Annotated in this window: 54 protein-coding genes (1 of these 54 cut by a window edge); 28 read left to right on the plus strand and 26 right to left on the minus strand. The window is 62.0% G+C overall.

All coding sequences use genetic code 11. The features are described from left to right. Positions 1–795: 795 nt before the first annotated feature. The gene (locus CO670_RS21525) at positions 796–1,626 is read right to left on the minus strand and encodes a recombinase family protein (RefSeq protein WP_097592122.1); all 831 of its coding nucleotides are present in this window, start codon (positions 1,624–1,626) and stop codon (positions 796–798) included. Positions 1,627–1,801: 175 nt separating this feature from the next. On the opposite strand from CO670_RS21525, the gene CO670_RS21530 reads away from it, so the two are divergent. From CO670_RS21530 to CO670_RS21555, 7 genes are all read left to right on the plus strand, one after another. Then, positions 1,802–2,737, plus strand: a complete 936-nt coding sequence (locus tag CO670_RS21530; RefSeq protein ID WP_097592123.1) for a hypothetical protein — start codon at positions 1,802–1,804, stop codon at positions 2,735–2,737. Between the two features lie 198 nt (positions 2,738–2,935). Then, positions 2,936–3,637 carry a hypothetical protein gene (locus CO670_RS21535; RefSeq protein ID WP_097592124.1) on the plus strand — a complete coding sequence of 234 codons (702 nt, stop codon included), beginning with the start codon at positions 2,936–2,938 and terminating at the stop codon, positions 3,635–3,637. A gap of 9 nt (positions 3,638–3,646) precedes the next feature. Then, the gene (locus CO670_RS32620) at positions 3,647–3,988 is read left to right on the plus strand and encodes a hypothetical protein (RefSeq protein ID WP_141502352.1); all 342 of its coding nucleotides are present in this window, start codon (positions 3,647–3,649) and stop codon (positions 3,986–3,988) included. Continuing rightward, entirely contained in the window at positions 3,921–4,391 is a 471-nt protein-coding gene (locus CO670_RS21540) for a hypothetical protein (RefSeq protein WP_097592125.1), read from the plus strand. The genes CO670_RS32620 and CO670_RS21540 overlap by 68 nt, the downstream gene beginning before the upstream one ends. Positions 4,392–4,460: 69 nt before the next feature. Further along, on the plus strand, positions 4,461–4,781 hold the full coding sequence (locus CO670_RS21545; protein WP_097592126.1) for a hypothetical protein: 321 nt from the start codon (positions 4,461–4,463) through the stop codon (positions 4,779–4,781). A 190-nt stretch (positions 4,782–4,971) separates the two neighbouring features. Beyond that, entirely contained in the window at positions 4,972–5,343 is a 372-nt protein-coding gene (locus CO670_RS21550) for a cell surface protein (protein WP_097592127.1), read from the plus strand. 154 nt (positions 5,344–5,497) lie between these two features. Further along, on the plus strand, positions 5,498–5,803 hold the full coding sequence (locus tag CO670_RS21555; protein ID WP_097592128.1) for a hypothetical protein: 306 nt from the start codon (positions 5,498–5,500) through the stop codon (positions 5,801–5,803). Between the two features lie 29 nt (positions 5,804–5,832). On the opposite strand, the gene CO670_RS21560 is transcribed toward CO670_RS21555, so the two are convergent. Next, positions 5,833–6,804, minus strand: a complete 972-nt coding sequence (locus CO670_RS21560; RefSeq protein ID WP_097592129.1) for an oxidoreductase — start codon at positions 6,802–6,804, stop codon at positions 5,833–5,835. A gap of 267 nt (positions 6,805–7,071) precedes the next feature. Here CO670_RS21560 and CO670_RS21565 point away from each other — a divergent pair, with 267 nt between their 5' ends. The 3 genes from CO670_RS21565 to CO670_RS21575 all read left to right on the plus strand — a co-directional run bounded on the left by CO670_RS21565 (position 7,072) and on the right by CO670_RS21575 (position 9,603). Next, entirely contained in the window at positions 7,072–7,743 is a 672-nt protein-coding gene (locus CO670_RS21565; RefSeq protein ID WP_097592185.1) for a methyltransferase domain-containing protein, read from the plus strand. Positions 7,744–7,764: 21 nt separating this feature from the next. Continuing rightward, positions 7,765–8,400, plus strand: coding sequence for a TetR family transcriptional regulator (locus tag CO670_RS21570; RefSeq protein ID WP_097592130.1), 636 nt, complete (start codon positions 7,765–7,767; stop codon positions 8,398–8,400). A 321-nt stretch (positions 8,401–8,721) separates the two neighbouring features. Continuing rightward, a complete protein-coding gene (locus CO670_RS21575) occupies positions 8,722–9,603 on the plus strand; it encodes an aldo/keto reductase (protein WP_097592131.1) in 882 nt (293 codons plus the stop codon). 482 nt (positions 9,604–10,085) lie between these two features. Here CO670_RS21575 and CO670_RS21580 read toward each other — a convergent pair whose 3' ends face one another. From CO670_RS21580 to CO670_RS21590, 3 genes are all read right to left on the minus strand, one after another. Further along, positions 10,086–10,775: an NAD(P)-binding domain-containing protein gene (locus CO670_RS21580; RefSeq protein WP_097592132.1), complete on the minus strand. Its 690-nt coding sequence runs from the start codon at positions 10,773–10,775 to the stop codon at positions 10,086–10,088. 22 nt (positions 10,776–10,797) lie between these two features. Beyond that, positions 10,798–11,292 (minus strand): DUF4440 domain-containing protein, encoded by a 495-nt coding sequence (locus CO670_RS21585; protein WP_097592133.1) that lies wholly within the window; start codon positions 11,290–11,292, stop codon positions 10,798–10,800. A 92-nt stretch (positions 11,293–11,384) separates the two neighbouring features. Then, on the minus strand, positions 11,385–12,368 hold the full coding sequence (locus CO670_RS21590) for a quinone oxidoreductase (protein WP_097592134.1): 984 nt from the start codon (positions 12,366–12,368) through the stop codon (positions 11,385–11,387). Between the two features lie 139 nt (positions 12,369–12,507). On the opposite strand from CO670_RS21590, the gene CO670_RS21595 reads away from it, so the two are divergent. The 4 genes from CO670_RS21595 to CO670_RS21610 all read left to right on the plus strand — a co-directional run bounded on the left by CO670_RS21595 (position 12,508) and on the right by CO670_RS21610 (position 17,277). Beyond that, on the plus strand, positions 12,508–13,407 hold the full coding sequence (locus tag CO670_RS21595) for a LysR family transcriptional regulator (protein ID WP_097592135.1): 900 nt from the start codon (positions 12,508–12,510) through the stop codon (positions 13,405–13,407). Positions 13,408–13,487: 80 nt separating this feature from the next. After that, positions 13,488–14,765 carry an alpha/beta hydrolase gene (locus CO670_RS21600; protein ID WP_097592136.1) on the plus strand — a complete coding sequence of 426 codons (1,278 nt, stop codon included), beginning with the start codon at positions 13,488–13,490 and terminating at the stop codon, positions 14,763–14,765. Positions 14,766–14,946: 181 nt separating this feature from the next. Further along, on the plus strand, positions 14,947–16,197 hold the full coding sequence (locus CO670_RS21605) for an FAD-dependent oxidoreductase (protein ID WP_097592137.1): 1,251 nt from the start codon (positions 14,947–14,949) through the stop codon (positions 16,195–16,197). A gap of 42 nt (positions 16,198–16,239) precedes the next feature. Then, positions 16,240–17,277, plus strand: coding sequence for a 4-hydroxyproline epimerase (locus CO670_RS21610; RefSeq protein WP_097592138.1), 1,038 nt, complete (start codon positions 16,240–16,242; stop codon positions 17,275–17,277). 102 nt (positions 17,278–17,379) lie between these two features. Here CO670_RS21610 and CO670_RS21615 read toward each other — a convergent pair whose 3' ends face one another. The 3 genes from CO670_RS21615 to CO670_RS21625 form a co-directional block, all read right to left on the minus strand. Further along, positions 17,380–18,927, minus strand: a complete 1,548-nt coding sequence (locus CO670_RS21615) for an EAL domain-containing protein (RefSeq protein WP_097592139.1) — start codon at positions 18,925–18,927, stop codon at positions 17,380–17,382. A 290-nt stretch (positions 18,928–19,217) separates the two neighbouring features. After that, positions 19,218–19,694 carry an RbsD/FucU domain-containing protein gene (locus CO670_RS21620; protein ID WP_097592140.1) on the minus strand — a complete coding sequence of 159 codons (477 nt, stop codon included), beginning with the start codon at positions 19,692–19,694 and terminating at the stop codon, positions 19,218–19,220. Further along, positions 19,678–20,925, minus strand: coding sequence for an ROK family transcriptional regulator (locus tag CO670_RS21625; protein WP_097592141.1), 1,248 nt, complete (start codon positions 20,923–20,925; stop codon positions 19,678–19,680). Before CO670_RS21625 ends, CO670_RS21620 begins: the two co-directional genes overlap by 17 nt. A 327-nt stretch (positions 20,926–21,252) precedes the next feature. Between CO670_RS21625 and CO670_RS21630 the strand changes: the two genes are divergently transcribed. The 7 genes from CO670_RS21630 to CO670_RS21660 all read left to right on the plus strand — a co-directional run bounded on the left by CO670_RS21630 (position 21,253) and on the right by CO670_RS21660 (position 28,162). Beyond that, positions 21,253–22,272, plus strand: coding sequence for a sugar ABC transporter substrate-binding protein (locus CO670_RS21630; protein WP_088676967.1), 1,020 nt, complete (start codon positions 21,253–21,255; stop codon positions 22,270–22,272). Positions 22,273–22,427: 155 nt separating this feature from the next. Then, positions 22,428–23,492, plus strand: coding sequence for an ABC transporter permease (locus tag CO670_RS21635; RefSeq protein ID WP_097592142.1), 1,065 nt, complete (start codon positions 22,428–22,430; stop codon positions 23,490–23,492). Between the two features lie 2 nt (positions 23,493–23,494). Then, positions 23,495–24,277, plus strand: coding sequence for an ATP-binding cassette domain-containing protein (locus CO670_RS21640; protein ID WP_097592143.1), 783 nt, complete (start codon positions 23,495–23,497; stop codon positions 24,275–24,277). Further along, positions 24,274–24,906: a nucleoside triphosphate hydrolase gene (locus CO670_RS21645; protein ID WP_097592144.1), complete on the plus strand. Its 633-nt coding sequence runs from the start codon at positions 24,274–24,276 to the stop codon at positions 24,904–24,906. The genes CO670_RS21640 and CO670_RS21645 overlap by 4 nt, the downstream gene beginning before the upstream one ends. Positions 24,907–25,040: 134 nt before the next feature. Then, positions 25,041–26,081 (plus strand): dihydroorotase, encoded by a 1,041-nt coding sequence (gene pyrC / locus CO670_RS21650; protein ID WP_097592145.1) that lies wholly within the window; start codon positions 25,041–25,043, stop codon positions 26,079–26,081. Positions 26,082–26,257: 176 nt separating this feature from the next. Continuing rightward, complete coding sequence (locus CO670_RS21655; protein WP_097592146.1) at positions 26,258–27,436, plus strand: GGDEF domain-containing protein; 1,179 nt, start codon at positions 26,258–26,260, stop codon at positions 27,434–27,436. A 189-nt stretch (positions 27,437–27,625) separates the two neighbouring features. Continuing rightward, positions 27,626–28,162, plus strand: coding sequence for a glyoxalase superfamily protein (locus CO670_RS21660; protein WP_097592147.1), 537 nt, complete (start codon positions 27,626–27,628; stop codon positions 28,160–28,162). Positions 28,163–28,196: 34 nt separating this feature from the next. Here the strand turns inward: CO670_RS21660 and CO670_RS21665 are convergent, their stop codons facing one another. Together CO670_RS21665 and CO670_RS21670 are read right to left on the minus strand one after the other, a co-directional pair. Continuing rightward, entirely contained in the window at positions 28,197–28,679 is a 483-nt protein-coding gene (locus CO670_RS21665) for an anthrone oxygenase family protein (protein WP_097592186.1), read from the minus strand. 2 nt (positions 28,680–28,681) lie between these two features. After that, the gene (locus CO670_RS21670) at positions 28,682–29,506 is read right to left on the minus strand and encodes an NmrA family NAD(P)-binding protein (protein WP_097592148.1); all 825 of its coding nucleotides are present in this window, start codon (positions 29,504–29,506) and stop codon (positions 28,682–28,684) included. A 98-nt stretch (positions 29,507–29,604) separates the two neighbouring features. Between CO670_RS21670 and CO670_RS21675 the strand changes: the two genes are divergently transcribed. The 3 genes from CO670_RS21675 (at position 29,605) to CO670_RS21685 (ending at position 32,011) form a co-directional block, all read left to right on the plus strand. Continuing rightward, positions 29,605–30,258, plus strand: coding sequence for a TetR/AcrR family transcriptional regulator (locus CO670_RS21675; RefSeq protein ID WP_097592149.1), 654 nt, complete (start codon positions 29,605–29,607; stop codon positions 30,256–30,258). Positions 30,259–30,332: 74 nt separating this feature from the next. Continuing rightward, the gene (locus CO670_RS21680) at positions 30,333–31,022 is read left to right on the plus strand and encodes an orotate phosphoribosyltransferase (RefSeq protein ID WP_097592150.1); all 690 of its coding nucleotides are present in this window, start codon (positions 30,333–30,335) and stop codon (positions 31,020–31,022) included. Between the two features lie 62 nt (positions 31,023–31,084). Then, positions 31,085–32,011, plus strand: coding sequence for a carbohydrate kinase (locus tag CO670_RS21685; protein WP_097592151.1), 927 nt, complete (start codon positions 31,085–31,087; stop codon positions 32,009–32,011). Positions 32,012–32,555: 544 nt separating this feature from the next. Here the strand turns inward: CO670_RS21685 and otsA are convergent. Next, entirely contained in the window at positions 32,556–33,962 is a 1,407-nt protein-coding gene (gene otsA / locus CO670_RS21690) for an alpha,alpha-trehalose-phosphate synthase (UDP-forming) (protein ID WP_097592152.1), read from the minus strand. A 24-nt stretch (positions 33,963–33,986) separates the two neighbouring features. Here otsA and CO670_RS32625 point away from each other — a divergent pair, with 24 nt between their 5' ends. Then, positions 33,987–34,169 carry a hypothetical protein gene (locus tag CO670_RS32625; RefSeq protein ID WP_141502354.1) on the plus strand — a complete coding sequence of 61 codons (183 nt, stop codon included), beginning with the start codon at positions 33,987–33,989 and terminating at the stop codon, positions 34,167–34,169. A gap of 253 nt (positions 34,170–34,422) precedes the next feature. Here CO670_RS32625 and pgi read toward each other — a convergent pair whose 3' ends face one another. Both pgi and CO670_RS21700 read right to left on the minus strand, forming a co-directional pair. Next, positions 34,423–36,048, minus strand: coding sequence for a glucose-6-phosphate isomerase (pgi, locus tag CO670_RS21695; protein ID WP_097592153.1), 1,626 nt, complete (start codon positions 36,046–36,048; stop codon positions 34,423–34,425). A gap of 139 nt (positions 36,049–36,187) precedes the next feature. Next, the gene (locus tag CO670_RS21700; protein WP_097592154.1) at positions 36,188–37,888 is read right to left on the minus strand and encodes a long-chain fatty acid--CoA ligase; all 1,701 of its coding nucleotides are present in this window, start codon (positions 37,886–37,888) and stop codon (positions 36,188–36,190) included. A gap of 251 nt (positions 37,889–38,139) precedes the next feature. Here CO670_RS21700 and CO670_RS21705 point away from each other — a divergent pair, with 251 nt between their 5' ends. After that, on the plus strand, positions 38,140–38,532 hold the full coding sequence (locus CO670_RS21705; protein ID WP_097592155.1) for a PRC-barrel domain-containing protein: 393 nt from the start codon (positions 38,140–38,142) through the stop codon (positions 38,530–38,532). 155 nt (positions 38,533–38,687) lie between these two features. Here the strand turns inward: CO670_RS21705 and CO670_RS21710 are convergent, their stop codons facing one another. From CO670_RS21710 to CO670_RS21735, 6 genes are read right to left on the minus strand one after another with little or no spacing between them, the layout of a single operon-like run. After that, a complete protein-coding gene (locus CO670_RS21710; RefSeq protein ID WP_097592156.1) occupies positions 38,688–41,144 on the minus strand; it encodes a glycoside hydrolase family 2 protein in 2,457 nt (818 codons plus the stop codon). Positions 41,145–41,153: 9 nt separating this feature from the next. After that, a complete protein-coding gene (locus tag CO670_RS21715; protein ID WP_097592157.1) occupies positions 41,154–41,549 on the minus strand; it encodes a VOC family protein in 396 nt (131 codons plus the stop codon). A 47-nt stretch (positions 41,550–41,596) separates the two neighbouring features. Next, positions 41,597–42,346: an ABC transporter permease gene (locus CO670_RS21720; protein WP_097592158.1), complete on the minus strand. Its 750-nt coding sequence runs from the start codon at positions 42,344–42,346 to the stop codon at positions 41,597–41,599. Next, the gene (locus CO670_RS21725; RefSeq protein ID WP_097592159.1) at positions 42,343–43,287 is read right to left on the minus strand and encodes an ABC transporter ATP-binding protein; all 945 of its coding nucleotides are present in this window, start codon (positions 43,285–43,287) and stop codon (positions 42,343–42,345) included. The genes CO670_RS21720 and CO670_RS21725 overlap by 4 nt, the downstream gene beginning before the upstream one ends. Then, complete coding sequence (locus CO670_RS21730; RefSeq protein ID WP_097592160.1) at positions 43,284–44,450, minus strand: ABC transporter permease; 1,167 nt, start codon at positions 44,448–44,450, stop codon at positions 43,284–43,286. Before CO670_RS21730 ends, CO670_RS21725 begins: the two co-directional genes overlap by 4 nt. Before the next feature lie 57 nt (positions 44,451–44,507). Then, the gene (locus CO670_RS21735; protein ID WP_097592161.1) at positions 44,508–45,416 is read right to left on the minus strand and encodes an ABC transporter substrate-binding protein; all 909 of its coding nucleotides are present in this window, start codon (positions 45,414–45,416) and stop codon (positions 44,508–44,510) included. Positions 45,417–45,838: 422 nt separating this feature from the next. On the opposite strand from CO670_RS21735, the gene CO670_RS21740 reads away from it, so the two are divergent. Then, a complete protein-coding gene (locus CO670_RS21740) occupies positions 45,839–47,086 on the plus strand; it encodes a LysR family transcriptional regulator (RefSeq protein ID WP_097592162.1) in 1,248 nt (415 codons plus the stop codon). Beyond that, a complete protein-coding gene (locus CO670_RS21745; protein WP_097592163.1) occupies positions 47,083–47,808 on the plus strand; it encodes a copper homeostasis protein CutC in 726 nt (241 codons plus the stop codon). The genes CO670_RS21740 and CO670_RS21745 overlap by 4 nt, the downstream gene beginning before the upstream one ends. A gap of 146 nt (positions 47,809–47,954) precedes the next feature. Here the strand turns inward: CO670_RS21745 and CO670_RS21750 are convergent, their stop codons facing one another. The 7 genes from CO670_RS21750 to CO670_RS21780 all read right to left on the minus strand — a co-directional run. Next, complete coding sequence (locus CO670_RS21750; protein WP_097592164.1) at positions 47,955–48,974, minus strand: zinc-binding alcohol dehydrogenase family protein; 1,020 nt, start codon at positions 48,972–48,974, stop codon at positions 47,955–47,957. A gap of 60 nt (positions 48,975–49,034) precedes the next feature. Then, complete coding sequence (locus CO670_RS21755; RefSeq protein WP_097592165.1) at positions 49,035–50,009, minus strand: ABC transporter permease; 975 nt, start codon at positions 50,007–50,009, stop codon at positions 49,035–49,037. A 122-nt stretch (positions 50,010–50,131) separates the two neighbouring features. Next, entirely contained in the window at positions 50,132–51,685 is a 1,554-nt protein-coding gene (locus CO670_RS21760) for a sugar ABC transporter ATP-binding protein (RefSeq protein WP_097592166.1), read from the minus strand. Between the two features lie 103 nt (positions 51,686–51,788). After that, the gene (locus CO670_RS21765) at positions 51,789–52,778 is read right to left on the minus strand and encodes an ABC transporter substrate-binding protein (RefSeq protein WP_097592167.1); all 990 of its coding nucleotides are present in this window, start codon (positions 52,776–52,778) and stop codon (positions 51,789–51,791) included. A gap of 209 nt (positions 52,779–52,987) precedes the next feature. Then, complete coding sequence (locus tag CO670_RS21770; RefSeq protein ID WP_097592168.1) at positions 52,988–53,434, minus strand: RbsD/FucU domain-containing protein; 447 nt, start codon at positions 53,432–53,434, stop codon at positions 52,988–52,990. A gap of 9 nt (positions 53,435–53,443) precedes the next feature. After that, on the minus strand, positions 53,444–54,463 hold the full coding sequence (locus CO670_RS21775; protein ID WP_097592187.1) for an aldo/keto reductase: 1,020 nt from the start codon (positions 54,461–54,463) through the stop codon (positions 53,444–53,446). 90 nt (positions 54,464–54,553) lie between these two features. Next, on the minus strand, positions 54,554–55,618 hold the 3' portion of the coding sequence (locus CO670_RS21780) for an altronate dehydratase family protein (RefSeq protein ID WP_097592169.1). The gene runs 438 nt beyond the window's last position; only the last 1,065 of its 1,503 coding nucleotides appear in the window; its start codon lies off the right edge, out of view; it ends in the stop codon at positions 54,554–54,556.

Raw genomic sequence — 55,618 nt, forward strand, 5'->3', positions numbered from 1 at the left:
CAGAGGTGGGGGCATAGGGTTTGGTCATGGGGTTCGTCCTTTCAGTGACGGTGGGTGTGTGCTCCCAAGGAGGGAGCCGAGAGGGGCTCCGGGGCGACATGCTCCCAGAGGTAGCCCCTATATTGGGGTTCGGCATGATGCTGGTGGGTGACTGAGCAGCCCTAGGACTGATGATATCTCGGAGGTAGGGCTTCAGTGTGGGCTTGGGGTAGCTCGGGGTTGGCTCGATGGGGCCTAGCAGGGATATGGTCCTATACCCTCGCCCTGACCCTCGAAGGTGTCCCCCTTGGGAGTCCATGGGGTAGGCTACTAGGCTGCTCAAGGCGGGACTTAGAGGTAGACCTCACAGGGACTATGGTGAGAAAGGGTCTAATCCCATATAGGTAAACCTAGAGGCTCCCCCTTCTTATAGTCCGTCCTATTTATCCTTTTTGGATATGCAAGCTTTCAGCACAACCAAAAGGATAATCCAAACGGAGGAGCGAATAACTCCCCCGTAAGGACTACTAGTTTGGCTTAGCGAGACTGAGGCCGCGCAAAGAGCCACTTTTCCGCGATTGCTCCCGAGGGCAGAGGTAGGCCTGAAGCTGGCCCCCTTCATATAGTCAGCACTAATTTGCGGACTTGCCTCGGGGACAACTTTGCGCATCCTAAGGGCTGACCCGGAGCTTCCTCTTCATATAGTGGGTGCTAATTATTTCCGGCCAATTCATTCCTGGAATGGGCAGCCTCGCGAAAAATCTTACCGCTAAGACCCCTGTGCAGTTGGCCGCCGGGAGCGGCCCTGATGGCGGCCTACGCGGACGCCAAGCGCTCCCTAAGCCGGATCACACTTTGAGCTGTCCATTGGCCCCCGCGAGGTGATCGGAAGCCCCTGGCGTTCAACTCCCCGGCCAGCCTCCGGGCGGACATTGCTGATGAGGGGTCTATATCGTTTAGGACTTCGCGGAACTCCTCGGCCCGCTCCTGAGCGCCCGCCTTCACAGTCGCCACTGCCGCCCCGTTGCCGATCCCCTTGAGGCACGCCGCGCCATTCGGGTTCCCCAAGCGCAAGGGCCGCGTGGTGCCGTCTTCGAGCCGCCTTACCGGCTCTTGCCCCAGCGCTTCCAGTTGCGCCCGCTCGCGAGCCAAGGCCTCACGCTTGACCCCGAGGGCCGCCTTGGTGCGGGCCTGTATCATCTTCCGCTCATGCTCAGCCACCAACGCCAGAACCCCAATCGTTAGGTCGCACGCATCCGGCATATCCGCAGCAACGAACTTTGCGCCGCTGTCCCGCAGAGCCAGCAAGAAGGCGGCATTGCGGCTGAGGCGGTCGAGCTTGGCGATGATGAGCGTTGCCTTGGCGTGCTTGGCGTGCCTGAGCGCCGCCTGAAGCTGGGGCCGATTGTTCGCCTTGCCGCTCTCGACCTCGACGTATTCACAAAGGTGATCTGCGGGGCCAAGGGAGCCCGCTGAGCGGCTTCGGATGTAGGCGGCGACTGCTTCGCGCTGGGCGTCGAGCCCGAGTCCTGAGGCTCCCTGACGGGCTGTAGAGACGCGGAGATACGAGACGTAACGCGGCTGGCTTTCGGGCTGCCCTTTGGCCGGGGCAATGTTGGCGGGGATTGAAGCTGCTGAGCGTGACATGGCGGGCTAGACCTTCATCGTTGATCTATTCCCAAATAGTGTAACGACTGTTAGGCAGTTTGTGAAGGGGAGGCGACAGATTCGTTTGTCCTGTCAATCGACATATACGTTGATAGACGCCAGCGCTCGAATGTGGCCGAATGTTCCACAATCCAGCGACCGAAAGGCGATTCGAATGGCCGTGTATGAGTTATACTCAAAGAGGCAGCAGCGGCTTAGCGGTGCCGAGCCCGATGTTTATCGATATGACGTTATACCGCAGAAGCTGCGCGTCCAGATCATTCATATCCTCGACAAAGCTTTAGGAAGTAGGGAGGACGCAGATAGCAGTCGTGGCCGAATAGAGCATACATATCGTCTAATCGTATCGACAATACGGCAGGAACTTGGCGTGTTTCGTCTGCCACCAGCAAGCAGAGAAGGGAACCCGTATACGGAATTGCGAGATTTTTTCCTTGGTGCTACAGAGGCTGAGACTTGCCTAGATGTAATTGAGCTTGCGTTCCGAGCTATTGATCGCCTAACCCGCACAATCGATTATTCAAATACCAGGGGCTATAACGAGCGCGCCGATGAAGCGATTGACGACCTCAACATCAGGTTCAAACAGAATGCGGTCGGATATCAATACATCGATGGGGAAATCGTCCGGGTAGACTCGGAGCTGATACACGCTGAGGCCGTGAAGCCCGCCTTGCGCCTCTTGAACACCAAGGAATACGCTGGCCCGCATCAGGAGTTCCTGAGCGCCTATGAGCATTACCGCGAGGGCAAGAACAAGGAGGCCCTGAACGACTGCCTCAAGGCTTTCGAGAGCACCATGAAGGCCATCTGCGACAAGAGGGGCTGGACCTACAAGCCGGGAGACACAGCCAAGGCGTTGATAGATGTCCTATATGCCGAAGGCCTCGTGCCGCCCTTTTGGCAGACCCATTTCGGCGCTTTACGTGCCTTACTGGAAAGCAGCATTCCCACTGGCCGGAACAAGCAGAGCGGACACGGGCAAGGAGCAACTCCCACCGCCGTCCCCGACCATATGGCCGCCTACATGCTGCACATGACGGCCTCGACGCTCGTCTTCCTGACTACTGCGGAGCAGAGCCTACCTTGAGGTAAAAGCTGGGAGGGGTGTGACCTGCTTCAATTGATCGGGTCCCATCGGGGGGCGGCATGGGGGGAATCGCCGGACAACTGGCACGTAGGTGACCTCTCAAATATGTGACCCCCAAATTTTACTAGGAAGGTGCTGCCGTGGCTGGGCTTAGGGGCATCGCAAGAAGCAGCTTGTTGTGAGGGTCTGAGAGGGCAAATGGTCGATCATCTAGAGGTGCTTAAACCCCTGAAGGGGGCGTTCGTGGTCACAGAGGACATGCTCAGAAGGATACACGGACATCTTACTGAGGCGTTCCCCGAGGGCGTCGAGGTTGAATTTGAGTTTGGGAACTCCCGCGCCATCAAATCTCAAGACCTTAACGCGATGCTCGCCGATAGCTCGTTGTCAAACTTTGCGCTTAAACGGATAGTTTTCACGGGGCGCAATGCGGCGAACGACCAGAGCTTTGCTCAGGTGCTGATGGATGCTGACCGAGGCCGCGCCATATACATATCAATAACAGGAACCCGCCAGTTTGTACTCGGGCTCGAAGATAGCTTAACGAGTGAGATCAACTACGGCCGTCTGCCGTACGGATGGCTCAACACAGCCACTTGGCCGCCCGTTAGTGCGAACATTGCGATCAACGTTATCAGCCTGATGATTGCGGTGTCGTACCTTGTCGCCTATAACTGGTTCACCTGGCTAGCTCAGTATGTGTCATTTAAAGTGTTGATTGCGGTGATGTTCTTTTTTCCTCTGGTGGGGTTGATCGGCCCCTACATCGCCCCTTCAGTTGCTTTTAGCGTAGGGCGCGGGGGACAAGATTACCGAAGAAGACGAACAATCATCAGCATCATCTTTGGCGCGATAGGCCTCGGCATCCTCGTGAACATTTTCAGCAGCGCTATCTCTTAGAGCGTGCCTTTGGTCGAGAAGTTTAAACATTGCTCTTTTGGCGATGTGTGGTACACAAGCTTCGAACGGCTCGGGGATATATCAAGGATATTCAGTGCTTTACGGCTGCGTGCGGCGTTTCTCTTCGGGTGCGCCATTTCTCTTCCCAGTCTGATTTCCAAGTTCTCGCGGTATTCCGCGCGCAAGGCTGCTTTTATGACCCGATCGAGCAAGAGCTATGCCGCCGGTTGCGATCTGCTGCTGCAACCTGTACCGTCGCTGCATATTGCTAATTCGATATTGAATGATGATCAGTTTTCTCCGTATCTTCTGCGCCCTGCTGTGGCGCTCGGTTTTGGTTTTGGCGCTTAACGCCGTGATCACCTACTGGCTGTCTCGTCTGGCCAGCTCGCTGCTCGTGCAGACCGACCTCTTGGTGAGGCTTCGACTCTCGCTCTCGTTCCTGCCTGCTGGCATTATCTTCGCGGTGCTGGCCGCGCGGGTTGGAAATGCAGATAGCGTACTGCTCGAGAGACGATCGCCGCTGCCGCTGGCTCGATGGGGGCAGGCTTATCTTTCCCTGGCAGGATGCGCGTTCCTGATCGTGGTCATCAGCTGCATTGCGGCGCTGGTCGCGCAGACCGATTTTTGGCTTGCTCTGCGCACAGTGCTTCCACTCCCCATGTTTCTGCTTTTCTGGGTCGCAGTGTCTGTTTGGCAGGCAAGATCGCTCAGCGTTCACTCAGGGAGCGATGAGCGGTTCCCTGCAGCCTAGTTTCGCGCAACCTTCCTGGTGTATCCGCAGGCCTGATGATCTTTGAGGCGCTTTCGGCCGGAGGAATGCATGGCGGTGAGAATTTTTCGGGTTCTGGGCGTCGCGGCGATGATGGCGGCTCTTGCTGGCTGCATCGATCGCGCCAACGAGCCCGTGCTCCTGGCCATCGGCGTGCCGGTCAATCCGCCCGGCGTCGCGCACAGCATTTGCATGACCGACGGCAATGCCATGTATGGCGAGGCGAAGAGGCAATATGAGCTGCGCGCGCAGCTGACCGGCTATGCTCAGGCTGACGCGCTGGAAGCGGAAACGATCGCGCGCGCCGCCGCCCACAGGCAATATGTGGCCTGCATCTCCGCCCAGGGCTACCGGACATTGTACGCGAATTGAGAATAGAGAATTCGCGTTTCCTTGCCGCACTGCTTGAGCTCCTGCTTCCGATCGCGACTTTTCACGTTTTTGGGCGATGAAATCACGCCGGATCGCCTGCAATCACGAGTTTTGGAAACTGTGCGTGAGCGCGGAACTCCTGATGGCGGGAGGGCATTTTTCCGGGATAAATCCAGAAGGAGGATTTATCATGAAGATGTTCAATCTCGTTCCCTCCACCGTCGCGCTTGGCACGCTTCTCGCTCTTGCGTCGATCCCCCCAGCTCAGGCAGCGCCAGCGCAGACGGCTTGGCCGTCTGGTGTCTCCTATGTGAAAACGGTGCAATTCAAGCCACATGCCGGCACCTGGCACGGCTATCAAGGCTTCCGCACCGAGCACCCCGGCACCCGCCGCCGCTCCGACGGCTACTGGTATCCGCTTGCCGCGTTCGGCGTCGAGGCCGGCACCACGGGCTCCATTATCCGTCAGCCGGTGAACAGGCCGGCGCCTGCGCCAATGTGCAACCCTACGTTTTCGGGATCGATCGGTCCCGGCAGCATGCCCTGCGATAACGGCTATTGAGCCGGCAAATGAAAGAGGCGGCGACGAGCCGCCTTTTTCATCGCCGGAGCGCTGCTCACATGTTTGTGACCTCCCTTGCGGCGCCGTGGAATGTGACAGATCCGCTCCCTAACTCGTCGGCGTAAATTCGCTACATCCTCCCAAGGAGACGACAATGACCACTATCTTCAAGAGCGACCTGGCGGCTGTTGCCTTTGGCGCGATCCTCGGCCTTTCGGCTTTCTCGGCCGGGGCGGCCCCCCTTCAGTCGAGTGCTGTCGAGCAGCCTGCCGTCGAGCGTCCGGCTGCCCGCGCCGAAACCAGGACGCAGCATGACAGAAGCACGACGGGTTCGATCGGCCAGCGCGCTTCGGAAACCAGGGGCTCGTCTATGCCTTACATGATGAACCCGAAGAAGCCGCTGAACATGGATTGCAAGCTCGGCTTCAACCCGACGAGCAGCTCCGGCTGCAACTACTGAGGACGCAGCGGCCTTCGCGAAAGGCGGTCTCAGGACCGCCTTTTTCGCTCGGCCTGGGCTGGAAATTCAAGGTCCAGGCGAACACCAGTCAGCCGTTCCGAAACATCCCACAGCCTGCGCCAGACCGCCCTCTCACACCCGGCCGGAGCGATCTTCGCGAGTTTCGGCGAGCCTTTCATTTCATAAAAGCCGTCCGGACCGTACATGACGCCGCCCTCCGCCTCGGTGGCGGTCGCTGCAAACAATGTCGGAAGCGCGCCTGCCGCCGCCGATTGCAAGGCGACAGGTCCCAAAAGCTCGCTGAGGCGCTGGATGAGGACGGGGCCTTCGCGGCCCATCCGAGGCCCGGTGCTTTGCAGGCCGGTCATCGCAAAACCCGGATGCGCGGCGTTGCTCGTAAGGTTCCAGCCTCGGCGGCGGGCGAGCTCGTCGAGCTCCAGCGCCAGCATCAGCGTCGCGAGCTTCGATTGGCAATAGGCGACCCAGGGCCGATAGCGCCGTTCCGCCTGCAGGTCGTCGAAATTGATCCTGCCGGAGCGATGTGCAAGGCTGCTGACGGTGACGACGCGCGGCGCGGGTGCGGCCAGCAGGATCGGCAGCAGCCGCAGGGTCAGCGCGAAATGCCCGAAATAATTGGCGCCGAGCTGCATCTCGAAGCCGTCTTCCGTGACGTATCGCGTCGGGATCGCCATGACGCCGGCATTGTTGATCAGGAGATCGATCCGCGGCGCGGCGGCGGCGATGCGCTCGGCGCAGTTGGCGACCGAGGCGAGACTTGCGAGATCGAGCGGCTCGAAGCTGATCTCCGCCCTTGAATGCGCGGCGCGGATCTCGGCCAGCGCCGCCGCACCCTTTTCGACATTGCGCGAGGCGATGATGACGCGGGCGCCGGCTCCGGCCAGCGCCTTGGCTGTCTCATAGCCGATGCCGCTGGTGGCGCCGGTGATCACGGCGGTACGGCCGGATTGGTCCGGTATCTGATCGGTGGTCCAACTGCTCATTTGCGTTTTCCCTATTTCGAACCTGCCCGTGGGTGTTCCGGTCGACGCCGTGCAGGGCCGCTCGGTCATTCGCCGCCTCCAAGGCACGCCGAAGAAATATTGCGTCAAGTGCAAAAATGCAATAGATATAAAAATACATCGATTGCTTCCCGGGCGAAGTCGTGGGAAAGGTGAGCGCGAAGGGATTGTGGCGTTTGCCTTGGAATTGCCATGCTCGCCGCGATGGTCGCATTCATAGTCAATCGAATTTCAGACAGGTGGGATATCATGATCGCAAAAACTGCATGCTCCGATTTCCTGCATTTTTTCCGCTCCTGGATCAGCAATCCTCTTCGCGTCGCCGCCATCGCGCCGTCGGGCGATTCTCTTGCCAGGATCATGACGAGTGAAATTGCCGCACTGGATGGGCCGATCATCGAACTCGGCCCCGGCACAGGCGTTTTCACCCGCGCGCTTCTGGGGCGCGGCGTGAGCGAAGCCGATCTGACGCTGATCGAGTACGGCCCGGAATTCATCGCGGCGCTGCAGGCTCGTTTTCCGGAAGCGCGTGTCCTGCAGATGGACGCGGCCCATCTCGCCCAGGCCGATATCTTCGAGGGCGAACCGGTCGGCGCTGTGATCAGCGGCCTGCCGCTGCTCTCCATGTCGCCGCGCAAGATCGCGTCGATCCTTGCCGGCGCCTTCACCTATATGCGGCCGGGCGGAGCCGTCTATCAGTTTACCTATGGCCCGCGCTGCCCGGTGCCGCGGCCGATCCTCGATCGCCTCGGCCTGAAGGCGGTGCGCATCGGCGGCACGGTGCGGAATCTGCCGCCGGCCTCCGTCTACAGAATTTCGCGCCGCAAACCGCTGGAACTCTCGCGCGAGCGCTTCAGATATCGTAGCAGCGAAGCCGAGATCGAGGATATCGCCGCCTTTTCCGACCAGACGGGCGGCTGAACAGAATGATGCCGGGCAGGAATGGCTGAGAGCAAGCGGACGCAATCGACGGAAGGCAGGCGGGAACGCAAACGGCGGCAGACGCGCGAGCGCATCGAGCAGGCTGCGATGACCCTCTTTCTGGAGCGCGGCTTCGAAGCGACGACGATCGAGGACATTACCGAGGCGGCCGATGTCTCCAAGCGCAGCTTCTTCGATTATTTCCCATCCAAGGAAGAGGTCGTTTTCGCCTGGCAGGATTCCTTCGCCGATCGCCTGATGGCCGCGGTCGCGGCAAGGCCGGCGGAAGAGCCCTCCGTCAAGGCGGTGGAGGCTGCGATCATGGCAACCGTTGTCGCTTCCGCCGACGAGAGCGGCATGGCGCTGCATGAGCTCATTCAACGCACGCCGGCCCTGAAGGCCCGCGACCAGCTGAAATACGCCAAGCTCGAGCAGAAGCTCGCCGAGGCGCTGCTTCGGCGCAAGGGAAACGATCCGGCTGAGGGTCCCCGCATGCGTGTCCTTGCGGCGATCGTCATCGGCGCGATGCGCGTCGGCGGCGAGCTCTGGCAGCAGCGCCCGCCGGGAGCCTCTCTGCAGGATTTCGCTAAGGAGACTTTCGCCGAACTCTGGAAGACGCTGGCGGAATTCGGCGACGAGGTGAAGAGCAGGCGTTGACCGAAGCCGCCGGAATATCCGCATGATCTTGCGCGGTGCAGCCGGCCCAAGGCGAGGGCGTTATCGGTTTCCGCCGCGCCGGCGCTCCTGAGGTTTCGCCTCGCAGGCAATTTTCAGACCCGTCACTGTTATAGGGCTTGGCGCCTTCCTATATGCTCAGGCGTCGCAGCGGCCACATCTCTCATTCTCACCTCGATCGGCGGGTCATCGCCATGCCGGGCTTCGCCATCGATCAAGCGAAATTTCGAATTCGAAAAGCATTTCCCGCTTCCGACGGTTCTACCGATTTTGAATGATTTTTTGACCAGGAGAGGAACGACCATGTCCAGTCATAATGCAGCCAAGTCAGGCACCTTCAAGATCGGCGGCGATATCGAGATCAATCGTCTCGGTTTCGGCGCCATGCGCGTCACCGGCAAAGGTATCTGGGGCAAGCCGGAGGATCACGACGAGTCCATCCGCACGCTGAAGCGTCTGCCGGATCTCGGCGTCAACTTCATCGATACGGCCGATTCCTACGGGCCGGATGTTTCGGAGTGGCTGATCAAGGAGGCGCTGCATCCCTATGGCGGCAAATCCATCATCGCCACCAAGGGCGGCCTCACCCGCCACGGCCCCGATATCTGGCTGCCGGTCGGCCGGCCCGAATATCTGATCCAGCAGGCGCATAAGAGCCTGCGCAATCTGGGGCTCGAGCAAATCGACCTCTGGCAGCTCCACCGCATCGACCCGAAGGTTCCGGCCAAGGAGCAGTTCGATGCGATCAAATCGCTGCTCGATGCCGGTCTCATCCGCCATGCGGGTCTGAGCGAAGTCTCCGTCGCCGATATCGAGGCCGCCTCGAAGCACTTCAAGGTCGCAACCGTCCAGAACCGCTACAATCTCGTCGACCGCACCAGCGAGGACGTGCTCGACTACTGCGCCAAGCACAATATCGGTTTCATCCCCTGGTATCCGCTGGCCGCCGGCGATCTCGCCAAGCCGGGCTCGCTGCTCGATACGATCGCCAGGAAGTACGGCGCCGCGCCGAGCCAGATCGCGCTCGCCTGGGTGCTGAAGCGCAGCCCGGTGATGCTGCCGATCCCCGGGACCTCCAAGGTCAAGCATCTCGAGGAAAACGTCGCGGCCGTCGACATCACGCTTTCCGACGAGGAATTTTCGGCGCTGGACGCCGAAGGCAAAAAGCTCTTCAAGGCCGCGTAACGACCAAGGCGGAAATCCAAATGGCCGCGCCACGGGCGCGGCCGTCACGCCGATGCATTTATCGGCATTTTTTTTGACCAATCGATCAAATATGCCGCAAAATGAGGCGTCATCTGCTGTTTCGCCCCTAAGCATTGCGTGTAATGCATTGCTGCATTGCGGTAATTTCGCTATTCCCGATCAAATGAATGGGGTACTTATATCTCCGTAAGCAGCGCACTCCTCCTCCCAGCGCTCTTACATCGGACTGACAACACTCCTCCTCCCAGTTGTCAGTCAGGATCAAGAGCCTGGCGCACCTCCTCCCGCGCCAGGCTCTTTTCTTTTTCACCGTCGAAATGAATCCATTGCACCCTGCTTGCGAGCGTCATCCTGGCGTAGTCGGAACCGTCACCTGGCCTTCTCGAAAGCTGGAAGGCCATACGACGGGCGCGATGTCTTCCGCCCCGCCGAACGATTGAACGGGAGGGTCCGTTGGATCCTCAAGCCCGGACGACCGCAATGTTGAAGTCGAAACTGCCGCCGAGGGCGCCGACCAGCGCGAAGTAGAACTGGGCGTACATCTCGGTGGCGCGCGCCGCCTTGATGCCGCCAAGGTCGATGATGACATCGGCCGGCCAGCCGAAATCGCGCAGGATGCCCTTGGCCGTTTCCTTGGCCTCGGCATCGTCGCCGGCGACGAAGATGTTGTGCTTGCCCGGCACCCGCGCCGGGTCGATCATCACCTGCGTGAACACGGTGTTCAGGGTCTTGACGACATGGGCATCGGGAAAGGCGCGCTGAATCCGTTCGCCGAGGCTGTCGGTGTTGGCGTAGAGCAGCTTCGGCGGCAGCCCCTCGGAGAGATCAAGCGGCATCGCGAGATCGAGGAGAACCTTGCCGGCGAGGTTTGCCGCGCCGACAGCTTCCAACGCTTGCAGCGAGATTTCGCCCAAAGTGGCGTTGACGATGATCTCGCCATGCATGCCGGCCTCGGCAAACGGCGCCAGGCGCACGGCGGGATGGGTTTCCTGCCATACGGCGAATGGCGGATTGCCCAAAAAATCCGGCTCGGTCCGCGCAAGTGTCTGTCCGGGGTCCCGCGTCCCGATGACGACGTCGTGACCAAGTTCAAGCAGCCGGCCCGCGAGCGCGCGGCCGACCATTCCGGTTCCGATAACGGCGATTTTCATCTCGAACTCCCGATGGGGCTGATCACTGTGCGGCAGCCGCCGGCGTGCTGTTGAAAATGTCGGCGATGACCCTCCATTCACCGTCGATCTTGCGCCAGACGATCACATATTTGCCGACGTCGGTGATCGGTCCCTGGGGAAGCGTCGCGGTGAAGCTGTATGTGCCGCGATCATGGGCGAGATCTGCTGACGAGGAGACGAGCAACTGTTCGGATTGGAGACTGAAATTGAGATCCGGCAACGTGAACTGACGAGCCCAGCGCGCGCCGATCGCTTCGCGTCCGACGACGGCCGGCTCGTTCTGCGGCATCAGGACGGCGTCGTCGGCATAGATTTGCTCGATGGCGGCCGCGTCCTTGGCTGCGATGAGTTCCTGCCATCGTGTCTTGATCTTCCGGATGGCTTGCTCGTCAGCTGTCGTGGTGGATTCGGCGGCAATAGAGGTTTGCGCGGAGCCGATTGCCGAAAGCGCCGGCGCGAGGGCGAGGGTCGCCGCAAAAATAAGTCGTCTAACCATCAAGTTCTCCGCTGGTTCTATCGTGTATTGGATCTGCCACGGCGTGGGGGCGGCGCATCGATTGGGCGGCGATGTTCGGTTTCGGCCGCCGCTCAAGGCGCGAGGTAGAGCTTGCCCTGCGCACGCCGGTTCTCGATGTCGCGGTGTGCATCGGATGCTTGGGAGAGCGGGTACGCTGTCGCGCCATCCAGCCGAAGCCAGCCAGCCTGAACGGCGGCAATGACCTGCGAGGCGCGGCGTTGCAGCTCTTGGCGGTCGGCGACGTAGCTGAACACCGAACCGCCCGCCAGGCGCAGCGCTTTCACGGTGAGCTGGGACGGATGAATGGGCGGAATCGGCCCCGACGCGGCGCCGATCGAAACCACGGTGCCGCCCCGGCCCAGCGTCGCGATGGTCTTCACCAGAGTTTTCTCGCCCAATCCATCGAAGGCGAGATCGACACCCTTGCCGCCGGTCAGCGCCACGATCTCGTCGACGAAGTCATATTCAGAGCCATAAACAACGACGGCATCGGCGCCGAGGCTGCGAACAGCCGCCGCCTTCTGTTCGCTCGACACGGTGCCGACGACCCAGGCGCCCAGATGTTTGAACCATTGGACCAGAAGTTGGCCAAGCCCGCCGGCCGCCGCGTGAACCAAGACGCGGTCGCCCGGCTCGACTTTGCGATATTCGTGGACGAGATATTGCGCGGTGAGCGGCTGAAAGAGGAGGCCCTGGCTGACCGAGAAACTTTCCGGAAGAAGGATCGCTCGATCCAGAGGCACCACTGCCTGGCTTGCATAGGACCCGCGGACATTTATCCATGCGACGCGCGCGCCGATCGAAAGGCCCCGAGGTGCGTCCTGCAGTCCTGCGCCCAATGCCCGCACGCGTCCCACGCCCTCAAGGCCGGGCACGAACGGCAGCTCGACCATGTGTACTCCAGACGTCCCGCCGCGTTGGGTGACATCCAGAAAATTGATGCCGGCGGCCTCGACGTCGACGAGCGCTTCCCCAGGGCCTGGGCTCGGATCCTGGGCCGCCTCGACGGCCAACTGCTCGGGACCGCCGAATTCGTGGAGCACGATACGCTGCATCTCTTCTTCCTATGCCTGATGGATGGGCCGGTAACTGGGAGCTTCTCCGCCGTCCGTTGTGCCGGGAAGGAATGTAGGCCAAAAGGATTTCGCTGATTAGCGCCGTTATGCTACATGAACCTGTGAGGAAAATTCAAAAATGGCTTCCCCGCATAATGAGATCGCAGCGTTTCTGGCCGTTGCCCGCGAGCGCAGCTTCACCAAGGCCGCTGCCAAGCTCGGCATCACGCCATCAGCGCTCAGTCACGCCGTCCGTGGTCTCGAAGAGCGTTTGGGCATTCGCTTGTTGGCCCGCACGACCCGCAATGTGGCGGCTACGGAAGCCGGCCTCCACTTGGCTCAGTCGGTCGGGCCGCTGTTCGATCAGATCGATATTCAGCTTTCCAGTCTCGGAGATTTGCGCGATCGTCCGGCGGGAAAGATCCGCGTCACCTGCAACGATTATGTGATCGAAACTATTTTCAGGCCGAAGCTGCGGGAGTTTCTCCCGCTCTATCCTGACATAGAGGTCGAGTTCGTCATCGATTACGGCTACACCGACATCGTCGAACACGGGATGGATGTCGGCGTGCGTCTGGGCGAGGCGGTCAGCAAGGATATGATCGCCATGCGGATCGGTCCCGATTTCAGATTTGTCGTCGTCGGCGCGCCCGCCTATCTCGCGGTGCGGCCGGCACCTCGGACGCCCCAGGATCTGACCGATCTCCCCTGCATCAATCTGCGGTCGGTGACAGCCGGTTCATTCTTCCCATGGGAATTCGAAAAGGCCGGCCAGGCCATCAATGTCCGCGTCGGCGGCCAGTTGGCCTTCAACAGCGTCGTGCCGATTGTCAGCGCCGCTGTCGACGGCTTGGGTCTTGCCTATCTGCCCGAAGATCTCGCCGCCCCCCATATCGCCGAAGGCCGCCTTGCCCTCGTGCTGGAGGAATGGTGCCCTGTCATACAGGGCTATCACCTCTATTACCCGAACCGTCACCAGGCGTCGCGCGCCTTCGGTCTGTTCGTGGAAGCGGTCCGATACCGGGGCAGTCGCGGCTGAGCGGTTTGACTCGACGGGCGCCGTCGGACTATTTGAACGGGCGCCGCCTGTGCGGTGCGCGCACCGGTTGGAGTTTGATCATGATCGGCAAATGGCGCGTCTCCCATGCAGCCATGGCAGGCCTTCTGGCGGCAACGCTGGCGCTCGCCGGCTGCGGCGGCAGGCCGGTCGGTGTCATGCAGGCGGCCGGCACGGTGCCGCCGGGCACGTCGAAGGTCGATCTGCTCGTGGCGACGACGCGTGCGGCGGACGACAACCCCGCCGTGCTCTTTTCCGGCGAACGCGGCACCGGGCTTGCCGTCAATGCCGTCGATGTCTCCATCCCGCCGGATGCCAACCGCAAGGTCGGCCAGGTGCAATGGCCAAAACGCCTGCCGGCCGACCCCTTACGCGATTTCGTCACAGTGTCCGTCGATCCGCTGGAAGGCGAGCGGGCGGGCGAGACCTGGCTGAAGACGCATATGCCGAAAAGCCGGCGCGTGCTGGTCTTCGTACACGGCTTCAACAATCGCTATGAGGATGCCGTCTACCGCTTCGCCCAGATCGTCCATGATTCCCATGCCGACGTCGCCCCCGTCGTCTTTACCTGGCCTTCGCGCGCCAGCATCTTCGACTACAATTACGACAAGGAAAGCACCAATTACTCGCGCGACGCGCTGGAGGAACTGCTGACCCGCACCGCCGCCAATCCCGCCGTCGGCGACATCACCGTCATGGCCCATTCGATGGGCACGTGGCTAACAGTCGAGGCGCTCCGGCAGATGGCGATCCGCAACGGTCACGTCGCCGGCAAGATCAACAATGTCATCCTCGCCTCGCCGGATCTCGATGTCGACGTCTTCGGCCGCCAGTTCGCAAGCCTCGGCAAGGAACGGCCGCACTTCACCATCTTCGTCTCGCAGGACGATCGGGCGCTGGCGCTATCGCGCCGCATCTCCGGCAATATCGATCGCCTCGGCCAGATCGACCCTTCGGCCGAGCCCTATCGCAGCAAGCTGGAAGCGGCCGGCATCACCGTGCTCGACCTCACCAAGCTCAAGGGCGGCGACCGGCTGAACCACGGTAAGTTCGCCGAAAGCCCCGAAGTGGTGAAGCTGATCGGCGACCGGCTGATCGCCGGCCAGACCATCACCGATTCCAATGTCGGCCTCGGCGAGGCCGTCGGCGCCGTGGCGATGGGCGCTGCGCAGACCGCCGGAAGCGCGGTCAGCGTCGCCGTCAGCACGCCGATCGCCATCTTCGATCCGCGCACCCGGCGCAACTACGATGCCCAACTCAAACGTCTCGGCCAATCGATGAACAATACCGTCGGTTCGGTCGGCGACAGCGTCGGCGCCGGCCTGCCTGAAAGCCAGTAAAAATCCCACAGAGCAATTCCAGCAAAAGTGCACTGCGGTTTTGCGTTCGGAATTGCGTGAAAACAAAAAGATAGAGAATTTCCGTGCTTCGGAGAAAACGGAAATTCTCTAGGCATCGCCGCCGATGTGATATATCAGAGTCGCTGCGGCAATTCTGTCTGCCGTGTAGTGGGTTGATGACATGGCGGATGAGACGAAGAAGAGAGTGGCCGTCGTCGGCGCGGGCGTGATCGGCGCGTCGATCGCTTTCGAGCTACAGCGGCGCGGCCTCACGGTGACGCTGATCGACAAAGGCGAGCCGGGACGCGGCACGTCTTTCGGCAATATGGCGAGCATCGCGCTCGATTTCGCCGCCGGTTCCGGCCCTTCGACCTGGAAGAAGCTTCCCGGCTGGCTCATCGATCCGGAAGGCCCGGTCTGGCTGCGGCCCTCCTATGCGGCAAAGATGCTGCCCTGGTTCCTGCGCTTCCTCGCCGCCGGCCGGCCTTCGCGTCTGAGCGAGATCGAGGATGCCGGCATGAGCCTGTCGCACCGGGCGCTCGGCGATGTCAGGGAAATGCTGCAGGCGATCGGCGCACCCGAATTGATGACGGAGGAGGGGTGCCTGGCGATCTACGAGACGGAGGCGGAGTTCGCCGCCGATCGCGCCCATCTCGCCTTGATGCAGCGTTACGGTCTCGAATTCGAGGTCTTGAGCAACGGCGCCATCCAATATTACGAGCCGGCGCTTTCGCCTCTCATCGCCAAGGCCGTGCTGCTCCCCGACAACAAGTCGATCCGCGATCCCTACAAGCTCGTTGTGAAGCTCGCCGACGCGGCGTTGGCCGCCGGCGCATCCTTCCTCTCGGGCGCCGTCAGGAACATCGAGCGCAGGGGAGACGGCACCGTTATCGTTCTCCTCGAGGATGGCAGCCGCGTCGAAGTCGATTCCGTGGTGCTGGCCGCCGGCGTCCACACCCGTTTCCTGGCCGCAAAGCTTGGCGAGCCGATCCCGCTCGAAACCGAGCGCGGCTATCACACGCAGATCATGAAGCCCGGCATATCCATGCGCTATTCGGTGATCTGGCCGCATCGGGCCTTCATGGTGACGCCGACGGCGGGCGGCATCCGCGTCGGCGGCAATGTCGAACTCGCCGGTCTCGATGCCGCGCCGGATTTTCGCCGTCCGCGGGTGCTGGTGCGCCACGCCCAGCGCGCGCTTCCCGGCCTGAAGGTGGAGGAGGCGACGGAATGGATGGGGCATCGCCCGGCGCTGCCCGATACGATCCCGATTATTTCGCCCTCCTCGAAGATGCCGGGCGTCTTCTATGCGACCGGCCACGGCCATCTCGGCCTGACCTATGCCGCAACGACAGCGCGGATGATCGGCGATATGGTGAGCGGCGTGAAGCCGTCGGTTCATGCGGCCCCGTTCCGTATAGACCGGTACTGATTTAGAACGATCCGCATCGACTGGTGAACTGGAGGTTTCGATATGAGATGGAAGCGCACGATCCAGCTTCTCGACGTTCACGCCGAAGGTGAAATCGGCCGCGTCGCAATCGGCGGCGTTCCGAAAATCCCGGGCGATACCATTGCCGCCCAGCTGCATTGGCTGAACACCGACCCGAAGGGCGACGAGCTTCGCCGCTTCCTTTGCCTGGAGCCGCGCGGCGCCCCGATCGGCTCCGTCAACCTGCTGCTGCCGGCAAAACACCCGGAAGCGGATGCGGCCTTCATCATCCTGCAGCCCGATCAGGCGCATGCGAGTTCCGGCTCGAACTCCATCTGCGTCACCACGGCGCTCCTCGAATCCGGCATCGTCGAGATGAAGGAGCCGGAGACGGTCGTGACGCTCGAAACAGCTGCCGGCCTCGTCAAGGCGACGGCCACCTGCCGCGACGGGCGCTGCGAGAAGGTCAGGCTCACCATGGTGCCGTCCTTCGTGCATGAACTCGACGTCGCGATCGACACGCCGCATTGGGGAAAGATCAAGGCCGATATCTGCTATGGTGGCATCTTCTATGCGCTCGTCGATGTCGGCCAGATCAACCTGACGATCGAGAAGGCCAATGCCGCCGGTCTCGTCCAGGCCGGCATGATCCTCAAGGATCTGATCAACCGCGACATCAAGGTCGTTCATCCAGAGATCCCGGCGATCTCAGGCATCGCCTACGTCATGTTCCGCGATACCGAAGCCGACGGCACGGTGCGCACCTGCACCACCATGTGGCCGGGCCGCGCCGACCGCTCGCCCTGCGGCACCGGCAATTCCGCCAATCTCGCCTCTCTCTATGCCCGCGGCAAGGCCAAGGTCGGCGACAGCTTCACCTCGAAATCGATCATTGGTTCGGAATTCGAGGTCGGCCTGCAGGCGGTGACCGAGGTCGCCGGCCGCCCGGCGGTCATCCCCACCATCACCGGCCGCGGCTTCACCTTCGGCCTCACCCAGGTGGCCCTCGACCCCTTCGACCCGCATCCCGGCGGCTTCGCGCTCACGGATGTCTGGGGGCCGTCGGCGGGGGAGATTTGATCTTCCGGGGATACATACGGCACACCGATCAGCCCTCGTCCTTCGAGGCTCCTGCGGGGCACCTCACGATGAGGGCGGAGAGAGGGCGGCGCGCCTGCCCCATCAACCGCGCTGCAAAATCCTGGTGCCGATCTGATCTGCGGTGATTTCCTCGATCGGCGCCGGTCTGCCAAGCAGATATCCCTGGCCGATGTCGCAGCCGAGATCCTGAAGCCGCTGACGCTGGCTCTCCTCTTCGATGCCTTCGGCCGTTATCGTTACGCCAAGTCCGGTGCCGAGAGCGATGATGGCCTTGATCACCTTGTCCTGCTTATCATTGGTCTCGAACGAAGCGATGAAACTCCTGTCGATCTTGATCTTGTCGAAGCGGTAGCTCGACAGTTGGGAGAGGCTGGAATAGCCCGTTCCAAAATCGTCGAGCGCAATCCTGACCCCCGCATTCACCAGATCGTCGAGAACAATGCGGGCAGTGACGGCGTCCTGAATGATGGCGCTCTCCGTCACCTCGAATTCGACCCTGTGCGCGGGCAGGCCGACATCGCCCAATATCTTCAGAATTCGTAAGCCGAGCAGTCGGTCGCTCAGTTGGATCGGAGAAAGATTGAACGAAAGGACAAGCTCGCTTGGCCAGGAAAGCGCATCGATGCAGGCACAGCGAAGCAGTTGGTCCGTCAGTTCGACAATCAGGCCGGCTTCCTCTGCCACCGGAATAAATTCGCTCGGCGGGATGAATTCGCCGGACGCCGTTTTCCAGCGCGCCAGCGCCTCGAAGCCGATAATCTTGTTCGCCTTCAGGTCCACCAGCGGTTGATAATAGGGAACGATCTCGGCCTTCCGGATAGCCGCTCGCAGATCGCCTTCTATCCTGATCCGTTTCGCCAACTCGTCCTGCATCGAAGGCACGAAGGCCTTCACTAGATTACGGCCCTGCTTCTTCGCGACATACATCGCGCAATCGGAATGCCGGATGACTTGACCGAGCTCATCGCCGTTCTCGGGATAAAGTGCGAAGCCGACACTGGCGCCGAGATCGACGGCAGCACCATTGAATGTGAACGGTTTTCCGATCGCATTGACGATGCGGTTCCCCAAAGCGACAAGATCGGGATTTCCGATGCGCCGCGCCAGAATCACAAACTCGTCTCCGCCAAGGCGAAAAACGTGCTCGCGAGGGAAGAGCGACGAGAGCCGCTGAGCGACGGTCTTCAGCACCGCGTCACCGTGGTCGTGCCCCAAGAGATCGTTGACCTTCTTGAAGGCGTCGAGATCGATGCTGAACACGGCGTAGGTTTCTTCTGCCCTTTGATCGGTCATTGCCCGCGCGCATATGGAATCCAGAAATCTGCGGTTCGGCAGTTCGGTCAGCGTGTCGTGGCAGGCAATCCAGTCGACGTTCTTTTCGGCCAGCAGCCTGCGATCGACTTCCCTCGAAAGATCCCGGATCCTGAGTGCGGAGTAGATGAGCCCCAAAAACCCTGAGATATTCAGAGCAAGCAGCGCGTGGTCGAGCGGATATTGGTGATGCCGCTCGATAAACTCATCCAGCTCCTCATGCCAATGGAAGCGCCAGGATAGGCAGAAGAGAAGTAGAAAGATCAAGAGCCAGGCCAGTATCTCCATCTGAGGTCTGGTTGCATGGATGCGGGGCATAGAACGGCTCCTGTTGTGTGAAGAGCCCTCATGGCCAGCTCGCAGAACCGCATCGTCCCTGGCGGTGGTCGAAAACCGCCACAATTCATTCGGGCGGAATTAAGAGGCCGGTTCGCCGTCATTGATCAAGCGCACCGGCCCGTCCAAAGATATCTTTGAACCTCGAAGGTTAATGGTGGGTTGCGTGCCCAAAGGTGCGGGCATTTCGCTGCGCACAACGGATAGCTTTCCCGCAAATCGGATGGGCCGCACCGTGGCGCAAGGAGCACTGAAAGGACATGTGGCGCACTTCAGTAAACGAAGGGATCGACTCCGGCCGCCGCCTGCGCGCCCGTCTCCTTCGGATAGATCACGCCCTTGCGCAGGATGATATTGGCATAGAGCCTGGGCTCGCTGGTCTGGATCACGGCATGGGCGGCTTTCACCCGGCCGTAGAAATCCGGTCCGACGAGCGGCACCACCTGGCGGTGCGGCTCGTGGCGGGCGCAGCAGTCGATCATCTCCTCATGCACGGGATCGAGCTTGTCGCGCTCGGCCTTGACGGTCGAGCGGAAGATGGCTTCGGGCACGAAATCGTCGATCGGCAGCACGCTGAGCACGGCATTGAGAACCGGGATGAGGCGGTGGCCGTCGAGACGGATCAGCCGGCGCGCATGTTCGACGCCCGGATAATTGCCGTCGACGATGGCGATCTCGTCGCCGTGGCCCATGGCGCGCAGCGTGAAAAGCAATTCCGGGCTCAGAAGCGGATCAAGTCCCTTCAGCATGGTCTACCTCCTTGAAGAGTACGTTCTGGTCTGTGAGATAACGCGAAAAGATCGGCAGGCTGGCGCCGCCGATGGCGCGGGCCTGGGCGCCGACCGCGCCTTCGATGATTTCGGGCATAACGACGCCCTGCAGGTCGAGCTTGGCGGCTTCGTCGATCGTCGCCTGCACGACGCGGCTGCGCACCCAATGGGGAAAGCCGCCGTCGATGACGGCGGCGCTGAAGTCGACGATCGAGGCTGCAGCGACGATCGCCTGCGCCAGCGCCTTGGCGGTGTCCTGGATCCAGATTTCCATCGGCTCGCCGAAATCCACCCAGTCGTCGGCGGAATACCAGAGCGGCTCGGGGTCGATGCCGCGCTCGCGCAGCATGTTTTCCAAAACGAAGATGGAGGCGATTTCGAGCAACTGCTTTGTTTCGCCGTTGCGGTCTCGCACGGGCAGCGGCCCGATGGCGCCCGCCGTCCCGGTGCGGCCGGAAAAGATCGCCGAATTCAACACGATGCCGCCGCCGATGAAGGAGCCGATGAAGAAATAGACGAAGTCGGGATAGGAGGGACCGACGCCGAAGACGAGCTCGGCGCCGCAGGCGCTGGTCGCATCGTTCTGCAGGAAGACGGGATGGGAGACGCGCGCAGCGATATCGGCCTGCAGGTCGACATCCCGCCAGACTTCCATGGCGCCGGGCGGCGCGCCGACTTCCTCGGCCCAGTTCCAGAGCTCGAAGGGAGCGGCGATGCCGAGGCCGGCAATGCGGCTGCGCTGCTTATCGTCGAGCCGGCTCTCGATCTCCTCGATGCCAGCGGTGACAAAGGCGAGGATTTCATGCGGCAGCGGATAGGCATAGGTCTGGTGCAGCTGCATGCGGATGCGGCCGACGAAATCCATCAGCACCAGATCGGCGCTGCGCCGGCCCATCTTCAGGCCGAAGGAATAGACGGCGTCGGGGTTGAGATGCATCGGGATCGACGGCTGGCCGACCCGGCCGCGCACCGGCGCCCCGCGCGACAGCAACCCTTCCTTTTCCAGCACCCGCATGATGACCGAGACGGTCTGCGCCGAAAGGCCGCTGCGGCGCGCGATATCGGCCTTCGACAGGGCGCCGTAGAGGCGCACCAGCGACAGCACGAGCCGTTCGTTATAGGCGCGCACCCTGACCTGGTTCGCACCCCCGGCCGGATTGAGAATTGGCGGCGGGACCGGTGTGTGTTCCGGCCCATCCAAAGACGACATGGCCGCTCCTCCCGAGCGTTGGCCTCTTGCATGGTCCCTCGGTTCGAAATCGATCCGAGGGTGAATTGCGCAGCAGCTGAAAGCGGTACGGCGGCCGTCTCTGCGTTTGAAAAGGCGCGACGCCGTACGTCCTAATTCGATTGAAGCATGCCACATCGAATTAATAATTCAATTGGATTTATTTATTGACAAGCCGATTTCTTTCGCTCTTAATTGCCGTCGTCAAGGGCACGGGCGGCTTCGGAAGCGGCAGCGACCGAAGCGAAGTGTCACATCTCGAAAATTCCGGCCCGCATGGGCGGCGCCGGCAAACTCTGGGAGGAGTTCATGAAGAAATCAGTTCTCGCTTTCGGCGCGCTCGCGCTCGGTGTCGCTTTCTCTGCACCTGCAATGGCGGCAGACGTTTCCGCCTGCCTCATCACCAAGACCGACACCAACCCCTTCTTCGTCAAGATGAAGGAAGGCGCGACTGCCAAGGCCAAGGAACTCGGCGTCTCGCTGAAGTCTTACGCCGGCAAGATCGATGGTGACAGCGAAAGCCAGGTCGCCGCGATCGAAAGCTGCATCGCCGACGGCGCGAAGGGCATCCTGCTCACGGCGTCGGACACCAAGGGCATCGTGCCTGCGGTCAAGAAGGCCCGCGACGCCGGTCTGCTGGTCATCGCACTCGACACGCCGCTCGAGCCGGCTGACGCCGCCGACGCCACCTTCGCCACCGACAACCTGCTCGCCGGCAAGCTGATCGGCCAGTGGGCCAAGGAAACGCTCGGCGACAAGGCTGCGGATGCCAAGGTCGGCTTCCTCGACCTGACGCCGTCGCAGCCGACGGTCGACGTTCTCCGCGACCAGGGCTTCATGATCGGTTTCGGCATCGACCCGAAGAATCCGGACAAGATCGGCGACGAAGACGACAAGCGCATCGTCGGCCATGACGTGACCAACGGCAATGAAGAAGGCGGCCGCAAGGCCATGGAAAACCTTCTGCAGAAGGATCCGGGCATCAACGTCATCCATACGATCAACGAGCCGGCCGCTGTCGGCGCCTATCAGGCGCTGAAGGCCGTCGGCATGGAAAAGAACGTGCTGATCGTATCGGTCGACGGCGGTTGCCCGGGTGTGAAGTCGGTCAAGGAAGGCGTCATCGGCGCCACTTCGCAGCAGTATCCGCTGCTGATGGCTTCGCTTGGCATCGAGGCGATCAAGAAGTTCGCCGACTCGGGTGAAAAGCCGAAGCCGACGGAAGGCAAGTCCTTCTTCGACACCGGCGTCTCGCTCGTCACCGACAAGCCGGTTTCCGGCGTCAAGTCGATCGATACCAAGGAAGGCACCGACAAGTGCTGGGGCTGAGCCCTGCCTGATTATTGAAGCATACCGGCCGGGGGCTTGATCCCCGGCCGTTTTGGACGGACGATGTGCCGTCGCCCCACCGGCTAAGCAACGAACGGATGAATATGGGTGGCGGCCTCCGCGCGGGTTCGGCGCGCGGATGCGGAGGAGGAACCATGACCGGAACTCAGGAATTCGAACGCGTCCTCGACGGCAGCGACAAGAACATCGCCTCCTTCGAGCACCAGAATGTCTCGCTGATCAAGCGGATACAGCATTTTCTGCACTCGACTCCGGCCGCCGTGCCGCTGATCGTGCTGCTGCTGTCGATCGTCATCTTCGGGATTGCGATCCCCGGGCGTTTCTTCTCTTCGTACACTCTGACGCTGATCCTGCAGCAGATTGCCATCGTCGGTATTCTCGGCGCAGCGCAGACGCTGGTGATCCTGACGGCGGGCATCGATCTTTCGATCGGCGTCATCATGGTGATTTCGGCCGTCATCATGGGCAATGTCGCCATCACCTACGGCGTACCGACGCCGATCGCGGTGATAGCGGGCCTTCTGGTCGGCGGCCTGTGCGGCTTCGTGAACGGCGCCCTCGTCGCCTTCATGAAACTGCCGCCATTCATCGTCACGCTCGGCACCTGGAATATCGTCATGGCGACGAATTTCATCTATTCCGCCAATGAGACGATCCGCGACACGGATGTCGATGAACAGGCGCCGCTGCTGCATCTTTTCGCCGCGAGCTTCAAGGTCGGCAGCGCCGTTCTGACGCTCGGCGTCATCGCCATGGTGCTGCTCGTCCTCCTGCTCTGGTACATCCTCAATCACACGGCCTGGGGACGGCATGTCTATGCGGTCGGCGACGATCCGGAGGCGGCCAAGCTCTCCGGCATCCAGACCAAAAAAGTGCTGCTCACCGTCTATACGATTTCGGGTGTGATCGCCGCCTTCGCCGCCTGGGTTTCGATCGGCCGCAACGGCTCGATCTCGCCGTCCTCGGCCGTCACAGACTTTAACCTCCAGGCGATCACCGCAACCGTGATCGGCGGCATCTCGCTGTTCGGCGGCCGCGGCTCCATTCTCGGCACGCTCTTCGGCGCCATGATCGTCGGTGTCGTGTCGATGGGTCTCAACATGCTCGGCGCCGATCCGCAATGGAAAGTCCTGCTGACAGGCGTGCTGATCATCGCCGCCGTCGCGATCGATCAGTGGATCAGAAAGGTTTCGGTGTAATCATGGCTCAGGAACCCCTTCTCACCGCCCGCGGCCTCGTCAAGCGCTATGGACGCGTGACTGCGCTCGACAATGCCGATTTCGACCTCTATCCGGGCGAAATCCTGGCCGTCATCGGCGACAACGGCGCCGGCAAGTCCTCGCTGATCAAGGCGATTTCAGGCGCGGTCACTCCCGATGAGGGCGTGATCACGCTCGAAGGTCAGCAGGTGCATTTCCGCTCGCCGATGGAAGCGCGGGAGGCCGGCATCGAAACGGTCTACCAGAACCTCGCTCTGTCGCCGGCGCTGTCGATCGCCGACAACATGTTCCTCGGCCGCGAGATCCGTAAAAAGGGTCCGCTCGGCTCGCTCTTCCGCATGCTCGACCGGCCGGCGATGGAAAAGCTGGCGCGCAACAAGCTTTCCGAACTGGGCCTGATGACCATCCAGAACATCAACCAGGCGGTGGAAACGCTGTCCGGCGGTCAGCGCCAGGGTGTCGCGGTTGCCCGCGCCGCCGCCTTCGGCTCGAAGGTCATCATCATGGACGAACCGACGGCCGCCCTTGGCGTCAAGGAAAGCCGCCGCGTGCTGGAGCTGATCCTCGATGTGCGTGCCCGCGGTCTGCCGATCGTGCTGATCTCCCACAACATGCCGCATGTCTTCGAGGTGGCCGACCGGATCCATATCCACCGCCTCGGCCGGCGCCTCACGGTGATCAATCCGAAGGAATACACCATGTCGGACGCCGTCGCCTTCATGACCGGCGCCAAGGCGGCGCCCACGGAGCCCGTTGCTGCATGAGTGCACGCATCGATGAAATCGCCGGCGAGGTGCTTACCCGCGCCGGCGATGCCAAACGGTTCCTCATCGCCATTGCCGGCCCGCCGGGTTCGGGCAAATCGACGATGGCCGACAATCTGGCGGCGGCGCTGAAAGCCAAGGGCGAAAGCGCCGCAGTCCTGCCGATGGACGGCTTCCATATGGATAACGCCATTCTGATCGAACGCGGCCTGCTGGCGCGCAAGGGCATTCCCGAGACCTTCGATGTCCGCGGTTTCCTCGATATCGTCCGCGCCGTCAGGCCGGCCGACCAGGAGGTTCTCGTGCCGGTCTTCGACCGCTCGCGCGAGCTTGCCATCGCTTCGGCCCGGCCGATCGATCCCAAGGACCGTTTCATCATTATCGAGGGCAACTATCTGCTCTTCACGCAGGGCAAATGGGCCGAACTCGACGGCATCTTCGATTTCTCGGTCATGCTGGCGCCGCCGATCGAAGTGCTCGAAGAGCGCCTCTGGGCGCGCTGGCGCGGCTATAATCTCAGCGAAGACGCCGCAAGCGCCAAGGTTTACGGCAACGACCTGCCGAACGGCCGCCTGATTCTCGAAAACCGTCGCCCGGCCGATGTGACGCTGGAGATCGCCTTGGCGTGATGCATGTCGCCCGGAAGTGTGCAGCGGTTCCGGGATAACGACATGCATCAAAACAAAGAGCTAAGCTGCGGCGATTGTCTTGATATAATGGTTGATGGTATCAGGCCGCAGACGCATCGCTTCGGAGGTCTGCCATGCAATCGATCACCATCCGCCGCCCTGACGACTGGCACCTGCATCTGCGCGACGGCGCCATGCTGGAAGGCGTAATCGCCGATACGAGCCGCACCTTCGCCCGCGCCATCATCATGCCCAATCTCGTGCCGCCGGTCGTCACCACGGCTGATGCGAGGGCCTACCGCGAGCGCATCCTCAAGGCGCTGCCGGACGGTCATCGCTTCCAGCCGCTGATGACGCTTTATCTCACCGAGCATACGAACCCGGACGATGTGGAAGAGGGCGCCAGAAGCGGCCTCATCACCGCCGTCAAGCTCTATCCGGCCGGCGCCACCACCAATTCGCATGGCGGCGTACGCGACATGGAAAAGGCGATGCCGGTGCTGGAGCGCATGGCGAAGATCGGCCTGCCGCTCTGCGTTCATGGCGAGGTGACGACGCCTGAGGTCGACATCTTCGATCGCGAAGCCGTCTTCATCGAGACCGTGCTCGATCCGCTGCGCAAGCGCCTGCCGGAGCTGAAGGTCACGATGGAGCATGTGACGACATCGGACGGCATCGACTACATCAAGGCGGCCAAGGGCAATCTCGCCGGCTCGATCACCACCCATCATCTGATCATCAACCGCAACGCAATCCTCGTCGGCGGCATCCGCCCGCATTATTACTGCCTGCCGGTCGCCAAGCGCGAAAATCACCGTCTGGCCTTGCGTGCCGCCGCTGTCAGCGGGGATGCCCGCTTCTTCCTCGGCACGGATTCCGCCCCGCATGTCGATCCGCTGAAGGAATGCGCCTGCGGCTGCGCCGGCATCTACACCTCGATCAACACGATGAGCTGCCTTGCCCATGTCTTCGAGGAAGAGGGTGCACTGGACAGGCTCGAAGCCTTCACCTCGCTGAACGGACCGGCCTGGTACGGGCTTGCCCCGAACGAGGAGCGCATCACGCTGTCACGGCAGGCCGAGCCGGTCGTTTTTCCCGCGAAGATAGAAACCGGAGCCGGTCCGGTGACGGTTTTCGATCCCATGTTTCCGCTGCACTGGCAGCTTTTAACCTAAAATTCACCTCCCATATTCAATTTTAAATAGATTTTTGCCGGAAACCTTGCGCGCGGTGTTAAATCCGTAACATTGTTTTGTGCGGTGCATGATTTTTTAACGGAATGCGTCAGACATTCCGGACACGTGGGCTGTAAACATTATCCGGCGCGGCAGCAGCCGCGGAGATTGAAAGCATGATGCTTGATTACAACTCCCTCCTGCTGGCGCTGGGTGTTTCGGCGGCATGTCTCGCGGTGACGCTGATGGGCAGCTGGCTTGCCCGCCGGGCCGAAACTGTATTGCTCACCGCAACCATCGGTCTCGTGCTCGTCGTCAGCGGCATTTTCGTCTACAGCGCCTATGTGAATACGCCCGACAAATGGGCGGGCGTCGCCAATTTCGTGCTGTTCCAAGCCGGTTTCGCCACCATCTGGGGCGCCGGCCATCAGTTCTGCACCGGTCGCCTGTCCTTCTTTTCCATTTCGCTGCGCGCCCTTGTCGCGATGGCCCTTTCCATTCCGCCGATGATAGCAGGCTACGACGGCTTGGCCTTCATGGCTGAAAATCTCGCGATTGCCGCGCTGCTCTTTGCCACCGCGCGGCAATATTGGCTTGCCCGCGCCGAGGCGCCGGCGCCGATCCTCGGCATCACGGCGCTTTATACGCTGACGGCAATTTCCTTCGTCCTCTGCGCCGCCGTGTTGATCTTCGACGGAAAGCTGGTGCTTGGCAAAGCGCCCAACAACTGGGCTGAGGATCTGAGCCTTGCCGTCTGCATCGCCGGGATGACGGGGATCGGCGCACTGTCGCTGGCGCTGCATCAGTGGCGGCTCGCAGCCCGCCATCGTCTCGATGCAATCACCGATCCGCTGACCGGCCTGCTCAATCGCCGCGCCCTCTTCGACGAATACGGCACGCGCCCGATGGGTACGACCACCGCTGTCATCGTCTTCGATATCGATCACTTCAAATCCGTCAACGACCGCTTCGGCCACGCCGCCGGCGACCATGTTCTCAAGGTCTTCGCCGCCGAACTCGCAGCCAATTGCCGCGACGGCGATACCGCCGCCCGTCTCGGCGGCGAAGAATTTGCGCTGGTGATGAAGGAGGTCATGCCCGGCCGGGCGGAACTCGCGGCCGAGCGTATTCGCCGGGCCTTCCAGGCCCGCGAGATCCCTGTCGACGGCGAGGCGCTGGAATGCACGGTCAGCGTCGGTGTTGCTCCCGGCCGCTCGACGCCGTTGGATTTCGACGCCATGCTGAGCGCCGCCGATAAGGCGCTTTATGCAGCCAAGCGCGGCGGGCGCAATCGTGTCGAGCTTGCCGCCTACCTTCAGGCTGTTCCGGTCGAGGCATCGCGCACGGCGTCTTGATTCCTGGCTGGCCCTCTCATAACATCGCTCTTGGCCGGATGCGGCCAGCCGCCCCGCGACGCCTCGGCGTTATGGTGAATGCATCCAGAAACCGTCCTTCACATCCCTTGCCGTTTGGCGATCGATGGCGAACGGGTCAGCAGACGCGGGCACTGATCTTCCTGTTTGCCGCCAACGGAAGGATGACACATGCGCGATTTTCGCGATGCCAAGCTCATGGCAAAGACGCTACGGCAGGCCCTTGCCGGCCGCGATATTTCCCTTACCCACAGCGAGACGCTCGAAATCGTCGCCCGGCAGTTCGGGTTCGATCAATGGAATGTGCTCTCGGCGAAGATCGATGCGGCGGACGCTGCCCGATCGGCGATCGGCATCGAGCCGCCAATGCCGATCTTCCGCATCTTCTCGGTCGAAAAGGCGATGGAATTCTATTGCGGCTTTCTCGGCTTCAGCCTCGATTGGGAACATCGCTTCGGCGACAATTTCCCGCTCTATTGCCAGGTCTCGCGGGATGGCATGGCGCTGCATTTGAGCGAACATTCCGGCGATGCGAGCCCCGGCGCCAAGGCCTTCGTCCGCGTCGCGAATGTGCGGGCCTATCATGCCGAGCTTTCAGGCAAGGACTACCGCTACATGAAGCCCGGCGTGGAGGAAGAACCCTGGGGGCTCGAGATGACGGTCATCGATCCCTTCAGCAACCGCATCGTCTTCTGCGAGCAGAAATAACGGGAAGGCGGAGGAGCATTGCACCTCCGCCTTCTCAAATCATCATCAGCGCCCTGCCGAAGGCGACCGAAGCGAGCAGGGATGCGATCGTCCGCACGTGGTTCCACCATGTCCAGTCCTTGAGATAGGTGGCCCAGAGCGCGGCGGCTTCCGTTCCGTTGCCGCCGACCTTCGCCAGCGCATCGTTCATCGGCACGTTGAAGATGATGGTCGAGAGGAACGAGGCAAGGACATAGAGAGCGGCGCCCGCCAGCATCAGCGCGGATGCCCCACCGCGCCAGTTCATCAGCGCCAGCACTGATATGACAATGCAGAGCATTGCCGTCGGCACGAAAAGCGCCATGAAGGGCGAGCGCACGATCGTGACGTTGATCGAATTCATCGCGGCGATGCCCTGTTCTGCCGGGATGCGCGAAAAGGCCGCCATGATGAAGGTCGAGAAGGCGAAGAAGATGCCGGCAACGAGGCCGCTGCCGATCGCAGCGGCGACGAGCGAAAGGATCAGGACGATCTGCATGGTCAGGCGCTCCATATTCCTGTTGCCGCGGTCCGGCGGGCATAGCGGCGGAAATCGGTGGCGGGGCGGCCGAGAATATCGGCCACGCCACTCATGACGCCGGAATTGCGCCCATCGAGCACCTGGCCGAAAAGCTCCTCGAGAAGATCGATCAGAACCTGGGGCAGGCCGGCGGCGGCAAGCCCGCCGGTGAAATCGGCCATTGAAACCTGCTCGTATTCGATCGGCCGTCCCGCAGCGGCGGCGATTTCGCCGACGGCTTCGCGGAATGTCAGCGCCCGCGGCCCGGTCAGTTCGTAGGCCTTGTTGCGGTGGCGCGGCTCGATCAAGGCGGCGACGGCGGCATCGGCGATGTCGTCGGCATCGATGAAGGGTTCGCGGATATCGCCCGCCGGCAATTGCAGCCGGCCGGCAAGGATCTGCTCCAGAAACGCGCCCTCGCTGAAGTTCTGACAGAACCAGGAGGCGCGCAGGATGGTGGTGTCGATGCCGGATGCATTCAGCGCCGTCTCGCTTTGCAGCGCACCTTCTTCGCCGCGGCCGGAAAGCAGCACGATATGGTCAAGGCCGCATTCCACGGCGGCCTTGGCGAGCGCTCCGATCGCGTCGGCCGCTGAGGCGACGGCGAGATCCGGCTGGAAGGCGACATAGGCGCTCGATGCGCCCTGAAGCGCGCCGTGCCAGGTCGACCGATCTTCCCAGTCGAAGGCGCGTTTGCTGGAGCGTGATGCGGCTCGCACGTTGAAGCCGCGCTGCTCAAGCCGTTTCAGGATGCGGCCGCCGGTCTTTCCCGATCCACCGACGAGGACAATTTCGGAATTCTGCATGTCGTGCTCCTTCCTTGATTGAAAACAAGAGAAAATCTCTCATTTGCAAAATGAGATAAACTCTCTTATTTTCTTTGTCAACCGTCAAAGGAGAAGCGATGTCGGAGCAACCAGCCGCAACGCGCAGAAGATCGCCGGAACAGATCGGCCAGCCGCGCCGCATTCCGAGCCAGCAGCGCGGACGCGAGCGCTTCGAAAAGATCCTCACGGTTGCGTCCGAGCTCATCGAAATTAATGGCAGCGATGCCTTGAAGATGAGCGAGATCGTTGAAAAGGCAGAACTTTCCTTCGGCGCCCTCTATCAATATTTCCCGGATAAGACCTCGATCATCCGCACCCTGGCCGAGCGCTTCAACGAGCAGGGCCGCCAATGTGTGGCCGACGAATTGGCCAAGGTGACGGACCCCGAGACTCTGCACGCCGCGCTTTGCACGATCGCGGACGAATATTACGCCTTCTTCCGCCGCGAGCCCGTCATGCGCGATATCTGGCATGCGACCCACACGGACAAGCTTCTTCAGCAGGTCGATGCCGAGGACATGGAATTCCATGCGCAAGCCTTATTCTCGGTGCTGCGCCTCTTGTGGCCGGCGCGGACCGAGGCCGAGCTTCTGGCGATCGCCCGGCTGACGATGCAGCTCCTCGCTGCCGCCGTCCGCTATGCGGTTTCACTGGACGAGGGGGAGGGCGCACAGGCAATTGCGCTCTTCAAGAAGATGCAGGTTGCGGATATTGGCCGGCTGCTTGCCTGACGGCTCCGTTGTGTCTGGAAACCGCCGGCTCTTGCTGCTATTGCCGCAGGGAAGCAAAACCGAAGGAGGGCCGTATGATCCAGACCACGTTTCCCGACCGCGCCGTGATGGCCGAACTGGTAGCCAGGATGCTCTGGGAGATCAAGGCGGTGCATTTCAATGCCGCACAGCCCTACAAGCTCTCTTCCGGCATGGCGAGCCCCGTTTATATCGATTGCCGCAAGCTGCTCTCCTTCCCGCGCATCCGCTCGACGGTGATGGATTTCGCCGCCAGCACGCTGCTGCGCGATGCCGGCTTCGAGCAGTTCGATTGCATCGCCGGCGGCGAGACGGCTGGCATCCCCTTCGCCGCCCTGCTCGCCGACCGCCTCGGCCTGCCGATGATTTATGTGCGCAAGCAGCCGAAGGGCCATGGCCGCAATGCCCAGATCGAAGGCAATATGCCGGAAGGTTCGCGCGTGCTCGTCATTGAAGACCTGACGACGGCGGGCGGCAGCATGTTCAAGTTCATCGATGCGGTCCGCGCTGCCGGCGGCATCGTCGATCATGGCATCGCCCTGTTCTTCTATGACATCTTCGGCCAACAGCGCTTCACCGACGGCAAGGTCCGGCTGCATCACATCTCCACCTGGCGCAATGTGCTTGCGGTCGCCAAGGCGCAGAAGCTCTTCGACGACAGGACATTGTCGGAAGTCGAGGCCTTCCTCGATGCACCGCTGGCCTGGTCGGCAAGGAATGGTGGCGTCAGTGAGCTTTCGCTCTAGCCTTTTGACAAAAGCTCGCTTAAATCGATTGAAGAACGCGTAGGCCCTGTGGGAGGAATTCGATGATTTTGTGCTGCGGCGAAGCCTTGATCGACATGTTGCCGAGGGACACGACCCTTGGTGAAAAGGGTTTTGCGCCCTATGCCGGCGGCGCGATCTTCAACACCGCGATCGCGCTCGGACGCCTCGGCATACCCACGGCCTTCTTCACCGGTATTGCCGACGACATGATGGGCGAAATCCTGCTTGCGACGCTGAAGGCGAGCAATGTCGATTACAGCCCCTGCGCCATCACGCAGCGCCCCTCGACCATCGCCTTCGTCAAGCTGGTCAACGGCCAGGCGACCTATGCCTTCTACGACGAGGGCACCGCCGGCCGCATGATCACCGAAGCCGACCTGCCCACCCTCGGTGACGATTGCGAAGCGCTGCATTTCGGCGCGATCAGCCTGATCCCGAGCCCCTGCGGCGAAACCTACGAAGCGCTGCTCGACCGCGAAGCGGCCGCGCGCGTCATCTCGCTCGATCCGAATATCCGCCCCGGTTTCATCAAGGACAAGCCGGCGCATATGGCCCGCATCAAGCGCATGGCCGCCAAGTCCGACATCGTGAAGTTCTCCGATGAGGACCTCGACTGGTTCGGCCTTTCCGGCGATCATGATACGCTCGCCGCTCATTGGCTCGATCACGGCGCCAAGCTTGTCGTCATTACCAAGGGCGCCGAGGGCGCTTCCGGCTACACCAGGGATCGCAAGGTGACGGTGCCGAGCGAGCGCGTCGCAGTGGTCGATACGGTCGGTGCCGGCGACACTTTCGATGCGGGCGTGCTGGCTTCCTTGAAGATGGATGGCCTGCTGACCAAGCTGCAGGTTGCCAATTTGGACGAGCAGGCGCTGCGCAACGCCCTGGCGCTCGGCGCCAAAGCCGCCGCCGTCACCGTCTCCCGCGCCGGCGCCAATCCGCCCTGGGCGCGTGAAATCGGTCTCTAGAACAAGGCTCAACCGCGCGATTCCCCCTTCTCCCCAGCGGGGAGAAGGTGCCCGTAGGGCGGATGCGGGGGCCGGCCATGCCGGTCTTAATAGCGCCCGGCGGATTCAGCCGCGCTGAAATCATTTCGACCTCGTTCAGGACAGCGCGGCATGGAGTTTGGATTAGGTTTGATGTGAGGCTTGTGCCGGGCGGCCCCCTCATCCGCCTGCCGGCACCTTCTCCCCGATGGGGCTATTAGATTCACACATCGGATAAGATGCAATAATTTCAATAGCTTGCATCCAGATAAAAAGGTTAGCCGACTATCTTCTTCCGACTCGGAAAATGGGCTCAATACTTCAAAATCAACCGTTATTGGTTGAATAAGACCCCGATACATGAGCTTCATTCGGTGCCGAGTTGAGATGTGTGCATCTGATAGACCCATCGGGGAGAAGGGAATATGCCGCAACGTCTCGACGCCCTGTTTCCGGCGCCAACCAGCACATGATCTGCAGGAGATTGCATTCTTCGCGCGGTCGCGCCCAGCCATCGACCAAGAGGCTACCCCTCTGCCCCGCTCCGGTCGGAACTCGGTCCAGCCACCAGATCCCTTAGGAAATCTTTGCACCACAGCGACACGTCGTGCGAGAGCAGATGCTCCATCATCATGCGCCAGCGGTCGCGGCGCTCCTCGAGGGACATGGCAAGGCCCCTGGCGATGGCGTTGGCGGTGCCTTCGACATCATAGGGATTGACGAGCAGCGCGCCCTTCAGCTCGCGTGCGGCGCCGGCAAAGCGTGACAGCACCAAGACACCAGGGCGATCCGGATCCTGGGCGGCGACATATTCCTTGGCGACGAGGTTCATACCGTCGCGCAACGGCGTGACGAGCCCGATTGTCGCCAGCCGGAAGAGGCCGGCAAGCACGTTGCGGCTGATCGAGCGGTTGACGTAGCGGATCGGCACCCAGTCGACCGTTCCGACCGCGCCGTTCACCCGGCCGGCCTGTTCGGCGACCATCTTCTGCATATGCTCGTATTCGGGAACTTCCGATCGCGATTTCGGCGTGACCTGCAGAAAGGTCACCTTGTTCTGGTAGGCCGGATTGCTGGTGATGAAGCGCTCGAACGCTTCCAGCCGCTGAATGATGCCCTTCGAATAATCGAGCCGGTCGACCCCGATGATCATGTCCCGGCCTTCGATGCTGCGCCGGGTCTTTTGCACCATGACGTTGTTTGCGGCGCCTTCGGCGAATTCGGCAAAGGCGGCGGTTTCGATCCCGATCGGGTAGGCGCCGGCCCTGAAGATCCGCCCATGCGATTCGAACAAACCATTTCCGAGGTCGTCGCCGACGCCCTCCCTTCTGAGATATCCGGCGAAATTCTGGAGGTCGTAGTCTGTCTGGAAGCCGACGAGATCGTAGTGCGAAAGGCCGCGCATGATCTCCTCGTGCACGGGCATCGTGACGAGAATATCGGCCGGTGGCCAGGGAATGTGCAGGAAGAAGCCGATGCGGTTCTTCAGCCCCATCTGGCGCAGTTCCGCCGCGAGCGGAATGAGATGGTAGTCATGAACCCAGATGATGTCGTCCGGCTGGATCATCGGCGCCAGCCGGTGCGCGAAGAAGCGGTTGACGCGGAAATAGCCGGCCATTTCCTTCCGCCCATATTCGGCGAGGTCCAGGCGATAATGGCAGATGGGCCAGAGAACGCGGTTTGCAAAGCCGCGATAATATTCCTCGACGTCGGTGTCGGTGAGATCGGTCAGCGCATAGGTGATGTTGCCCTTTTGCAGCTGCGACAGCGGGCCGGGCTCCCTGTCTCCGCTCGACTCTCCCGACCATCCCATCCAGATGCCGCCGCGCTCCTGCAGAGCTGCCTGTAGCGCCACGGCGAGACCGCCGGCAGGCGCACTCCCATCCTTGGCCGGCATGGGAACACGATTGGAAACGACGACAAGACGGCTCATGAGCTTCCTTTTGCGAAGATGGACATGAAAACGCTGTATGACGAGCGCCTTTGGGCATCTTCTGAACTTGGCAGGGACCGTGCAGTGCAGGCGCGGCATCAAACAGCCGACCCGGACGCGAGCGGCCTGGCGCATGCCAGCGGAAGCAATGAACGGAGCGTTGCCGAACAGAATTTGCTTAAATCTAGGGCGATTTCAGCGGATTGAAAGAATTCTTTCTACGATTTTGCATTAGAAGAACAATCAATCCGGATTCCGCACGACGAGCGCGTCGCGCGGTCAGGTGCATCAGCACGCCGAAATTTGCGATGTCAGAGGCAGCCGCGAGCTCAAACCCATAAGTCGCGGGCTCGAGTCACAGTCCGTCGCGGACGGCTCCAAACGGACAGGTGCGGAGGGCGGGCGGACGGTTGCCCGACCTCTTGGCTAGCATGAGGTGACGCGCTGTCCCCTCTAGCGCTCACTTCGCCAGCTTCGCCAGCGCCGCAACTAGGCCCTGCGTCGAGGAATCATGTGATGCCGCGCTCTCTTTGCCTTCCACCACGGGCAGCAGGCCCGTCGCCAGTTCCTTGCCGAGCTCGACGCCCCACTGGTCGAAGGAGTTGATGCGGAAGAGCACGCCTTCGACGAAGACGCGATGTTCGTAAAGCGCGATCAGGCGGCCGAGCGCGTAGGGCGTCAGCTTGTCGTAGACGAAGGTGATCGACGGACGGTTGCCCTGGAAGACGCGGTGCGGGGCAATGAAATCCGCCTTCTTGTCGTCCATGCCCTTGTCGGTCAGCTGCTTCTTGGCTTCCGCGAAGGTGCGGCCCTTCATCAGCGCTTCCGATTGGGCGAGAACGTTGGAGATCAGCAGCTGGTGCTGATGGCGCAGCTCCGGCTCGAAGGCATTGGCGGCGATCATGAACTCGGCCGGGATGATGCTCGTGCCCTGATGGATGAGCTGGTAGAAGGCGTGCTGGCCGTTGGTGCCGGGCTCGCCCCAGACGACCGGGCCGGAATTGCCCTCGACCGGCGTGCCGTCGATCGTCACGCCCTTGCCGTTCGATTCCATGTCGAGCTGCTGCAAATAAGCCGGGAAGCGCGACAGGCGCTGGTCGTAAGGCAGGATGGCGCGGGTGGGATAACCGAGCACATTGCGGTGGTAGAAGCCGATCAGGCCAAGCAGCATCGGCAGGTTTTCGGTAACCGGTGCCTTACGGAAGTGATTGTCGATGGCATGGGCGCCGTCGAGGAACTTGCCGAAATTCTCAGGCCCGATGGCGATCATCAGCGGCAGGCCGATGGCCGACCAGATCGAATAACGGCCGCCGACCCAATCCCAGAAGCCGAAGACGCGGGCGCTGTCGATGCCGAAGGCGGCGACCTTGTCGAGCGCCGTCGAGACGGCAGCGAAGTGATGCTGCACGGCCGCCTCGCCGAGCGCCTTGGCGATGAAACTGCGCGCCGTCTGCGCATTGGTCATCGTCTCCACTGTCGTGAAGGTCTTCGAGGCGACGATGAAGAGCGTCGTCTCGGGCTGAACGAGCTTCAGGATATCGGCGATATGGGCGCCGTCGATATTGGAAACGAAATGGGCGCGCGGGCCGTCATGGAAGGGAGCAAGCGCGAGCGTCGCCATGACAGGGCCGAGATCGGAGCCGCCGATGCCGATATTGATGACATCGGTGATCGCCTTGCCGGTCGCGCCCTTCAGCGCGCCGGAGCGGATCGCGTCGGCGAATTTGCCCATGGCGGCGAGCACGGCGTTGACATCGGGCATGACATCCTTGCCCTCGACCAGAACCGGCGTGTTCGACCGGTTGCGCAACGCAGTGTGCAGGACGGCGCGCTCCTCGGTGAAATTGATCGCCTTGCCGGAGAACATCTCCTCGCGCTTCTTCTCGACACCGCCTTCTTCGGCGAGCTTGACCAGAAGCTTCAGGATCTCGTCGTTCACCGCCGTCTTGGAAAAATCCATCAGGAGATCGTCGAGCGAGACGGAGAAACGTGAGAAGCGCTGCGGATCGGCGGCGAAGGCCGCATGGAGATCGGTTGCCTTGGTGGCATCAGCGGTGCTTTTCAGCTGGTCGACGATGGCGTTCATGGGAGGCTCCTTTGGAGGCGGAAAGGGTTGCGGAAACTATTCGCTTTATCGGGCGCAAATCAAGTTCAGCCGCCGCTCCAATATGAAAAAAGCCACCCGCGGCAAGCGGATGGCTTTAAATTTCATGAGCTTGTCAAATTCAGCCGCGCAGGTCCTTGCGCAGGATCTTACCAACCGGCGACTTCGGCAGTTCGGTGCGGAATTCGATGAAGCGCGGGCGCTTGTAGTTGGTCAGGTTGGCGGTGCAATGGGCTTTCACCTCCGCTTCCGTCAGGTTCGGGTCCTTCCTGACGACGAAGAGCTTCACCGCCTCGCCGGAATGTCCGTCCGGCACGCCGATCGCCGCGGCCTCGAGAATGCCGGCATGCATGGCGGCGACTTCCTCGATCTCATTCGGATAGACGTTGAAGCCCGAGACGAGGATCATGTCCTTCTTGCGGTCGACGATCTTGGTGTAGCCGCGTTCGTCCATGAAACCCATGTCGCCGGAGCGGAAATAGCCGTCGGCGGTCATCACCCGCGCCGTTTCTTCCGGCTTCTGCCAGTAGCCGGCCATCACCTGCGGTCCGCGGATGCAGATCTCGCCGATTTCGCCGAGCGGCAGGGATTGACCGGCCTCGTCACGGATGTCGAGTTCGGTGGAAGGGATAGGCAGGCCGATCGAACCGGTGAATTCAGGCGAATCGAAGCGGTTGGCGGTAGCGACCGGCGACGTCTCGGAAAGGCCGTAGCCTTCCGTTATCGCCGTGCCGGTCATATCAAGCCAGCGTTCGGCGACTGGACGTTGCACGGCCATGCCGCCGCCGAGCGACATGGTCAGCGAGGAAAAGTCGAGCTTGGCGAAATCGGCATTGTTCATCAGCGCGTTGAACAGCGTGTTGAGGCCGGGGAAGATGTGGATGTTCGACTTGCCGAATTCCTTGACGAGGCCGGGAATGTCGCGCGGATTGGCGATCAGGATATTGTGGGCGCCAAGCGACATGCCCATCAGCGAATTCACCGTCAGCGCGAAGATGTGATAGAGCGGCAAGGCGCAGAGGAAGTTCAGCACCTCCGGCTGCTTCTTGCGTTCGAAGGCGGATCGGAGCCAGAGCGACAGCTGCAGCTTGTTGGCGAGCAGGTTTTGATGTGTCAGCACAGCGCCCTTGGCGACACCAGTCGTCCCCCCCGTATATTGCAGAAAGGCGATGTCGCCGCCGTCAAGTGCAACCGGCTGCAGTTTCTTGCCGGCGCCTTCGCGCAGCACCTGGCCGAAGCTCCTGTGCTGAGGGATCGACCAGGAGGGAACGAGCTTTTTCACTTTGCGCACGACGAAATTGACGATCAGTCCCTTGGGCCCCAGCATCTCGCCGAGCGAGGTGACGACGACGTGGCGCAGATCCGTCTTGTTGAGAACCTGCTCGACGGTGCGGGCGAAATTCTCCAGGACGAAGATCGCCTTGGCGCCGGAATCCCGCAGCTGGTGCTCGAGCTCGCGCGGTGTATAGAGCGGATTGACGTTCACCACGACGAGGCCGGCGCGCAGGATGCCGTAGGTCGTGATCGGGTTCTGCAGCACATTCGGCATCATCACAGCCACGCGGTCGCCCTTCTGAAGACCGATGCTCTGCAGCCAGGCGGCGACCTTGCGCGTCTGGCTTTCCAGTTCGCGGTAGCTCATCGCCTTGCCCATGCTGGAAAAGGCGATTCGGTCGGAGTAATGCGTGCAGGATTTTTCGAGCAGCTCCGCCAGCGATGCATGTTCCGGCGGCGGAAGCTCGGCGGGAACGATATCCGGATAGGAGGCAAGCCAGGGTTTGTCAGGCTTGGCGCCGTTCGGATGGGCGGAAATGCTGTTCATCGTGTTTTCTCTCCCTTGCGGCCGCCGCGCCGGCTCTGGCCGGGAATCGACTGGAAGTATCCTCCATCTTCCAGTCCGGCAGCTTATGCCAATGCCTGAATGGTTCAAGCCGAGATTGAAGCTATACTAACCTTGACGTAAACGTCAACAATCGCCGTTCGCAAGATGATGGCAAAGACCGGGAACTTTGAATCCGCCATGACGTTTGATTCTTCATAACTCATCATGAGGAACACCAAAGGAGGTGCACAATGTTGAACGAGGAAACCGATGCCAGCCGCCGCGACCCTGATGTCAAGGATACGCATTCGCTGATCGCCAGCGACCGCGTCGAAGGCACCCGCGTCTATGGTGCGGATGGCCGGCATATCGGCTCAATCGAACGCCTGATCATCGGGAAGCGCGACGGCCGCGTCGCCTATGCCGTGCTGAGCTTCGGCGGCTTCCTGGGCATCGGCCACGATCACTATCCGCTTCCCTGGGAAAAGCTGAACTACGACACCCAGCTGGATGGCTATCGCATCGACCTGACGAAGGAACAGATCGAAGGCGCACCAAGCTATTCGGACGATGACGACACCTGGTACAACGATAATGGCCGCCGGGTCTATGATTACTACGGCGTGCCGCCCTACTGGATGTAATTCGCGTCCGATGGACCGAGCTGGAAGGGCCCCGTGCGATGCGGGGCCTTTGGTATGTGGTAGACGCACCTTACGGGGTGCGAGGGACTGGAAGGTCGCGGCGTGTCCTCTTCTCCCCGAGGGGAGAAGAGGGAGTCGAGACGTTGCGGCCGCGTTTATTGCCGACCTGCGAGAAGATCATTGGTCGACCGCAGCACCGTCCCGACCACAATGTCTTCAGCGACGATCACCTTCGCCGTCTTCACCGCAAACACATGGCTCTCGCCCGGCAGTAGCGTCACAAGCATCGAATCGACGACGGCATCCGGATCCAGCCGATCCGCCATCAGGCAGAGATCCTTGAGGAAAGTCTCAGCGGTTACCTTGACGGCAAACCCGCCGTCGATCCCGGCGATATCGACACGCAGCCGGGGCGGCGGCAGGGCAAGCTTGATATCCTCGACGAAATAATGGAAGGCACGCCTGTCGAGCATGTCGACGACGATGACCTCGTCCTTCGGTAAGCCTGGACTGACGATATCTTCCGGCAGCGGAATTTCCTTCGCTTCGAAGCGGTCGCAGAGCAGCCGCCAGAATTCGAACTCGGCCAGCACGGTGCCATCGAGCTTCAAACGCTTGCCGCTGATCTTCGCCCGCCAGAACAGCGTCCTTTCATTGACCGTCACTGCTACAAGTCCGCCGTCGCGCGGCTGGATGGTCAGCAGGCGCGGATCATAGGCGGCCTTCAGCGCATACCAGAGCGGCTTGCGGCGCCCGGCTGAATCGAGCGCGGCCCAGGAGGTCACCGGCCAACAATCGTTGAACTGCCAGACCACCGCGCCCTTGCAGATATTTCGATGCGAGCGCATGTGCTCGATGCCGAAACGGATGGCGCGCGCCTGGTTGAGCTGGGTAGCGAAGTGCCAGTCCTCCATCGTCTTCGGTTGCGGCAGGTGGCCGGCGAGGCCGCGGATCAACTTGTCATTGCCCTGCGTCGCCTTCTGATGGTGGAAGACACCGTTCGATTGCGGTGTTAGCGGCTGGTCGTGCACGCTTTCTTCGATCGTCGCCCAGTTGGCCGGCGCCTGCCAGCCGAATTCGGAGCAGAAGCGCGGGATGTAATTGCGGTAGACCTCGTAACCGACGTCGTTCCACACATCCCAGATATGTTTGCAGCCATGTGCATCGGCATTGGGCTCGATCTCCATCAAGCCGGAATAGGGGCTGCCGGGATAGTAGGGCCGGTCCGGGTCGAGCTCGGCGCAGAGCCTCGGCAGCAGGTCGAGGTAATAGCCGAGCCCCCAGCTTTCACCGGCCTTGATGATCGGCCGCCAGCCCCATTCGTCGAAGCCCCAGATATTCTCGTTGTTGCCGTTCCAGAGGATCAGCGAGGCATGCGGCATCAACCGCACGACATTGTCGCGCACTTCCGCCTCGACCTCGCTCTTCAGCGGCTCCTCTTCGGGATAGGCGGCGCAGGCAAAAAGGAAATCTTGCCAGACCAGCATGCCCATGCGGTCGCAGGCCTCGTAGAACTCGTCGCGCTCGAAGATGCCGCCGCCCCAGACGCGCAACATGTGGATATTGGCGGCCTTTGCCTCTTCGATCCGCGCGGCATAACGCTCCGCCGTCACGCGTGAGGGGAAGCAATCGTCCGGAATCCAGTTGGCGCCCGCGATGAAGAGCGGTACGTCGTTGATGACGAAGGTGAAGGCCGAGCCGTGTTCGTCGGCCGAGGTATCGAGCCTCAGCGAGCGGAAGCCGAGCGCCTGCCGGTAGGTATCGAGCGGCTCGCCGCCGGCATCGTCGATGAGTTCAAGCGTTAGGGGATAGAGCGGCTGCGCCCCGAGATGATGCGGCCACCAGAGCTGCGGCGAGGGGAGGGTAAGCTCGAAAGCGACCTCGTCTTGCCCGGCCGCAATCGCAGTCGTCGTCGTCACGCCGCCGATTTCGGCGACAAGCCTGCACGGCCCATGATCGCCGTGCCGCGCCAGCCGGGCATAGACCTTCACCAATCCGTCGCCGCCGGCAAGCGTTGCGGACACCCGTGTCTCGGCGAGCCGCGCCCGGTCCCAGCTTTCCAGCCGCACCGGTTTCCACAGACCCGCCGTCACCAGGGTCGGCCCCCAGTCCCAGCCGAAATTGCAGGCCATCTTGCGCATCAGATTGCCCGGTCCCGGATAGTTGTTGGGACGGTAGCCGTAATGTTTCTCCATCTCGGCACCATAGGCGTAAGCCGAGCGGAAGCTGACGGTAAGTTCGTTGGCGCCTGTTTTCAGCAGCCCGGACACATCGAAGCGATAGGTGCGGTGCATGTTGAAGCTGCGGCCGATCTCTTCGCCGTTGAGCGATATCACCGCGATCGTATCGAGCCCGTCGAAGACGAGTTCCTGCACCCTGCCATCATCGGGCGCGGCCTCGAAGCGGCAGCGATAGGTCCAGTCCGTCTTGCCGATCCAGTCGTTGGTGATCTCGTTGACGTCGATATAGGGATCGGGGATCAGCCGGTTGGCGAGAAGGTCGAGATGCACGCAGCCCGGCACTGTCGCCGGGATCGTATCCGGCAGGCCGGGCCTTCCTGTATCGTTGCAGTGGAGCGTCCAGCCGGAATTAAGCTCAGTCTTTTCGATCATGAAAGCTTCCTAGAGAAACCGGCCGTGGCGCTGCAGCACTTCGATCTTGTAGCCGTCGGGGTCGCTGATGAAGAAGAACAGGCCGAAGAGCTTGCCGTCGCGATTGAGCTCCACCAGCTCGCCCGGTTTCAGCCCCAGTTTCGCCAGCCGCTCGCGCTCGACCGCCACTTCCTCGACGGAGACGGCAAGATGGCCATAGGCATTGCCGAGATCGTAAGGCTCGGTTCGGCCTTTGTTGACCGTCAGCTCCAGCTCGAAGCCGGTCTCGGCACTGCTCATATAGATCAGCGTGAAGGTTTCGAAATCGATGCGGTCGGCGACGGAAAGGCCGAAAGCCTTGCTGTAGAATTCGACCGAGCGCGCCTCGTCGAGAACGCGGATCATGGAGTGGATCATCTTCGCCAAGTCTGCCTCCCATTGCTTTGTCTGTGGCAAACTTGGTAGCGGTCCTGTCAGGCCGCGCGCAAGCCGATTCTTCGCGTGATCGCCGCTTCGATGAGGCCCATGGCGTCATAGATCAGCACCGCCATCAGGCCGACGATCAGCCCGCCCTGCAGGATGAAGGCGGTATTGTCTGAAATCAGCCCGGCGATGATCACTTCGCCGAGGCCCTTTGCCGCAACCGTCGAGCCGATTGTCGCTGTGCCGATATTGATCACGGTCGCGACCTTCAGCCCTTCGAGGATCAGCGGCAGCGCAAGCGGCAGCTCTACGCGGAAGAGCCGCTGCACGCCGTTCATGCCCATGCCGTCGGCGGCGTCGAGCACCTGCGGCGGCACCTGCTTCAAGCCTGCCACAGTGTTTTCGAAGATCGGCAGCAGCCCGTAGAGAAAAAGCGCGATCAGCGTCGGCATGGCGCCGAAGCCGGTGGCGGGAACGGCGAGCGCCAGCACCGCGACAGGTGGAAAAGTCTGCCCGGCATTGGCGATGGCGCGCGACAGCGGCAGAAAATCAGCACCACTTTCCCGCGTGACGAAGATGCCGCCGAGAACGGCGAGCACGGCGCTGCAGGCGATCGATCCGATGACGAGCTCGAGATGGCCGACGGCGAGCGAGACAAGGCTGTTCTGCGTATAGACGGCGGGCGCATTGTTGCTCGTCAGCGGTACGAGCAGGAGAGAAAGCCACTCCGTCCTGAACAGCAGGATGAGCAGCAGGGCAAGTGCGGCCAGCCGGAAAAGATTGGCGACGACGAGTTTCATGCCTTGCGGCCCAGTTCGAGAAGCCGCGTCATCGAGATCGATCCCACGGGCGCCTTCTCGGCATCCTGTACGGTCGCCTCGTCGACCCCCTGCCAGATCATTTCGGCCAGCGCATCGCGCAGGCTGAGCGACTGCGGCAGCGCATAGGAAAGACCGCTCTTTGCCGGCTCCATGCTCTCCTTCAGCGGCAGCAGCGACATCAGCTTCAGCGCCCGGTCGGAGGTGCCGGTCAAGTGCTGGACGAAGGGATCGGCGGGTTCGGTCAGGATCTTTTCCGGCGTCGAGCATTGCAGCAATCGGCCCTGGCTCATCACCGCGATCTGATTGCCGAGATGGAAGGCCTCGTCCATGTCGTGGGTGACGAGGATGATGGTGGTGCCGAATTGTTTCTGGATCGCCAGGAGGTCGTCCTGCGCCTTGCCGCGGATGACGGGATCGAGCGCGCCGAAGGGTTCGTCCATCAACAGCAGCTCCGGCTCGGCGGCGAGCGCCCGGGCGACGCCGACGCGCTGCTGCTGGCCGCCGGAGAGCTGGTGCGGATACTTTTCGGCAAAGGTCGCCGGGTCGAGGTTGAAAAGCCCGAGCAGTTCTTCGACCCGCCTGGTAATGCGCGAGGAATCCCAATCGAGAAGCTGCGGCACGGTGGCGATATTCTGCGCCACGGTCCGGTGTGGGAAGAGGCCGTGCCCCTGGATGGCGTAACCGATCTTGCGGCGAAGCTCGGTCACCTCGACATCGATCACATTCTGCCCGCCGACGAAGATCTCACCTTCGGTGATCGGCACCAGCCGGTTGATCATCCGCATCAGCGTCGATTTGCCGGAACCCGACGTGCCGACGATGACGGTGATCGAGCCCTTCTCGACGCTCATCGAGACCTTGTCGACGACGGTGGCTGCGCCATAGCGCTTGGTGACGTTCCTGATCTCGATCATGGTCATGCGGCGGATCCCCGGATGCTGTCGATGACCGCATCGAGGATGACGGCCGATGAGAAGGCGAAAAAGACGGTCGGCACGGCGCCGAGCAGGACGAGGTCCATGGCCGTCTGGCCAAGCCCCTGGAAGATGAAGATGCCGAAGCCGCCGCCGCCGATCAGCGCGGCGATCGTCACCATGCCGATCGCCTGCACCAGCACGATGCGGATGCCGGTGAGGATGACGGGAAAGGCAAGCGGCATGTCGATGCCGGTGAGGATCTGCCGGCGCGTCAATCCCATGCCGGCCGCCGCGTCCCGCACCGAGGGATCGACGCCCTGCAGACCGACGACGGTGTTGGCGACGATCGGCAGCAGCGAATAGAGCACGAGCGCGATCAATGCCGGCGCCGTGCCGATGCCGCGGATGCCGATGGCGGCGGCGAGCGGCATATGCGTGGCGAGATAGCCGAGCGGCAGCATCAGCAGCCCGAAGAGCGCCAGACTCGGGATCGTCTGGACGAGGCTCAGGCCCTGCAGCACGATGGCGCGCAACCGCGGCACCCAGAAGCAGAGGATGCCGAGCGGCAGGCCGAGAACGATGGCGATGGCAAGCGAACCGAGCGCCAGCAGCAGATGGGCGATCGCCTCGGTCTCAAACTGCGCTGCGCGTGTCGAGAACTCCTTCATGATCGAAAGGCTGTCGAGCAGGCCGGAAGCGAGCAGAATGCCGAGCAGCGCCGTATACCCCGCAAGAGCTGCAACCTGCATCCAGGGCGCCAGCTGGATCTTCACCAGCGCATCGGAAATAATGAGCCCGATCACCGCAAACAGGATCCAGAAGCCGCCGCCGGGGGTCATGCGCGCAACGGTGCTGCCGGGCGGCGTCGCCGCGGTCGAAACCAAACCGATCGCAACGATCAGCGCCGCAAGGCAGAGGGTGGCGATCGCAAGCCGGCCCGCCGCATTGCGCAGGAACAGCGCGGCGAAGGCGGTGAGCGCGAGAAGGACGGTCAGGACGACGACGGAAGGCTGGGGAAGAAGCTGCATCAGCAGCATCGGCTTGCCGGCGGCAATGCGGTTCGCCTTCACGTAGATGAAGGGCATCAGCGCCGTCGCCGCGATGCCGCCGGCCACCAGAACCACGCCGAGCCGGTCCAGCCTGCGGACCGCTGAGGTTTCTTGCATCGATCCAACCTTATGGGGAAAGGAAGCTCCGCCCGCAGCCGGGCGGAGCGGCGATGATTATTTCAGGAAGCCTTTTTCCTTAAGATAGGCTTCGGCGACGGATTTTGCCGGCTCGCCATCGACCTGGATCTTGGCGTTGAGCTTGCGCAGCTCGTCGGCGGTCAGGCTCTTGAAGATCGGCGAAAGAATTTCCTCGATCTTCGGGTTGGCCTTCAGCACCTCTTCGCGGATGATCGGGGTCGGCGCATAGACCTGCTGCACGCTCTTGTCGTCCTCGAGAACGGTGAGTTCGGCCGCTTCGATCGCGCCGTCCGTGCCATAGACCATGGCGGTGTTGACGCCGTTCGTCTGGTCGGCGGCCGCCTTGATCGTCGCCGCCGTGTCGCCGCCGGAGAGAACGACCATCTGGTCGGGCTTCAGCTGGAAGCCGTAGGTCGTCTGGAAGGCGGGAAGCGCGCCGGCCGAATTGACGAATTCGGCGGAGGCGGCGAGCTTGGCGGAGCCGCCGCCGGCCACCCATTTGCCGAAGTCGGAAAGGGTCTTCAGCTTGTTCGGCTCGGCGACATCGCTGCGCACGGCGAGCGCCCAGGTGTTGTTGGCGGGCGAGGGCGTCAACCAGACGATCTTGTTGGCGTCGTAGTCGAGCTTCTTCGCCAGCTCGTAGCCCTGATCGATGTTCTTCCAGGCGACGTCGTCGGCTTTATTGAAGAAGAAGCCGGCATTGCCGGTATATTCGGGATAGATGTCGATTTCACCTGCGGTGATCGCCTTGCGCACGACGGGCGTGGCGCCGAGCGCGATGCGGTCCTGCGTTTTGATGCCGTTCGCTTCGAGAGCAAGCGCAATGACGTTGCCGAGCAGCGTGCCTTCCGTGTCGATCTTCGACGAGACGACGACGTCTGCGGCCTGAACCGCGCCCGCCGCGAAGACGGAGAGCGAAACGGCCAGTGCGAGTTTCTTCAGCATGGAATATCCCCTTTTGAACACCGTTGATGAGGCGCAAGCCCTTGGCGGGAGGCTTGCGCGCAGGAAAATCCGCCGGCGAGGGCGACCAGGCCGCCATCATGCCGGAATTGCGTGCGTCATGGAAATAGCGTGCCCATCCGAAAAATCGATGCAAGCCCCCTCCAGTATTTGCCGTCGCACCGACGATTATGGCGACGAACGCATTTGCACGCGCGGAAACGCATTCCCTTTTCCAAGGCCGGTGCGATTTGTTTTTGTCCCCTTGCGTGTTTCCACGGCGATCCGGTGCTCTTTTCTACGATTTCTCGCCGCCCGGATTTCTATGACGGCAACGATAGCTCGCCTATCCCAAGGCAGGGATATCTTTTTTCCTGAACACATCATATCGTCCGGTTTTTCCAGCGCTTTCCGGAGGTCGCTGTTTGCATCTCGGTGCCCTGTTCATTGCAAACCATGTCCTGACGTCAGGTTCGGTCCGCGATACCGCGCGGCGCTTCCAGCTGTCGCCCTCCACTGTCTCGACGGCGATCCGCAATCTCGAAACCGAACTGGCCATGAAGCTCACCGAACGCGCCTCGGGCGAGTTGGTGACGCTGCTCGCAAGCGACAGAGTGCTGGAAGGGCTGGAGCCGATCGCGGTTGCGATAGCGCAACTGGGTCAGTTGACCGGTCATGACAGCGTGGCCGCCGATGCCTACCAGGCCTGGGCATCCCGCATTCCGGTCAAGATCGTCACCATCGAGCGCTTCCTCGAAGTCGCCGACCAGGGCAGCATCAATCGCGCCGCTCGCCGGCTGCGTCTCGGTCAGCCGCAGCTTTCGCTCCAGCTTGCCAATCTTGAGAAATTTCTGGGCGCCCGCCTTTTCGAGCGGCAGGCGCAGGGCTCGGTGCTGACGGAGGAGGGCAGGCGGGCCTATCAGATCTTCATGACGATCAGCCAGGCGTGGAACGAACTGAAGGCTTCGGCCGATGAACGGTATCGGCGCACAGCCCGGTCACTGCGCATCGGCTCGATCATCCCGACCGGCTCGGAAAGCTGGGTGGCGCGCTGCCTGGGGTCGCTGGTATCGGAGTGGAACGCTCGCCGCAGCAACAATACGATCTCGCTGGTCTCGATGACCGCCGACGATCTGCGCGAGGCGCTGAAAAGCGGCCGCATCGATGTAGCGATCCTGGATTCTGTCTTCGGGCTGGAGAGCTTCCGGCATCGCGAGCTGCTGCGGACCGACATGGTGGTGATCGCGCCGCCGCAAAGCACGGAAATGACGGTCGCCGATCTCGTCGCGGCTCACGCGATCTGCATGCCGAGCCCGCGCACCGGCCTCGGCCACGCGGCCATGGCCTTCAGCGACGAACGCGCGCCGAACCGGCGGTTCCGCAATCAGGATATCACCGCGGCGGATTCCCTGCCCGTGATCGTCGACCTCGTCGCCAATCACGGCTACGTCTCCTTCCTCGGCCGCGTCAGCGCCATGCCGATCGCCGACAAGGTGCGCATCGTCGATCTCGACGAGCATCTGCCGATGGCCTATCACGTCGCCTTCAACCACCGCAAAGCCGCCGCCGATGCCTCTGCCGTCATCATCGAGGCGGCGACGAGAATTACGTCGCAATCTCTCTCGCAAGCCATGCGGCAGGCGGACGAGGGCGCCAGGGAGAGTGCAGCATGACGATTTTGCTTGAGGTCTGCGTCGACAGCGCCGCGGGACTGGCCGCCGCAATCGAAGGCGGCGCCGGCCGCATCGAGCTTTGCTCGGCGCTTGAAGTCGGCGGCCTGACGCCGCTGCCGAGCCTGATGCGGATCGCCGCCAGAGCGCCCATCCCCGTATACGCGATGATCCGCCCGCATGCCGGCCCCTTCATCTTCGGCAGGACGGACGAGGAGGCGATGATGCTCGACATCGATGCCGTGCGCGCCGCCGGCCTTGCCGGTGTCGTCATCGGCGCCAACCGGCCGGACGGTACGCTCGACATGCCGCTGATCCACCGGCTGAAGGCGCATGCGATGGGCCTCGGCTCGACGCTGCATCGCGCTTTCGATCTGGTGCCGGATGCCGATGAGGCGCTGGAACAGGCGGTCGAGCTCGGCTGCGAACGCATCCTCACCTCCGGCTGCGCGCTGAAGGCCCCAGACGGCCTGGAAACGCTGAAACGCCTTTCGGCGAAGGCCGCCGGCCGCATATCCATCATGCCCGGCAGCGGCGTTCGCCCGGCCAATGTCGGCGCCATATTGCAGGCAACCGGCGCCCGCGAGGTCCACGGTTCCTGCAGTTCACCCATCGAAAGCGCCGACCCCCGCGCCGTCGCCTTCGGCTTCGAGGCGAAGAGCACGAACCGGACGGATGTCGCGGTGGTCAGAGAGATGTGCGGGGCGATTGCAGCGGTGGGTTAGCCTCGCCATCTGCCCGTCATACGTCTCCCGGCACTTTTACCGGGGTCGAAGCACGGGTCTCGTCCCGTCCTTCGGACCCCCGTTTACAGGGGCGGCTTGGGTGAGGGGCAGTGGCGCAAACCACTTCCACCCCTCTCAAAGTATTTCTAGCCACCAACCCTGATCACCGCCTTGATCAGGCCGTTCTTCTCATGCGCCCAGCGCGCAAGGTCGTGCGGCACATCGGCGAGCGTCGTGCGGTGGGTGATGAGTTTGTCGACCGGCACGAGGTCTTTGGCGATCGAATCCGCCACGTGCTCGAAATCGGCGCGGGTGGCGTTGCGGCTGCCGATCACCATCATTTCGCGCTTGTGGAACTCCGGATCGGAGAAGCGGATGTCGTCCTTGACGACGCTGACCAGCACCAGCGCGCCGCCATGGGCGACGAAGGAAAAGGCCTTCTCCATCGACGGGCCGTAGCCTGTCGCATCGAAGACCACGTCGAAGCCGTCGCCGCCGGTTATCTCCCGCACGGCATCCGCCGTTTTATCGTTGGCGACGATGCCTGAGGTGAAGCCGAAGCGCTCGGCTGCCATCTGTAGCCGCTCGGTGCTGGTATCGAGCAGCGTCACCTCGTGGCCTGCGATGCGCGAGAAGATTGCGGCCCCGAGCCCGATCGGCCCGGCGCCGATCACAAGCGAGCGCGCTCCGGCGCCGGTCATCGAGCGGCGTACCGCATGGGCGCCGATCGCCAGGAATTCGACCGTTGCCGCCGCCTCGAGGCTCAGCCCCTTGGCGGGATAGAGATTGCCTGCCGGAACCGAAATCTCTTCACAGAAGGCGCCGTCGGTGTGGACGCCGAGCACCTTGATATTGGTGCAGCAGTTGGGCTTGCCGTGGCGGCAGGCGATGCATTGGCCACAGGAGAGATAGGGATTGACGATGACCGGCGTGCCGGGCGCCATGGCGACGCCATCGCCGGCCTCCAGCACCGTCGCCGAGATCTCATGCCCCATCACCCGGGGATATTCGAGGAAAGGATGCTTGCCCTCGAAGATGTGGTAATCCGTGCCGCAGATGCCGACATGACTGACGGCGAGGCGCACCCAGCCGGCTGCCGGTGCGGCGGGTGACGGACGTTCGGCGATGTCGAGCACGCCGGGCTCCCGGCAAACAACTGCTTTCATGACAAATCTCGCATTGCGGGAATAAGGAAGCCGGCCTTCTGGGACCGGCTTTCTCTTTGGTCAATTGCTCTTGCGGCGGCGCAGCTGGTCGAAGAAGACGATCACGATGATCAGGAGACCGGTGATGATACGCTGCCAGAAGGAGTTGACGTTCAGAAGGTTGGCGCCGTTGTTGATGGTGGCGAGAATGAAGGCGCCGATCAGCGGACCATGCACCGAGCCGACCGCGCCGAAGAGGCTGGTGCCGCCGATGACCGACGACGCGATCGCCTGCAGTTCCCAGCCGTCGGCCTGCGTCGCATTGCCGATGGCGATGCGCGAGGCGAGCAGCACGCCGACGAAGGCGGCGAAAGAGGCCGAGAGGATATAGGCAAGGTAGATCATGCCCTTGACGTTGACGCCGGAAAGACGCGCCGCTTCCGCATTCGAGCCGACCGCGAAGAGATAGCGGCCCCAGCGGCTGAGATGCAGGAAAATGAAGGATGGGATCGCCACCAGGATGACCATCCAGAACAGGCTCGGAATGCCGAGGAAATCGGCGCGGGCGAAATTGCTGAAACTCTCATCGGTGATGCTGATCGTCGAGCCGTTGGTGATCAGCAGGCCGATGCCGCGCAGCGATGTCAGCGTCGCCAGGGTGATGATGAAGGGCGGCAGGCCCATATGGACGATGCCGAAGCCGTGGAAGGCGCCGATCGCCACGCCGATCGCGAGCGTCAGCGCGATCGCTCCCCAGAGCGGCACGCCCGCCTGCAGCAGCCAGGCGATGATGACGGTGCAGAAGCCGACGATGGCGCCGACCGACAGGTCGATGCCGGCGGTGATGATGACGAAGGTCTGGCCGAGCGCGAGGATTGCCGTCATCGCGCCCTGACGCAGCAGGTTCGAGATGTTGAGCGGCGTCCAGAAGGCGTCCGTCCGGATGGCGAGCACGAGCCAGAGGAAGAGGAGCAGCCCGAGCAAAGTCAGGCCGAACAGGATGTTCATTTTCCGGCGCGGCGGCGGCGCGGCAATTTCGGTGGGGGTGGTGGTCATCAGTTCTCTCCCTCTTAGAGCATTTCCGTTTTTCTCCGAACCACGAAAATGCTCTATGTCTTTGTTTTAACGCAATTTCCGGACGCAAAACCGCAGTGCACTTTTGCTGGAACTGCTGATGCTCAGACGCCGATCGCTTCGCTGAGCACTTCTTCATGCGTCGCCGCGTGGAAATCATGGCTGGCGACCAGCCTGCCGCCGCGGAAGACGTGCAGCCGGTCGGCCAGTTCATAGACCTCCGGCAGGTAGGAGGAGATCAGGATGATGCCCGCGCCCTCCTTCAGAAGCTTGGCGAAGAGCCGGTAGATTTCCGCCTTGGTGCCGACGTCGACGCCGACCGTCGGCTCGTCGAAGATGAACAGCCTCGCGCCGTGGCTCAGCCACTTGCCGATGACGATCTTCTGCTGGTTGCCGCCCGACATGCTCGAAGCGGGAACGCGCCGGCTCGGCGTCTTGATGCTGAGATCGCGGATCTGCTTGTCGGCATTGGCCGATTCCCGCGCGTGATTGATGACCGGCCCGTGGCTCAACCGCCCGAAGACAGGCAGGTTGATGTTGAGGCCGATCGGCAGGTTGAGGCAAAGCCCCTGGTCGCGCCGGCTTTCGGGCGCCAGCGCAATGCCGAGCTCCATGGCCGTGCGCTCGTTCCTGATATCGACAGGCTTGCCCATCCACGCGATTTCGCCTGATGTTTTCGGCTGGCGCCCGTAAAGTCCGAGCGCGAATTCGCTGCGCCCGGCGCCGATCAGGCCATAGAGGCCGACGATCTGCCCTGCCTTGACGCTCAGCGACACGTCCTCGAAACCCGGACCGGAAAGGCCGCGGACCTCGACGATCGTTTCGCCGATCGCAATCTCTTCCTTGTGGTAGATCTGCTCGATCGAGCGATTGATCATCAGCGCGATCAGTTCGGCCTCGTTGGTTTCGCCGATCGGGCGCGTGCCGACATGCGTGCCGTCGCGCAGCACCGAGACACGGTCGGCAAGCTCGAAGACCTCCTCCATGCGGTGGCTGATATAGACGATGGTGACGCCTTCGCCCTGCAGGCGGCGGATCAGCTTGAAGAGCTGCGCCGATTCCTGGCGCGTCAGATAGGCAGTCGGCTCGTCGAAGATCAGGAACTGCGTGCCGCGCATGGCCGCGCGCGCGGTTGCCACCAGCTGCTGCTGGCCGATCGTCAGCGAGCTCAGGAGAGCTGCCGCCGGCAGGCCGAAGCCGAGATCGTCGAGCACGGCCTGCGCCAGCTTCTCCATCTGCTTGCGGCGCATCAGGCCGTAACGGTTGACCTCGTCGCCGAGGAAGAGATTGGCGGCAACCGTCAGGTGCGGGCAGAGCACGACTTCCTGATGCACGGCGTTGATCCCGCGCGCGATCGCCTCGTTCGGCGTCGACAGCCCCACCGGCTGGCCGCACCAGAGCACCTCGCCCGCCGTGCGGGTGATGACGCCGGTGAGCAGCTTGATGAGGGTGGATTTGCCGGCGCCATTTTCGCCGACGATGGCGTGGATTTCGCCGGCAAGGAAGGTCATCGTCGCCGGTTTCAGCGCCTGGACATGACCGTAATTCTTCTGCAGGCCCCTGAGTTCGAGGATAGGAGACCCGGTCGGAATCCGATTGGCCTCTTTCAGCGTGGCACTGTCATCATGGCGATGACTGACCTCTTCCAGTCCGATCATGGACCTCTCCTCCTCTTGTCGCCTCTGCACCACCCTGGGGAAACATACCATGGATGGAAAAGGCCGCGCCGGTTTTTGAAAGCCGGCGCGGCCCGTTTGTCGGTTACTTGATCTTCGGGTTCAGCAGCGCTTCGATCTTCGGATCGGCCATGTTCGCCTTGGTGACGAGGTTGGCGCCAGTATCGACATTTTCCGGAACCTTTTCGCCCTTGGAGACGGCAAGCGCGGTCTTCACGCCGTCATAACCCATGCGATAGGGGTCCTGAACGACGAGGCCGGCGATGGCGCCGTCCTTGAGGAAGCCCACCGTCTTGTCGTCGCTGTCGAAGCCGATGACCTTGATCTTGTCGCCGAGCTTGTTTTCAGCGATCGCCTGGCCGACGCCCTGCGCCAGGATCAGGTTCGAGGCGAAGACGCCGACGAGCTTCGGGTTAGCCGTGATCAGGTCGGTCATCATGTTGAGGCCGGTCGTCGCCTGGCCATCACCATACTTGTCGGCGATGACCTTCAGACCCGGATATTTGGTCTTGACCTGATCCAGGAAGCCTTCGCGGCGCTGTTCCAGCGAGCCGACGCCGGGAAGATTGGTGAGGATGACGATTTCGCCTTCTTCCTTGCCCGTCATCTCCTTGATGGCGGCGGCAAGACCGTCAGCGGCGATGCGGCCGCCCTGGACGTTGTCGGTCGTCAGGAACGACTTGAACGACTTGGAGTCGGCAGCAGAGTCGATGCCGATGATCGGAACGGACTTGGCAGCTTCGTCGATCGGCTTGCCGAGCGCCTTGAATTCCGTCGGCGAGATGACGATGGCGGCGGGTTTGCCGGCGACGGCATTCTCGAGAATGCTGATCTGGCCGTTGATGTCGGATTCAGCCTGTGCGCCGAGTTCCGGCACATTGACGCCGAGATCCTGGCCGGCCTTGCGGGCGCCCGCCAGAACAATCTGCCAGTAGAAGGACGTGGTGTCCTTGACGATGATCGGGATCGTCACATCGGCGGCGAAGGACGTGACCGGCATCGCCGTTGCGATGACGGCTGCCCCGGCGAGCGCGGTAAAGGCGCGGCGGGACAGAATGGATTTCACGATGCTCATAAGGGTTCTCCTCTCAGGGTGCGTTCTCCTCCTAGGAAATCGTCCGCTGAACGCAGGCGAACGATTTTTATCGATAAAAAACATTTGCAGACAGAAGCTAGCCGAGGCGCAATCAAATTGCAAGTGCGCCGATCTCGCTTTTTTGCTCCGGAAAACACCTCCCAAGCAACTGATTTTATTTCAATACCACAAAAACCTAAAATAGGTCGTCAGCCGATGTCGACTTCATGCGGGTGCACGACACCCTTCTTCAAGATCAGGTTGCCGTACAGCCTGAATTCCGTCGTCGCGACGATATAGGCGGCCTTGCGCGCCATCGCGTAGAAGGCGAAACGCTCGACCGGCACAATGCGGAAATCGCCGGCGCGCCTGGAAACGATTTCTTGGAACTCCGCGCACACTTCGGGCACCGCACCGGGATCGCCGACCACCTCCATCCGCCATGCCGTCTCGGGCACGAAAGTGTCGAGCGGCATATGCGTGAGGATCGCCTTGGCCATGTCAGTGGCGCTGACGCCGTCGGCGCGAATGACGGGCGGCCCCATCGAGCCCGAGGGGAAATTGGCGTCCGAGATCACGATGTCGTCGCCATGCCCCATGGTCTTCAGAGCGTGGAGCAGGTCGGGCCCGAGCAGCGGATGAATACCCTTCAGCATTTTCTCTCCTCAGACTCGGACCGCTTCGCTGCCAAGCGGCGGCGCGACCAGCGTATAGGGTTCGAATTCGGCGTAGATATCGTCGGCAAGCCGCGGCTCGACGATCTCCATGTTGCGCGTCAGGCTCGAGGGCTTCGCTGTGCCGATCAGCACCGAGGCGACGATCGGATCGCGCAGCGGAAACTGCATGGCGGGGGCCGCAAGCGGCACCCCGTGGCGCTTGGCGATCGCTTCCATCGCACCGACCTTGGCGAGCACATCGTCGGTTGCCGGCATATAGTCGAAATGCGAACCCGGCACCGGGCCGGTGGCGAGAATGCCAGAGTTGAAGACGCCGCCGACGACCAGCGAGGTACCCTTCTGCCGGCAGAGCGGCAGCAGTTCGGCGACCGCCGAGCGGTCGAGCAGCGTGTAGCGGCCGGCCAGCAGGATGCAGTCGAGATCGGCATGGCGCATGACGTCGAGGCAGACCGGCACTTCGTTGACGCCGAGGCCGAAGGCGGAGATTGCACCCGAGGAACGGAGCTCCTCCAGAGCCTTCACGCCGGAATCGAGAAGCTGCTTCTGATAGACCGCGTTCTTCGCCGCCCCATGCGTATAGACGCCGATATCGTGCACATAGAGAATATCGATGCGGTTGAGGCCGAGGCGGGCATAGCTGAACTCGACCGAGCGCATGATGCCGTCATAGGAATAGTCGTAATCGGCGTCGAAAGAGAGCGGATCGACATAGCTGTAGTCAGGCACGGTTCCCGTCGGCACCGGCCTCAGCAGCCGGCCGACCTTCGTGGAGAGCACGTAGGAACCATCCGGCTGATCGCGCAGGAAATCGCCGACGCGCCGTTCGGCCAGGCCGAGCCCGTACCAGGGCGCAACATCGAAATAGCGGATGCCGCTGTTCCAGGCGGCCTGCAGGGTTTCCATCGCCTGCTCGCGCGGGCAGGCGCGATAGAGGCCGCCCAAGGGGGCCGCGCCATAGCTGATTTCGGTCACGTCAAGCTTGGTCTTGCCGATCCGTCTCGTCTTCATCATGCTTCCTCGCCAAGTCTCGGGATTTCAGAGCAATTCCAGGAAAAATGTGAAGCGGTTTTCACATCCGGAATTGCGTAAAATAAAGGATTAGAGCGTTGCGCCGAGATGCCAGGGCACGAATTCATTATCGCCGTAGCCGAAGAGCTCGCTCTTCGTCTTCTTGCCCGAGGCCGTATCGACGATGAGCTCGAAGATCTCGCGGCCCTTGCCGCTGATCGTCGCATCACCCGTGGCGATCGTGCCGCAATCGATGTCCATATCCTCTTCCATCGCGGCATAGAGCGCCGAGTTGCTGGAAAGCTTCAGCGACGGCGCCGGCCGACAGCCGAAGCAGCTGCCGCGGCCCGTGGTGAAGGCGATCATGTTCGCCCCGCCCGCCACCTGGCCGGTGGCCGAGACCGGGTCGTAGCCGGGTGTGTCCATGAAAACGAGGCCGGGCGCGGTGACGCGCTCGGCATAGCCATAGACCGCCGTCAGCCGCGAGCGTCCGCCCTTGGCGACGGCGCCGAGTGACTTTTCCAGAATGGTGGTGAGCCCGCCGCGCTTGTTGCCGGGCGACGGGTTGTTGTCGAGCGAGGCGCCGTGCAGCGCGACGTAATCCTCCCACCAGGCGATCTTCTCGTCGAGCTTCTTCGCCACCTCGTCGCTGACGGCGCGGCTGCGCAGCAGATGCTCGGCACCATAGATTTCCGAGGTTTCCGACAGGATCGCCGTGCCGCCGGCCGCAGCCAGCAGGTCGGCGGCGACACCGAGCGCCGGATTGGCGGTGATGCCGGAAAAGCCGTCCGAGCCGCCGCATTGCAGGCCGATGATGATCTCACCGACCGAGATCGGCACGCGCCGTTCCTTGCCGACATCGGCGGCGATTTCGCGCAGCACGCCCATGGCCCGCTCGACCGCGCGGCGGGAACCGCCGGCATCCTGAATGTTGAAATGCCGCTTGGAGGCGCCTGCGCCGCTCTGGCCGTACAGCGTCAGCTGATTGACCTCGCAGCCGAGGCCGATCATCAGCACGCCGCCGAAATTCACATGCCTGGTGTAGCCAGCAAGCGTCCGGTGCAGCACGTTCATGCCGTCGCCGGTCGAGCTCATGCCGCAGCCCTGGTCGTGGACGATCGGCACGAAGCCATCGATACCCTCGTAATGCGGCAG

Origin of the sequence: Rhizobium sp. J15 (assembly GCF_002531825.1) — a bacterium.
Taxonomy (GTDB): domain Bacteria; phylum Pseudomonadota; class Alphaproteobacteria; order Rhizobiales; family Rhizobiaceae; genus Rhizobium.

Excerpts from the sequence above, each read along its gene's own strand:
- CO670_RS21525 (WP_097592122.1), bottom strand. The coding sequence starts at position 1,626 with ATGTCACGCTCAGCAGCTTCAATCCCCGCCAACATTGCCCCGGCCAAA.
- CO670_RS21530 (WP_097592123.1), top strand. The coding sequence starts at position 1,802 with ATGGCCGTGTATGAGTTATACTCAAAGAGGCAGCAGCGGCTTAGCGGT.
- CO670_RS21535 (WP_097592124.1), top strand. The coding sequence starts at position 2,936 with ATGGTCGATCATCTAGAGGTGCTTAAACCCCTGAAGGGGGCGTTCGTG.
- CO670_RS21540 (WP_097592125.1), top strand. The coding sequence starts at position 3,921 with ATGATGATCAGTTTTCTCCGTATCTTCTGCGCCCTGCTGTGGCGCTCG.
- CO670_RS21545 (WP_097592126.1), top strand. The coding sequence starts at position 4,461 with ATGGCGGTGAGAATTTTTCGGGTTCTGGGCGTCGCGGCGATGATGGCG.
- CO670_RS21550 (WP_097592127.1), top strand. The coding sequence starts at position 4,972 with ATGAAGATGTTCAATCTCGTTCCCTCCACCGTCGCGCTTGGCACGCTT.
- CO670_RS21555 (WP_097592128.1), top strand. The coding sequence starts at position 5,498 with ATGACCACTATCTTCAAGAGCGACCTGGCGGCTGTTGCCTTTGGCGCG.
- CO670_RS21560 (WP_097592129.1), bottom strand. The coding sequence starts at position 6,804 with ATGAGCAGTTGGACCACCGATCAGATACCGGACCAATCCGGCCGTACC.
- CO670_RS21565 (WP_097592185.1), top strand. The coding sequence starts at position 7,072 with ATGATCGCAAAAACTGCATGCTCCGATTTCCTGCATTTTTTCCGCTCC.
- CO670_RS21570 (WP_097592130.1), top strand. The coding sequence starts at position 7,765 with ATGGCTGAGAGCAAGCGGACGCAATCGACGGAAGGCAGGCGGGAACGC.
- CO670_RS21575 (WP_097592131.1), top strand. The coding sequence starts at position 8,722 with ATGTCCAGTCATAATGCAGCCAAGTCAGGCACCTTCAAGATCGGCGGC.
- CO670_RS21580 (WP_097592132.1), bottom strand. The coding sequence starts at position 10,775 with ATGAAAATCGCCGTTATCGGAACCGGAATGGTCGGCCGCGCGCTCGCG.
- CO670_RS21585 (WP_097592133.1), bottom strand. The coding sequence starts at position 11,292 with ATGGTTAGACGACTTATTTTTGCGGCGACCCTCGCCCTCGCGCCGGCG.
- CO670_RS21590 (WP_097592134.1), bottom strand. The coding sequence starts at position 12,368 with ATGCAGCGTATCGTGCTCCACGAATTCGGCGGTCCCGAGCAGTTGGCC.
- CO670_RS21595 (WP_097592135.1), top strand. The coding sequence starts at position 12,508 with ATGGCTTCCCCGCATAATGAGATCGCAGCGTTTCTGGCCGTTGCCCGC.
- CO670_RS21600 (WP_097592136.1), top strand. The coding sequence starts at position 13,488 with ATGATCGGCAAATGGCGCGTCTCCCATGCAGCCATGGCAGGCCTTCTG.
- CO670_RS21605 (WP_097592137.1), top strand. The coding sequence starts at position 14,947 with ATGGCGGATGAGACGAAGAAGAGAGTGGCCGTCGTCGGCGCGGGCGTG.
- CO670_RS21610 (WP_097592138.1), top strand. The coding sequence starts at position 16,240 with ATGAGATGGAAGCGCACGATCCAGCTTCTCGACGTTCACGCCGAAGGT.
- CO670_RS21615 (WP_097592139.1), bottom strand. The coding sequence starts at position 18,927 with ATGCCCCGCATCCATGCAACCAGACCTCAGATGGAGATACTGGCCTGG.
- CO670_RS21620 (WP_097592140.1), bottom strand. The coding sequence starts at position 19,694 with ATGCTGAAGGGACTTGATCCGCTTCTGAGCCCGGAATTGCTTTTCACG.
- CO670_RS21625 (WP_097592141.1), bottom strand. The coding sequence starts at position 20,925 with ATGTCGTCTTTGGATGGGCCGGAACACACACCGGTCCCGCCGCCAATT.
- CO670_RS21630 (WP_088676967.1), top strand. The coding sequence starts at position 21,253 with ATGAAGAAATCAGTTCTCGCTTTCGGCGCGCTCGCGCTCGGTGTCGCT.
- CO670_RS21635 (WP_097592142.1), top strand. The coding sequence starts at position 22,428 with ATGACCGGAACTCAGGAATTCGAACGCGTCCTCGACGGCAGCGACAAG.
- CO670_RS21640 (WP_097592143.1), top strand. The coding sequence starts at position 23,495 with ATGGCTCAGGAACCCCTTCTCACCGCCCGCGGCCTCGTCAAGCGCTAT.
- CO670_RS21645 (WP_097592144.1), top strand. The coding sequence starts at position 24,274 with ATGAGTGCACGCATCGATGAAATCGCCGGCGAGGTGCTTACCCGCGCC.
- pyrC (WP_097592145.1), top strand. The coding sequence starts at position 25,041 with ATGCAATCGATCACCATCCGCCGCCCTGACGACTGGCACCTGCATCTG.
- CO670_RS21655 (WP_097592146.1), top strand. The coding sequence starts at position 26,258 with ATGATGCTTGATTACAACTCCCTCCTGCTGGCGCTGGGTGTTTCGGCG.
- CO670_RS21660 (WP_097592147.1), top strand. The coding sequence starts at position 27,626 with ATGCGCGATTTTCGCGATGCCAAGCTCATGGCAAAGACGCTACGGCAG.
- CO670_RS21665 (WP_097592186.1), bottom strand. The coding sequence starts at position 28,679 with ATGCAGATCGTCCTGATCCTTTCGCTCGTCGCCGCTGCGATCGGCAGC.
- CO670_RS21670 (WP_097592148.1), bottom strand. The coding sequence starts at position 29,506 with ATGCAGAATTCCGAAATTGTCCTCGTCGGTGGATCGGGAAAGACCGGC.
- CO670_RS21675 (WP_097592149.1), top strand. The coding sequence starts at position 29,605 with ATGTCGGAGCAACCAGCCGCAACGCGCAGAAGATCGCCGGAACAGATC.
- CO670_RS21680 (WP_097592150.1), top strand. The coding sequence starts at position 30,333 with ATGATCCAGACCACGTTTCCCGACCGCGCCGTGATGGCCGAACTGGTA.
- CO670_RS21685 (WP_097592151.1), top strand. The coding sequence starts at position 31,085 with ATGATTTTGTGCTGCGGCGAAGCCTTGATCGACATGTTGCCGAGGGAC.
- otsA (WP_097592152.1), bottom strand. The coding sequence starts at position 33,962 with ATGAGCCGTCTTGTCGTCGTTTCCAATCGTGTTCCCATGCCGGCCAAG.
- CO670_RS32625 (WP_141502354.1), top strand. The coding sequence starts at position 33,987 with ATGAAAACGCTGTATGACGAGCGCCTTTGGGCATCTTCTGAACTTGGC.
- pgi (WP_097592153.1), bottom strand. The coding sequence starts at position 36,048 with ATGAACGCCATCGTCGACCAGCTGAAAAGCACCGCTGATGCCACCAAG.
- CO670_RS21700 (WP_097592154.1), bottom strand. The coding sequence starts at position 37,888 with ATGAACAGCATTTCCGCCCATCCGAACGGCGCCAAGCCTGACAAACCC.
- CO670_RS21705 (WP_097592155.1), top strand. The coding sequence starts at position 38,140 with ATGTTGAACGAGGAAACCGATGCCAGCCGCCGCGACCCTGATGTCAAG.
- CO670_RS21710 (WP_097592156.1), bottom strand. The coding sequence starts at position 41,144 with ATGATCGAAAAGACTGAGCTTAATTCCGGCTGGACGCTCCACTGCAAC.
- CO670_RS21720 (WP_097592158.1), bottom strand. The coding sequence starts at position 42,346 with ATGAAACTCGTCGTCGCCAATCTTTTCCGGCTGGCCGCACTTGCCCTG.
- CO670_RS21725 (WP_097592159.1), bottom strand. The coding sequence starts at position 43,287 with ATGACCATGATCGAGATCAGGAACGTCACCAAGCGCTATGGCGCAGCC.
- CO670_RS21730 (WP_097592160.1), bottom strand. The coding sequence starts at position 44,450 with ATGCAAGAAACCTCAGCGGTCCGCAGGCTGGACCGGCTCGGCGTGGTT.
- CO670_RS21735 (WP_097592161.1), bottom strand. The coding sequence starts at position 45,416 with ATGCTGAAGAAACTCGCACTGGCCGTTTCGCTCTCCGTCTTCGCGGCG.
- CO670_RS21745 (WP_097592163.1), top strand. The coding sequence starts at position 47,083 with ATGACGATTTTGCTTGAGGTCTGCGTCGACAGCGCCGCGGGACTGGCC.
- CO670_RS21750 (WP_097592164.1), bottom strand. The coding sequence starts at position 48,974 with ATGAAAGCAGTTGTTTGCCGGGAGCCCGGCGTGCTCGACATCGCCGAA.
- CO670_RS21755 (WP_097592165.1), bottom strand. The coding sequence starts at position 50,009 with ATGACCACCACCCCCACCGAAATTGCCGCGCCGCCGCCGCGCCGGAAA.
- CO670_RS21760 (WP_097592166.1), bottom strand. The coding sequence starts at position 51,685 with ATGATCGGACTGGAAGAGGTCAGTCATCGCCATGATGACAGTGCCACG.
- CO670_RS21765 (WP_097592167.1), bottom strand. The coding sequence starts at position 52,778 with ATGAGCATCGTGAAATCCATTCTGTCCCGCCGCGCCTTTACCGCGCTC.
- CO670_RS21770 (WP_097592168.1), bottom strand. The coding sequence starts at position 53,434 with ATGCTGAAGGGTATTCATCCGCTGCTCGGGCCCGACCTGCTCCACGCT.
- CO670_RS21775 (WP_097592187.1), bottom strand. The coding sequence starts at position 54,463 with ATGAAGACGAGACGGATCGGCAAGACCAAGCTTGACGTGACCGAAATC.